Here is a 54,892-nt window from a genome sequence, read left to right as displayed (position 1 = left end):
TGCGGGTGGCCGGCGAGGAGTCCATCGACGCGGACATCCACCAGGGCGGCGTACTCGAAGTCGCGTACACACCCGCCCAGTTGGGGCGCCTCAAGGCCTTCCATGCCGCCGAAGTCGCCTTCGGCGAGAAGGACCGGTTGCTGCTCGGCGCGCGCGAGACGGCCGAGCGGATCCGGGTCGCGGGGGCGGTCGGTTCGACGTGGACGCCGCACGGCGCGCGCATCCACCCGGTGAAGCTGGTCAAGGGACTCGCGGACACGGTCGAGGCGCTGGGGGTGCGGGTGTACGAGTCGACCCCGGTCACCGAGATCCGGCCCCGGCACGCCGTCACCCCGTACGGAACCGTCCGCGCGCCCTATGTGCTCCGCTGCACGGAGGGCTTCACCGCGTCCCTCAAGGGGCAGCGGCGGGCCTGGCTGCCCATGAACTCCTCCATGATCGCGACGGAACCGCTCGGACCCGAGGCGTGGGACGCGATCGGCTGGGCGGGGCGCGAGACGCTGGGCGACATGGCGCACGCGTACATGTACGCGCAGCGCACCGCGGACAACCGCATCGCGCTGGGCGGCCGCGGCGTGCCGTACCGCTTCGGCTCACGCACCGACAACGACGGCCGCACCCAGGCCACGACGATCGAGGCGCTGCGCGAGATCCTGGTGCGCTTCTTCCCGCAGCTCGCCGGGGTGCGGGTGGACCACGCCTGGTCGGGCGTGCTCGGCGTGCCACGCGACTGGTGCGCCTCAGTCACCCTGGACCGTACGACGGGCCTCGGCTGGGCGGGCGGTTACGTCGGCTCGGGCGTCGCCACGGCGAACCTCGCGGCGCGCACGCTGCGGGACCTGGTGCGGCGGGACTCGGGCCAGTCCGGCGACACCGAGCTGACCACTCTGCCCTGGGTCAACCACAAGGTACGGATGTGGGAGCCGGAACCACTGCGGTGGCTGGGGGTGCGGGGCATGTACGCGGCCTACCGCGGCGCGGACCGCCGCGAGCTGTCCCGTCCGGACGCGAGGACGGACCGGGTGGCACGGCTCGCGGACCGGGTGGCGGGGCGGCACTAGGCCCGTGCCGGGTTGCTTGGGGGGTTCACTGTCGGCCGCGGGCCGTGGGTGGCCCCGTGCCGGGTTGGTTGGGGGGGGTCACTGTCGGCCGTGGGCCGTGGGTGGCCCCGTGCCGGGTTGGTTGGGGGGGGGTTCACTGTCGGCCGCAGGCCGTGGGTGGCCCCGTGCCGGGTTGGTTGGGGGGTTCGCTGTCGGCCGCGGGCCGTGGGTGGCCCCGTGCCGGGTTGCTTGGGGGGTTCGCTGTCGGCCGCGGGCCGTGGGTGGCTGGTCGCGCAGTTCCCCGCGCCCCTCACCCCCTTTCGACCGCAGGCCGTGGGTGACTGGTCGCGCAGTTCCCCGCGCCCCTGGGGCGGCCGCCGCTAGGCAGAGCGGCCAACCGAGGCCGTGCCAGCCCGTCCGGTGCTTGAGGACGAGCGCCGTTCAGGCGCGAACGGGGCCGGGGGCGGAGCCCCGCTTTCGGGTGCGGGCCGTGGGTGGCTGGTCGCGCAGTTCCCCGCGCCCCTCACCCCCTTTCGACCGCGGGCCGTGGTCGCTTCCCGCGCAGTTCCCCGCGCCCCTGGGTTGGCCGCCGCCAGGCAGGGCGGCCAACCGAGGCAACCCCAGCCCGTCCGGCGCTTGAGGACGAGCGCCCTTCAGGCGCGAACGGGGCCGGGGGCGGAGCCCCGCCTTCGGCCGCGGGCCGTGGGTGGCTGGCCGCGCAGTTCCCCGCGCCCCTCACCCCCTTTCGACCGCAGGCCGTGGTCGCTTCCCGCGCAGTTCCCCGCGCCCCTCACCCCCTTTCGACCGCGGGCCGTGGTCGCTTCCCGCGCAGTTCCCCGCGCCCCTGGGTTGGTCGCCGCTAGGCAGGGCGGCCAACCGAGGCCACCCCAGCCCGTCCGGCGCTTGAGGACGAGCGCCGTTCAGGCGCGAACGGGGCCGGGGGCGGAGCCCCGGGAGGTTCTCTGCCCCCGGAGGGTCTCGGGGAAGGGGCGGGGTGGGGAAAGACTCAGGCCACCACAATCCCGTACTCCCCCACCAACTCCCCCAGCCCGCCCCGATACCCCTTCCCACCCGGCACGAAGTCCCAGTCTCCCCCTGCCCGCCGCCGGAACGACCCGAGCACCAGAGCCGTCTCGCCCGCCCGTCCGTCCGACACGGGCAGCCGGTCGAGCTCACGACCACCCCCGTCCCGGAGACAGATCGCCGCTTCGGTGAACCCGGCCAGATCCCCGTCCGGGTTCACCTCGGAGTCGACGGCGGCAACGAGGACAAGCCGGTCGGCCCACTCCGGCAACGCGTCGAAGACAACCCGGACCGCCGCCCGGTCGCCCCCGACCCCGGGCACCATGCGCACCGAACCCCCGGGGTTCTGCGGGTTGTTGAAGAACACGAAATGTTCCTCGGCCAGCACCCGATTGCCCCGGCACACCAGCGCGCACACGTCGAGCGCGACCGCACCGCGCCACACCATGCCGAGCAGATTGAAGCCCTCGCCCTCGTCCGGCGCTGCCCATGGCGCCGGAACGGCGGCCGCCCCGGCGGAAGAAGCGGTCGCACGGGACGAGGACGGACCGGACTCGCACGGCGAGCCCCCCGTACCGGTCGTACCGGCCGCACCCCCCGTACCCCCCGCACCGGCCGCACCGGCCGCACCGGCACCAAGCCGCCCCCGAAGCCCATGCTGATGCAGCAGATCCACCAGCTCCGCCCCCGACACCAGGGTCAGCGGCTTGCCCTCGGCGAACCCGTACGACCCGGGCCCGAAGCCCGAAGTCGTCACCAGCACCCCCTTGTTGGCGCCCGCGGCCTGCACCGTCCCGTACAGATCGCGCACCGCGGTCGGCGGCACCGTATTGCGGTAGCGCTTGACCTGGACGATGATCCGGCCGCCGCTGATCGGATCGGGATCGAGCGCTTCGACGTCGACGCCGCCGTCGTTGGACCGCTGCGTGGTGAGCGCCTGCATCCCGCGCGCCCGGAACAGTTCGGCGACCAGCCCCTCGAACTCGATGGGGTCCATCGCGAACAGGTCGGGCTCGCCGCCGCCCCCGTGCGACACGACCCCCGTACCGACGTCGGCGGGCCGCCGCCCGGGACGTACGGCCGCGCGCTGGTCGGGCCGCGCGGACAGCTGCCCGCGCAACGCGTCCACCAGGCAGTCGACCGCACTGACCTGCCCGAGGTTGAGCGGCGCGTACGCGTCGCGCGTCACGCTCACCGCAGCGAGGAAGATCTCGGCACGCCGCCCGGTCGCGGGATCGACATCATCGACGAACCCATTGACGACAACGGACTCCAGCACCCCGAACTCATCGGCCGCGAACAGATCCCGCAGCACAAGCAGCACACACTGCGCGAGCGCGTCCCGGTACAGGGCGCGCCGCTGGGTGACGGGCCGGGCGGCCTCCTTCTCCTGATCCGAACTGGCCACGTAGCGTACGGACTTGACCTCGGGCACGACCTCGACGCCGGGCAGTTCCCAGTCCAGTACGAGCTGTCGCGCACCCCGGTCGAAGGCGGCGGCCACCTGGCGCGGAAACCCTTCGGGCCAGGCACCCGACGCGTACAGGGCGGCCGAGAAGTAGTCCACCGCCGCCCCCGGGTCGCCGGCCCGCAACGCGTCCACCAACTGCGCGAGCCCCGCGTTGTGCGCCCGCACGTCGGCGAGCTGCCCGGCCACCCACGCGTCGTACTGGCCGCGGTATTTGGCGAGTTGGCGTACCCGGTGCGCCTCGGCGGCCTGCGCGGCAGCCCAGTCGTGCTGGTAACGGGCCTGCGCCTCCTGCTGGGCCTGCGCCCGCCGCCCGGCCGTCCAGCCACCGCCCTGCGCCTGGTAGTGCGCGGGGTCGGGCATCGGCACGGGCTGCGCGAGCTGCCCCGGCTCGAAGGGCGCGACGGCCTCCGCCCGCGTCAGCGCCGCCACCCGGAACGGAGCCGCACGGCACCCGTCGGCCAACAGGGCACCCAGCGCGGCGACTTCGTCGTCCAACTCCTGCGTACGCAACCGCGCGTCCGCCTCCCGCCCCTGCCGGTACGCCGCCTGCTGCTCGCGCTGCGCCCGCGCCCGGTCCCGCTCGTACGCCCGCTGCTGCCGCTGCTCCTGCACCACGGCCCGCTGCTGCGCCTCCCGCTGCCGCTGCTGCTGCCGCTGCGCCTCGGCCCACACCCCGACCAGCCCACTGGAACGCCGGCTCATCCCTCGCTGCCCCTCTCCCCGCCCCGCACCCCGAAAACACAAGTGTCCCGGACCGGCCGCCCCCCAGGCACCTCGGTCCCCGCCCAACCGAATCCAGCCGTGGCGGAGCGATCCGAGATGGATGGCGGTGGCGCGCACGGTGGCGTGGCTCGCCGGATGCCGCCGCCCGCACCGCCGCCAGGAGCGCACGGTGGAACATTCCCCGGCCTTCGCAGGGATCACCGCCGCCCCGATCCGCTACCGCCGTCCTGCCAGATGGAGCGGTCCACCCGTTCTCTGCAATCTCGTTGCAGCGAGCCGTCCCGCGGACAATCATGGCCGTCATGGAGCGACCGAGGCGGATCATCGAGTGCGGAGACTTCGTCCTGCGGTGCTGGCGGGGGCAGAGCGACTTCGCTCCGGCACTCAGGTTGATCGAGGAGTCTCTGGACCACTTGCGCCCCTGGGAGCCGTGGGTCGCCCAGCACAGTGCGAAGAGCACCCGGGACTTCCTCGCGACGTCAGAGTCGAAGTGGGCACGCGGTGACGTGTACAACTACGCCATCGCCAAAGACGGCGCTCTCATTGGCATGTGCCAGACCTATCGCGGGGCCCAGCCCCCGGTCCGACGCATGGGGTACTGGCTGCACCCTGCCGCCACCGGCCAAGGCATCGCCACGAGAGCAACGGCGGCCTTGGTCACGGAGATGTTCGCGCTGCCGGACGTGGAGTACCTGGAGATCGCGCACGACCTGTCCAACACCTCCAGCGCCGCGATACCACGCCGCTTGGGCTTCACCGAAGTCCTGCGCGAACAGGGAACACCGCCCGCAGCCCCCGCAGGCAGCGGAATCGACGTGGTCTGGCGACTGAACCACCCCACCCGCCCCACCCGCCCAATTACCGATTAACGGCACTCCCTGCCCTTGAACGCAGCCCCCTGACATATACCGACGCACACCTGCACCGGTGGTCCATGGCCGCCTCCCCTGTCCAGCCGTCCATCCGACGAGCAGGTGACCCGGATCCACGCGGTGGCCTGACGGACGGACTCAAACCCGGTCGGGCCGATCACGCGTCGAAGTCGTACGCCAAGACGTACGAGGCTGCATCGAGAGTCATCTCGTTGATCTCAACCGGCTGCCCCTCAGCCGCGAACGCGGTTCGACAGATGCGGACGACCGGGGTGCCGGACGCCATGCTCAGCCGTGCCGCCTCGTCCTTCGACGGCATCCGAGACCGGATCTCTTCACGGAAGTGCACGGGCTTGCGACCGAGTTCGGCGAGCCTGGCGTAGGTGCCGCCCGGACCGGTTCCTCCCACGTGATTGCGGACCCCGCCGGCCACCTGTCCCGCTTGGCAGACGCGACAGAAGCGCACCGACTGAACAGGGCCTCCGAGCTGGTGGCCCACGGCCTGGAACTGATCAGGAACGAGCAGACGGAACGGTGGAGGTTGGAATGTCTGGCGACGGCCCTGCTCGAAGCCCTCCAGACCACGCTTCGCGTAGCGACAAGCCGCGGCCACCGCGTGGTGATCGCCCACCAGGCGACCTTGGAGGACGCGATTCCCATGCGCGGGCAACGGGATCGGTCGACTAGCGGCGGTTCGTAAGACAGGAGTGACCGCCCTGCCCGGGACTGGCCATCCGGGAGTGATCAGCCGCATTGATGTCAGGGACGGATGCCGAAGGGCCCCAGCCAAGATCGGCTGAGGCCCTTCACCCACGAGCCCCCTGTCGGGTTCGAACCGACGACCCCCGCTTTACAAGAGCGGTGCTCTGGCCAGCTGAGCTAAGGAGGCAACCCGTGAAGTGTAACCAACGCTCGCCCGGGTGGGGCCGGAAATTTCGTGGGGGTGCGGCTGCTGACAAGACGGGCATCCCCAGGTAGCGTCCTGACCCAGTCCGCTCAGGTGGACTACACCACTTCTCCCTCTACTCGGATCGTCCGGCACGTTCCTGCCGGTGAAGGGACACATCAGTCATGGCCACTGTCACGTTCGACAAGGCGACCCGGATCTACCCGGGCTCCACCAAGCCCGCGGTCGACGGGCTGGAGATCGCGATCGAGGACGGCGAGTTCCTCGTACTCGTCGGCCCCTCCGGCTGCGGAAAGTCCACCTCCCTGCGCATGCTCGCGGGGCTGGAGGACGTCAACGGCGGAGCGATCCGCATCGGCGAGCGTGACGTCACGCACCTGCCGCCCAAGGACCGGGACATCGCGATGGTGTTCCAGAACTACGCGCTGTACCCGCACATGACCGTCGCCGACAACATGGGCTTCGCGCTCAAGATCGCCGGTGTGAACAAGGCGGAGATCCGGAAGAAGGTCGAGGAGGCCGCCAAGATCCTCGACCTGAGCGAGTACCTGGACCGCAAGCCCAAGGCGCTCTCCGGCGGTCAGCGCCAGCGGGTGGCGATGGGCCGGGCCATCGTGCGCGAGCCGCAGGTCTTCCTCATGGACGAGCCGCTGTCCAACCTCGACGCCAAGCTCCGCGTCTCCACGCGTACGCAGATCGCCTCGCTCCAGCGCCGCCTCGGCATCACCACCGTGTACGTCACGCACGACCAGGTCGAGGCCATGACGATGGGCGACCGCGTGGCGGTCCTCAAGGACGGTCTGCTCCAGCAGGTCGACTCGCCGCGCAACATGTACGACCGCCCGGCCAACCTGTTCGTCGCCGGGTTCATCGGCTCGCCCGCCATGAACCTCGTCGAGGTGCCCATCACCGACGGCGGTGTGAAGTTCGGCAACAGCGTCGTGCCGGTCAGCCGCGAGGCGCTGTCGGCCGCCGCCGACCGGGGCGACCGTACGGTCACCGTGGGCGTGCGCCCCGAGCACTTCGACATCGTCGAGCAGGGCGGCGGCGTCGCGAAGTCCCTCACCAAGGAGTCCGCGGAGGCCCCGGCCGGCCTCGCCGTCACCGTCAACGTCGTCGAGGAGCTCGGCGCCGACGGCTATGTGTACGGTTCCGCCGAGGTCGGTGGCGAGACGAAGGACCTCGTGGTCCGCGTGGACGGCCGCGCGGTGCCGGAGAAGGGCACACAGCTCCACGTCGTCCCGCGTCCGGGTGAGACTCACGTGTTTTCCACCTCCACGGGCGAGCGCCTTACAGACTGAGACCGGTACGCGGCCGCCACCAGGGGGTCTACGGTTGTGGCGGCCCCGCACTCGCGTGCGGGGCCGCAGCCGGTTGTCGACAAATACCCCGGCACACCGCCCATTTCGAATCCCGTTCGTCAACACGTGATTCGAAAAGCGACGTCGAACCATCCCCCGACAGGGTGACGAAATGTCGCCAAATCATCACTCCCCGCTACGCTCGCCTGCGTGACGCACACAGCCGGCCGCATCGGCCGAACCCTCGCCCTCGTCCTGCCCGTCGTCCTCGTACTCTCCGGGACGCTCGCGGTCACCCGGGTCAACTGGGCAGGCAGCAACGGATCGCAGATCCTGACCGCCTCATCCGAGAACGTCTCCGTACGCGCCAAGTCACGCGCCCCGCAGGACGTCCTGCGCGACGCGCTCCTGACCGAGCTCCAGGAGAAGGACCCCGGGACCGCGCTGACCCACCTCCAGCGCGAGGTGGAGCACCGCCCCTCGCTCGCCCAGCACTGCATGTCGATCGCCCGCGCGCTCGGCAGGGCCGCCGTGGAGCACTACGGACCCGTGAAGGCCCAGTCGTACTCCCGCCCCGTCTGCGACACCTCCTTCGCCTCCGGTGTGGCCCAGGAGCGGTGACGTCCCGCTGCGGGGACGCCTATCGTTCACCGCATGACTGCGAGCACAACTGCGACATTTCCGAGTCAGGCCGTGGTCCTGGCGGGCGGCCAGGGCTCACGACTGAGGCCGTACACCGACGACCGCCCCAAGCCGATGGTCGAGATCCCGGGCACCGGGGTCCCGATCATCGGCCATCAGCTTGCCTGGCTGGCCGCCGAGGGCGTCACTGACGCCGTCATCTCCTGCGGCCACCTCGCCGACGTCCTGAAGGACTGGCTGGCGACGGCCGATCTTCCGCTGCGCGTCACCACGGTCGTCGAGGACGAACCGCTGGGCCGGGGCGGCGGCCTCAAGTACGCGGCTGCCTCGCTGCCCCACCCCGACCGGCCCTGGTACGCCACCAACGGCGACATCTGGACGCGCTTCTCGCTGCGCGAGATGGCCTCCTTCCACGGTGAGCGCGACGCGACCGCCACGCTGGCCCTGGCCCGGCCCCGCATCCCGTGGGGCGCCGTCGAGACCGACGCCTTCGGCCACATCACCGACTTCATCGAGTCGCCGCCCTCGCCGTACCTCATCAACGCGGGCGTGTACGTGTTCTCCGCGGCCTTCACCGCGATGCTGCCCGACGTCGGCGACCACGAGCGCACCACGTTCCCGCGCCTCGCGCGTGAGCGCCGCCTGGCCGGGTTTCCGTTGCCGCACGGGGCGTACTGGCGGGCTATCGACACGGCGAAGGACCTCACGGAGGCGGCCAAGGAGCTCTCCGCGCACCGTAGTTGAGGCCCCGGCACCCCGGGCGGGGGCCCTGCCCCCACACCCCCGCTCCTCAAACGCCGGAGGGGCTGGATGTGCCGGCTCGGCGCGTCGTGGGGCGTGAACGGGGGTACCACGCCGCGAGGTCGCCCCCGCTGGGGGCGCGGGCTTCCTGGGGCTCCGCCCCGGACCCCGGTTCGCGCCCGAATGGCGCTCGTCCTCAAACGCCGGACAGGCTGAGGATGCCTCGACAGGCCACCCTGCCAGGGAAAGCCCACCCAGGGGCGCGGGGAACTGCGCGCGACGCGAGCACGGTCCGCAGGCAAAGGCCGGGTCGCCTGGGGCTCCGCCCCGACCCCCTTCACACGGTCCGCAGCCAAAGGCCGGGTCGCCTGGGGCTCCGCCCCACACCCCCTTAGCCCGGTCCGCAGCCGAAGGCGGGACTCGTCGGGTGGGCGCCGCACGGTGAAGGGGGCCGGAATGTCCGGCCCCCTTGCCGGCGCTCCGAGCGGGCGCCGGGGGCTACCCCAGCAACCCCCCGATCGGGTTGCGGTTGCCGCGGCCGCCGCCACCGCCGCCGCCCGTCGAGCCCGAGCCGCCCGTGGAGCCCGTACCGCCCGACGACGTCGGACCCGCGCTCGTGGACGGCGGGGCCTTCGGGGTGGTGCGGTGGTGGGAGGGGGCCTGGCCGCCGGTGCCCGCGGAATGGCTCGGCTGACCGGTGGTGCCCGCCGTCACGGTCTGGTGGGCCTTCGGCTTCTTCGACGCCTTCGCGGACGGGCTCCCCGAAACCTTCGCCTTGGCCGAGGGCTTGACCGGCGCCCTGGGAGTCGTACGGGGCGCGAGCGCCGGCCCCGTCTCGCTCGGCAGCGGGGTGCCGGGCAGGTAGTTGGTCGGGTCGTCGTCGGGGCCCGGCACCGTCACCACGGTGGTCGAGCGGACCGCGCCGCCGAGCAGCGCCCCGGTGGTCAGGGTGAGGCCGACGACGACGGTCGTCATGACCAGGCCGCGCCGCAGCACCCGCCGCCGCAGTTCCCACAGTTCGGAGCGCGGACCCAGCTTGCGCCAGGCCTCGCCGGCGAGCCGCGCGTCCAGGGAGTACACCGGGGCACCCGCGATGATCAGCGGGGACCAGGCGGCGAGGTAGATGATGTCGGGCGCGTCGTTCGCCCGCACCGTCTGCCAGCTCACCGTCACCAGGAGGGCCGCCGACAGCACCGCGCCGAACACGGCGGCGACCCGCTGCCACAGGCCGAGCATCGTCAGTACGCCGACGACGACTTGCAGGAAGGCGACGGAGAGCCCGGCGCCCACCGGGTGCGAGAGGGCGAAGTCGCGCAGGGGCTCGGCGAGCGCCCAAGGGTGCAGCGAATTCAGCCACTTGACCATCGAGCCGCGTTCGCCGCCGTCGAAGTACACGGGGTCGCACAGCTTGCCCATGCCCGCGTACACGGAGATGAAGCCGAGGAAGACGCGCAGCGGGAGCAGCACGACACCGAGGTTCATCCGGCGGCCCGGATAGTAGGCGTGCCGGACCGGGTCGGCGCCGCGCCGCTTGGCGGGCGAGCCGTCGTCCGGATCGTCGTCGAGCTCGTCGAATTGCTCGAACTCGCTCTGCACGGGCAGGCGTTGGCCGTACGGAGTGCGCATCTGCGGGAGCAGCGCGGTCTCCGGCCCCGTGCCGGATCCCGGCAGCAGCGGCGTCGGCCTCGTGTCGTCGACGGAGACGCGCGGAATGGTCTGCGTCGCGCCGGTGTCGTAACCGTCGCCGGCGCCGCCGACCGAGGTGGCGCGCACCGCCTTGAGCAGTCCGCTCGCCCCCGGCGCCGATTTCCCGCTCCACACCACGGGCGCCCTGCGGCGCACCGCGGTGCTCGAAATGATGGGCTTCGGCAGCGACTTGGGCGCAAGCTGCACCCGGAAACTCGCGTGGTTGACGATGACCTGCGCGGGGTCGCAGTCCACCTTGGCCATGCTCAGGGCAGGCTGGTCGTCGAACCCGGGCCGGGGCGTTCTGGTGTCCACACTCATCTAACCGAGTGATGGGTGTTTAGGACACTGCTTGACGGGCCCGAATCTGTCCGAGACCCGTCAAGATCACCCAGCTCAGGCGCGTCGGCGGGCCGCCTCGTAGAGGACGATGCCCGCCGCGACACCGGCGTTCAGGGACTCGGCGCCACCCGGCATCGAGATCCGCACGCGATAGTCGCAGGTCTCGCCGACGAGCCGGCCAAGTCCCTTGCCCTCGCTGCCGATCACGATGACGACGGGTCCTGCGATCTGGTCAAGCTCCTCGACCGTGTGCTCACCGTCCGCGGCGAGGCCGACGATCGTGAGCCCTTCCTTCTTGTACGCCTCCAGGGCGCGCGTCAGGTTGGTGACGCGCGAGACCGGCGTACGGGCGGCGGTGCCCGCCGACGACTTCCAGGCGCCCGCCGTCATGCCGGCCGCGCGCCGCTCGGGCACGACCACGCCGTGGCCGCCGAAGGCCGAGGTGGAGCGCACGATGGCGCCGAGGTTGCGCGGGTCGGTCACCCCGTCAAGGGCGACGATCAGCGGGTCCTCGCCGTTGTCGTACGCGGCGGCGGTCAGGTCCTGCGGGTCCGCGTACTCGTACGGCGGGACCTGGAGGACCAGGCCCTGGTGGTTGAGCCCGTTGGTCATGCGGTCGAGCTCGGCGCGCGGGGCCTCCATCAGGTTGATGTTGCCGCGCTCGCCGGCGAGCTGAAGCGCCTCGCGCACCCGCTCGTCGTTGTCGATGTACTGCTGGACGTAGAGCGTGGTCGCCGGCACGCCGTCGCGCAGTGCCTCGAAGACCGGGTTGCGGCCCACGACCATCTCCGACGCGCCCTTGGCGCCGCCGCGCCGGGGCGCGGGGCGACGCGTCGCGGCCTGCTTGGCCTTGGCGGTCGCGATGCGGTTCTTCTTGTGCTTCTTGCGGGCCTCGGCGGGCGGGGTGGGGCCCTTGCCCTCAAGCCCACGGCGCCGCTGGCCACCGCTGCCGACCGTCGCGCCCTTCTTGTTGGACGTGCGGCGGTTCCTGCGCTGGCTGTTCCCGGCCATGACCTACCTATTTCTGTGGATCCGCGATCCACATGCGCATGCAGATCGTGTACGTACGTATATGAAGTGTGCCGCCCGATCGCCCGGGCGGCACATTGCGAGGGCTCAGCGCGGGCCGAGGGTCCAGCGGGGGCCGCTGGGGCTGTCCTCGATGACCAGGCCGGACTGGGTCAGCTGGTCGCGGATCGCGTCCGCGGTCGCCCAGTCCTTGCGGGACCTGGCGGCCTCGCGCTGCTCAAGGACGAGGCGTACGAGGGTGTCGACGGCCCCGTGCAGGTCGTCGCCCCGGTCGCTCTCCTCGGCCCACCGCGGGTCCATCGGGTCGAGGCCGAGCACGCCGAGCATGGCGCGCACCTCGGCCAGGCGCTCGGTCGCCGCGTCCTTGTCGTCGGCGGCGAGCGCGCTGTTGCCCTGGCGGACGGTGGTGTGGATGATCGCGAGCGCCCCGGGGACGCCCAGGTCGTCGTCCATCGCCTCGGCGAAGGCCGGCGGCACCTGGGCCGCGGGCTCGACGACGCCCCCCGCCTTCTCGACGACCCGCTGCATGAAGCCCTCGATCCGCGCGAACGCGGACTCCGCCTCGCGCAGGGCCTCCTCGCTGTACTCGATCATCGAGCGGTAGTGCGGGGTGCCCAGGTAGTAGCGCAGCACGATCGGACGCCACTGCTTGACCATCTCGGACACGAGGACCGAGTTGCCCAGCGACTTGGACATCTTCTCGCCGGACAGCGTGACCCAGGCGTTGTGCAGCCAGTACCGCGCGAACTCGTCGCCGAAGGCCTGCGCCTGGGCGATCTCGTTCTCGTGGTGCGGGAAGATCAGGTCGAGGCCGCCGCCGTGGATGTCGAAGGCGCTGCCCAGGTACTTGTGGGCCATCGCCGAGCACTCCAGGTGCCAGCCGGGCCGGCCGCGCCCCCACGGGGTCTCCCAGTCCGGCTCGCCGGGCTTGGACGCCTTCCACATGGCGAAGTCGCGCGGGTCGCGCTTGCCTGCGGCGCCCTCGTCGGGCTGGCGCAGGTCGTCGATGTCCTGGTTGGAGAGCTGGAGATAGCCGGGGAAGGACCGTACGTCGAAGTAGACGCTGCCGTCCGCCTCGTAGGCGTGGCCACGCTCGATGAGGCCGCGCATCATCTCGATCATCTCGGTGATGTGGCCGGTGGCACGCGGCTCGTAGGTGGGCGGCAGGCAGCCGAGCGCGCTGTAGCCGTCGTTGAAGGCGCGCTCGTTGTCGTACCCGATCGACCACCAGGGGCGGCCCTGCTCGGCGGCCTTCTTGATGATCTTGTCGTCGATGTCGGTGACATTGCGGATGAACGTCACGTCGTAGCCGCGGTACTCCAGCCAGCGGCGCAGGATGTCGAAGTTGAGACCCGAGCGGATGTGGCCGATGTGCGGGGCCGCCTGGACGGTGGCGCCACAGAGGTAGATCGAGACACAACCCTGCGTGAGCGGGACGAAGTCACGAATCTGCCGGGCGCTGGTGTCGTACAGGCGAATGGTCACCCCACCAGGGTAGTGGCCCGATACCAGTGCCCCGCGACCCTTTACGGACCTTGGGCACACAATTTGGCGGCCATCGTGTGCCGGATCCGCCGGACGATCTTCCACCGGTGCCGCGGACGATCATGGACGGGGGTTCGGCGGGGTCCGCCCGGCGGGCCGCGCGGGTACGGGGGGGCTACCGCGTGCGGTTCACCAGCGCCGTACCCGGGGTCCGTCCGGCAGGCCCCGCCCGTACGGAGGGCTACCGCGTGCAGTTCACCAGCGCCGTACCCGGGGTCCGTCCGGCAGGCCCCGCCCGTACGGAGGGCTACCGCGTGCGGTACACCAGCGCCGTGGCGATCGCCGCCAGTCCCTCGGCGCGGCCGGTCAGGCCGAGGCCGTCGGTGGTGGTCCCGGACACCGCCACCGGGGCGCCGGCCGCCGCCGACAGCGCGGCGCGCGCCTCGTCGCGCCGCTTGCCGATCTTCGGGCGTACGCCGATGACCTGCACCGCGATGTTCCCGATCTCGAAACCCTCGGCCCGCACGATCCGCGCGGCCTCGGCGAGCAGCGTCACGCCCGAGGCGCCGGACCACTGCGGGCGGTCCGTGCCGAAGTGCGCGCCGAGGTCGCCGACGCCGGCCGCCGAGAAGATCGCGTCGCAGGCGGCGTGGGCGGCGACATCGCCGTCGGAGTGCCCGGCGAGGCCGTACTCCGCGTCACCGGGGCCGTCCCACAGCAGCCCGGCGCACCACAGTTCCCGTCCCCGCTCGAAGGCGTGGACGTCGGTGCCGATGCCCACGAGCGGGATGACGGGTGCGGGGGCGGCATGCTCAGAAGCCATCGTTGGCCCTTCGTCGTGCGAGTACGGCCTCGGCCAGGACGAGGTCGAGCGGCCGGGTCACCTTGAACGCCTCTTCGTGCCCGGGCACCACCACGACGGTCAGACCCAGCTGCTCGATCATGCTCGCGTCGTCGGTGACGTTGTCAGTGACCGTCTCGTGGGCGCGTACGAGCGTGTCGTGGTCGAAGCCCTGCGGCGTCTGCACCGCGCGCAGGCGGGCCCGTTCGGGGGTGGCGACGACCGGTTCGGGCGAGCCGTCCTCGCTCGGCTCGACCTGCTTGACGGTGTCGGCGAGCGGGAGCGCGGGCACCACGGCGGGCGCTCCGTCGCGTACCGCCTCGATCACCGCGTCGACGGTGTCGACGGGGACCAGCGGGCGGGCCGCGTCATGGACCAGCACGGCGTCGAAGCCGGGCGGCAGCGCGTCAAGGCCGAGCTTCACGGATTCCTGGCGGGTCTCGCCGCCGGGCACCACGAGGACGTCCGTGCCATGGGGCGGGCCCTGCGGCAGGGCGTGCTCGGCGAGGAGGTTCTTCACCTCGGTGGCGCCGTCCGGCGGAGCCACCACGACGACGAGGGAGACGGCGCGGGAGGCGGCCATCGCCCGGACGGCGTGGATCAGCATGGGGGTGCCGCTCAGCGTGCGGAGCGCCTTGGGGGCGCCCGGGCCGAGCCGCACACCGCGCCCGGCCGCCGGAACCACCGCGGCCGTGCGGAAAAGACGCGATTCGTCTGACAAGGTTTGTGTCCTCAAACGACGTGGGTATGGCCTGGGGGTACCCCCCGCTTCCGGAGCGGGGGCGTGCCGGGCGCTCCGCCCCGACCGGCCCTTCCGTGACGACTGGTCAGGCAGCCGCCCGAGCCCGGCGCACACAGTGCGGGCACATAGAGTGCGGGCGTTTCGGCAGGGGATACGAACATGCCGCAGCGCCCGGCGACACAGCAATTGTCATTGCTGGTCAGCGGGCACCGCGGCAATGCCGGTATTCCGGGGCGGGCCCCGGAACTGACGGCGTCAGGACGCGAGAACCTCGTCGAGAAGGGCCTCGGCCTTGTCTTCGTTGGTGTTCTCCGCGAGGGCCAGCTCGCTCACCAGGATCTGGCGCGCCTTGGCGAGCATGCGCTTCTCACCCGCGGACAGGCCGCGCTCGCGCTCACGACGCCACAGGTCACGCACCACTTCGGCGACCTTGATGACATCGCCGGAGGCGAGCTTCTCAAGGTTCGCCTTGTAACGACGGGACCAGTTCGTGGGCTCCTCCGCGTACGCTGCGCGCAGCACCTCGAAGACCCGGTCCAGCCCGTCCTGACCAACTACATCGCGAACACCGACGAACTCCGCATTGTCCGCGGGCACGCGCACAGTCAAGTCGCCCTGGGCGACCTTGAGCACCAAGTAGGTCTTGTCCACGCCTTTGATCTGGCGAGTTTCGATAGCCTCGATCAGCGCGGCCCCGTGATGGGGATAGACCACGGTGTCGCCAACCTTGAACGTCATGTGACAGGTACCCCTTCCGTGGCTATCCAGGGTAACACGGATACGGCTTCTTCTGAATGGCGTTTTCGCAGGTCAGGGCATATCTCGGGGCTTGACAACAGCGCCAGGAACGTGCTGCGGAGGGCTTGCGGAAGGCGGTATTCGCAGGTCGGAGCAGCTGCGAAGGAGCTGCGAAACGCCTGTGTCACCCACCCCCGAGCGGGGCCCGAAGGGGCTGAACGTCCCGGTTTGCCGGGTTCCGGACGGTGAACTTCATCTACTCCGTTCGGCGCTCGTTCACCCGTTCGGCCGACCGGCATTCATTCCGGGAATTGATCAACGAACGGGCCGGGTCGCGCTCTCGGGGATTTTCGGTAAGGAATGTGTGGCGGCACGGGAAATTGATCACCCGGCTATGGGAACGGCGTACGAAAGAACGCGCGGGGCGAGCGATCCGCGGAACGGACGGCGCACGTGATCCACTCGACTTCGCCGGGCCCGTCGTCCGTAGGGGCGGGTCGGGTGCGGGGCGCGTCGGACGGCTCGGTAATCTAGGCCCGCTGACACACCCTTAGCCGGCCCTCAGGCATGCGGCCGGCTGACCCGTAGCCCCGTCCGAAGCCCGTCTCGTACGTCCAAGGAGTTGCCGCCGCCGTGAGCCGCAGCCTTCGACGCGGCGCCCTCGCCGCTTCTGCCATCGCGTTCTCGCTCGCTTCCCTCTCCGCCTGCGCGGCGGGCAACGGAGCTCAGACGCTCGGAGTCAAGGCGGACAACGCCTACACCACCGTCGGCGACATCAAGGTCCAGGGTGCGACGGTCGTGACGCAGCCGAAGCCCGACGCCGAGGGCCTCGCCGTCGTCGCGGCGACGGTGTTCAACAACGGCAAGGACCCGCAGACCCTGGACTCCGTCCAGGTCGGCAGCGCCACCGTCAAGCTCTCCCCCGCCAAGGGCACGGGCCCCGTCACCGTCCCGGCGCACGGCTCGGTCGTGCTCGGCGGCCAGGGCAACGCCTCCGCGGTCATCGCCAACGGCCGCGAGGCCGCCAAGAACGGTGACGCCCAGAAGGTCACCTTCCAGTTCAGCCAGACCGGTGCGGTGAGCCTCGGCGCCTTCGTCGTCCCGGCCACCAGCTACTTCGAGGGCGTCGGCCCCAGCGAGCTCCCGAAGCCGAAGGCCACGCCGTCGGGCAACGCCACCCCCTCGGGCAACGCCACGCCGTCCGGCGGCGCCACGCCGTCCGGCGGCGCCACGCCGTCCGGCTCGACCGCCCCGAACACCGCGGGCGGCAGCGGCAAGCCCGCGGGCGGCGCGGCGTCGCACACCGCGACGACCGGCCACTGACGCCGACCGCCGTCACGACAGCAGGCTGACGCCCGACCGCCGGTCACGCACAGCACGCTGACGTCGACCGCCGTCACACACAGCACGCGAAGGGCGCCCCACCGGCCGGTGGGGCGCCCTTCGCACATCCAGGGAGTGGGCTTCGACGCGCGGTCCACGGGCGGCTCCCCGACGCACATCCGTGAGCAGGTCTCGACGCGCCGTCAGTGAGCGGGTCCCGACGCGCGCCGTGCCCGCCCCACGACTCGACCCCGCGGGCGTCGTCGGCGCTCGGCGCGGCTCTGCGCGCACGCGCCCGCCGCAGGCGCGCACGCGCCCGTCGCGGCCTACGGCTCGAACTTGTAGCCGAGGCCGCGCACCGTCACCAGGTACCTCGGCGCGCCCGGGTCCGGCTCGATCTTGGCGCGCAGGCGCTTCACATGCACGTCCAGGGTCTTGGTGTCGCCGACGTAGTCCGCGCCCCACACCCGGTCGATGAGCTGCATACGCGTCAGCACCCGGCCCGCGTTGCGCAGCAGCATCTCCAGGAGGTCGAACTCCTTCAGCGGGAGGTCGACCTTCGCGCCCGAGACGGTGACCACGTGCCGGTCGACGTCCATGCGGACAAGGCCGGCCTCAAGGGCGGCCGGGGTGACCTCCTCCGGCTCGCCCCGGCGGCGCAGCACGGCGCGGATGCGGGCGACCAGCTCGCGCGAGGAGAACGGCTTGGTGACGTAGTCGTCGGCCCCTATCTCCAGGCCCACGACCTTGTCGATCTCGCTGTCCTTGGCGGTCACCATGATGACCGGCACGTTGGAGCGGCCGCGCAGCTGACGGCAGACCTCGGTGCCGGGCAGTCCCGGCAGCATCAGGTCGAGCAGCACGAGGTCGGCGCCGTTGCGCTCGAACTCGTCCAGGCCGTCGGGTCCGGTGGCCGCCACCGCGACCTCGAAGCCCTCCTTGCGGAGCATGTAGGACAGGGCGTCGCTGAAGGATTCCTCATCCTCGACGACGAGCACTCGGGTCACGGAAGGACCTCCGGGGCGGGGACTATGGCTTGGGAAACAGGCACAGCGGAACTGAAGGTCTCGTACGGAACGTCGTCGTCCTCGTCGACCGTGACCGGGCCGCGCCCCGAGGCGCGGTCCCGTACGGCGCCGGCTTCCGGCAGCCGCAGGGTGAAGGTGGAGCCCTGGCCCTCGGAGCTCCACACCGTGACCTCCCCGCCGTGCGAGGCGGCCACATGCTTGACGATGGCGAGCCCAAGGCCGGTGCCCCCGGTGGCGCGGGAGCGGGCCGGGTCCACCCGGTAGAAGCGCTCGAAGACGCGCTCGCGGTCCTTCTCGGAGATCCCTATGCCCTGGTCGGTCACGGCGATCTCGATCAAGTCACCGCCGGGCGCGGAGATGCGCCGTCCGGCGATGCCGACCCGCGTCCTGGCCGGCGAGTAGTTCACGGCGTTCTCGACGAGGTTGCCGAGCGCCGCCGCGAGCTGGCCGCGGTTGCCCCACACGTACAGATCGGCGGTGCCGCCCGCGGCCATGGTGATCTGCTTGGTGGACGCGGGGTGGCGGGAGCGGTCCATGGCCTCGTCGACGAGCTCGTCGACGAGGACCGGCTCGGCGTCCTCCAGCGGGTCGTCGTTCTGGACCCGGGAGAGGTCGATGAGCTCCTGGACGAGATTGGTGAGCCGGGTCGCCTCGATCTGCATCCGGCCGGCGAAGCGGGTGACCGCCTCGGGGTCGTCCGATGCGTCCATGACGGCCTCGGAGAGCAGGGAGAGCGCCCCGGTCGGGGTCTTGAGCTCATGGCTGACGTTGGCCACGAAGTCACGCCGTACGGCTTCGATGCGGCGGGCTTCCGTCAGGTCCTCGACCAGCAGCAGGACGAGCCGGGAGCCGAGCGGTGCGACGCGCGCCGAGACGGCAAGGGCCTCACCCCGGCCGGTGCCGCGCCGGGGGAGGTCTAGCTCGACCTGCCGTATCTCGCCGTCGCGGCGGGTGTCGCGCGCCATGTGCAGCATGGCGTCGACGGCCAGCTTGCCGCCCCTGACCAGGCCGAGCGCGTACGCCGCGGAGCTGGCCTTGACCACCGAGTCGCTCTCGTCGAGCACGACCGCCGATGAGCGCAGTACGGAGAGGACGGTGTCCACGCCCGGGGGCAGGACCGCGTCCGTGTGCAGGGACGACCGGGTGGGCCGCGCCTGATCCCGCTCGCTCCAGCGGAACGCCAGCATGGCGATGACGCCGGTGCACACCCCGGCGATCGCTGCCAATGCGGCGACCGCCGCGTTCACGTCCATGCACCCAGGTTATGCGGCACCACTGACACTCTCCCAGCCAAAAGAGTGCCTGCTCGAACGTTCGTCGCCCAGAGTTCACCGAGGTGACGGGGACGGTTCACTTCCTGTGGCCGAACCGGACGCGTGCGCGACGGAACGTGGGAGCGTGGGGGTGCGAGCCCCCCGGACGGCACCCGGGCCCCGATCCGCCCAGAGCGATTCGCCCAGCGCCCGGTTCGTATGTGAGGAGAGGGACACCATGCGTGACGCGTACCACGAGGAACTTGACTCGATCGGCGAGGGCCTGGTCGAGATGGCCCGTCTCGTCGGGTCGGCGATCGGGCGCGCCACCACGGCCATGCTCGACGCCGACCTCAAGCTCGCCGAGAACGTGATCGCCGCCGACCAGAAGGTGGACGACCTCCAGCACGATCTGGAGGCCCGCGCCATCGCCCTGCTGGCCCGCCAGCAGCCGGTCGCCACCGACCTGCGCATCGTCGTCACCTCGCTGCGCATGAGCGCCGACCTGGAGCGCTCGGGCGACCTCGCGCAGCACGTGGCCAAGCTGACGCGGCTGCGCTACCCCGAGCGCGCCGTACCGAACGACCTGCACGCCACCATCCTGGAGATGGGCCAGCTCGCCCAGCGCCTGATGGCGAAGGCCGCCGAGGTCATCATCACCAAGGACGTCGACCTGGCCCTCCAACTGGAGCAGGACGACGACGAGATGGACCTGCTGCACCGCACACTGTTCCAGCACCTGATGGACGACCGCTGGAAGCACGGCATCGAGACGGCGGTGGACGTCACGCTGCTCGGCCGCTACTACGAGCGCTACGCGGACCACGCCGTGTCCGTCGCCAAGCGCGTCGTCTACCTGGTCACCGGCGAACACGCCGACGAGCTCCAGGCACCCGCTCAGGCCGAGGGGGCCTGACGGCGGGCTCACGGGGCCCTGATCGGAGGGCCTGACGGCGGGTCGACGCAGGGGCCTGACGGCGGGCCACCGGCGCGACCGTACGGTGCGGGTGGTGCGCCGTCCCAACAGGCCTGCGCGCATGCGCCGTTGATGCGCCCGTCCCCGTGGGCATGCAATGGGCGAAGGCTCGCTGTGTCTGCCTACCCCGGGAGGGACCCATGTCCGATTCACCCACGACCGAACCTCGGCAGGACGCACCCGTCACACCCGTCGAAGTGACCCGACTGCCGCTCGTCGGCGCGTGCGGCTGCGGTTCGAGCTGCGGCTGCGGCTGCCAGTCGGGAGCACCCTGCCAGTGCGGCGGCTGCTCCGGCTGACCCCGCCGTTCCCAGCACGAGAGGGGCCCCGCCGACCGCGGCGGGGCCCCTTCCCCGTGTGCCGGGCGCACTCGGACGGGGCTCAGGACGACGGGCACCCGGGGGCAGCGGCCACCCGGGCAACGGACGCCCAGGACCAACGGACGCCGAGGACCAACGGGCGCCCAGGGCGCGTCACTTGACCGTGACGGTGACCGTCGGCGAGGTGCCGTTGTCCGCCTTGACGCGGAGTTCCTGCTTGCCCTTGTCGTTGAGCTTGGCGTCGAAGGTGTAGCTGCTGCCCTTCTTGACGGTGGTGCCGGCATGCAGGGTCGTCCACTTGCTGCCCTGCTTGTGCTGGAGCACCAGCTTGCTGCCTATGGGCATGCCCTTGGTGCGGCCCGTGAACGTCACCTTGTCACCGGCCTTGACCGAACCGGGCGTGGCCTTCACGGTGATGGATCCAGCCGCCTTGGTCGCGGACACGGACGGGCTGGGCTTGGCACTGTCGGTAGCGGCCGAGGCGAACGTACCGGCGGCTCCGGCGCTCAGCAGCGCGGCGGACAACGCCCCGGCCGCGAGCGTCCGGGCACAACGGCTGCGCAGAGTGGATTTCACGTCGAACTCCCGTCTTGGCGGATCCCCGTACGACATGCGGTTCGCCGGGGGTGACACGCGGCTCGCCGGGCGAGACGGAAGGGGTGGGGCTCGCCTCGGGCGAAATGCGCGTTTCGAGGCTATCCACGGGACACCGGGACGGCGACCGGAGAGGGGTCGGGCGGCTACGGGGAGTAACGCAGAACCCCCCGCCCCGCGGCACGACCGCGGGCGGGGGGTTCTGGAGCGACTCGGGGCTCGGAGCGGCTTGGGGCTCGGAGCGGCCTGGGGCTCGGAGCCACCACCGGGGGCTCGGAGCGACCGGGGGGCTCGGAGCAACCGGGGGGGGGCTCGGAGCGACCGGGCTACTTCTTCTTGCCCTGATTCTTCACGGCCTCGATCGCCGCGGCGGCCGCGTCGGGGTCCAGGTAGGTGCCGCCCGGCTTGACCGGCTTGAAGTCGGCGTCCAGTTCGTACACGAGCGGGATGCCGGTCGGGATGTTCAGGCCCGCGATGTCGGCGTCGGAGATGCCGTCGAGGTGCTTGACCAGGGCGCGCAGCGAGTTGCCGTGCGCGGCGACCAGGACGGTGCGGCCCGCGAGCAGGTCCGGGACGATGCCGTCGTACCAGTACGGAAGCATGCGGACGACGACGTCCTTCAGGCACTCGGTCCGCGGGCGCAGCTCCGGCGGGATCGTCGCGTAGCGGGCGTCGTCGCTCTGCGAGAACTCCGTGCCGTCCTCAAGGGCGGGCGGCGGGGTGTCGTACGAGCGGCGCCACAGCATGAACTGCTCCTCGCCGAACTCGGCGAGCGTCTGCGCCTTGTCCTTGCCCTGGAGCGCGCCGTAGTGCCGCTCGTTCAGGCGCCAGCTGCGGTGCACCGGGATCCAGTGGCGGTCCGCGGACTCCAGCGCGAGCTGGGCGGTGCGGATGGCGCGCTTCTGGAGGGAGGTGTGCAGCACGTCGGGGAGCAGGCCGGCGTCCTTGAGCAGCTCACCGCCGCGCGCCGCCTCCTTCTCGCCCTTCGGCGTGAGGTTGACGTCCACCCACCCGGTGAACAGGTTCTTCTCGTTCCACTCGCTCTCGCCGTGGCGGAGCAGGATCAGCTTGTACGGTGCGTCGGCCATGCGTCCGAGCCTAATCGACGTTCCGGCGCCGTCGCGCGCACGGGGAGCGAGCTGCCGGTGCCGTCTCGATTGACGGACGCCGTCAATTCGGTGGCTCCCGGATGCCGCCCACTTGTAACGTGCGTCCGTCTGAAACACCGCTTACACGGCACGCGGATCCGAGTGCCACAGTCCCGGGGGAAGCCGCATGTCAGTCGCCAGTCTGAGACTCGCCGCACGAGAATCCGTCGCCGGGCTTCCCCGGGCGTTCTGGTGGCTGTGGACCAGCACCCTGATCAACCGCCTCGGGGCGTTCGTCGCCACCTTCATGGCGCTCTACCTCACCCTCGACCGGGGGTACTCGGCCTCGTACGCGGGACTCGTGGCCTCGCTGCACGGGCTCGGCGGCGTCGTGTCGTCCATCGGCGCGGGCATCATGACCGACCGGCTCGGCCGCCGCCCCACCCTCGTCATCGCCCAGACCTCGACGGCCTTCGCGGTCGCCCTGCTCGGCTTCATGACGGACCCGGTCGCGATCGCGGGCGTCGCCTTCCTCGTCGGCATGGCGAGCAACGCCTCGCGGCCCGCCGTGCAGGCGATGATGGCCGACATCGTGAAGCCCGAGGACCGCGTCCGCGCGTTCTCTCTCAACTACTGGGCGATCAACCTGGGGTTCGCCGTCTCGTCGATGACGGCCGGTTTCATCGCGCAGTACAGCTATCTGGCCGGCTTCCTCGGCGAGGCCACGCTCACGCTGGTCTGCGCGGTCGTCGTCTTCCTCAAGCTGCCGGAGTCGCGCCCCGAGCGCACGGCCGAGGAGAAGGTGAGGCAGCCGGAGACCGGCATCGGCACGGTGCTGAGGGACGGCCGCTTCATGGGTGTGGTCGGCCTCTCCTTCCTCATCTCCCTTATTTTCCAGCAGGGTTACGTCGGCCTGCCGGTCGCGATGGGCACGGACGGGTTCTCCGCCGCCGACTTCGGTCTGGCCATCGCCGTCAACGGCGTCCTCATCGTGGCGGTGCAGATCCCTGTCACCCGCTACACCCAGCACCGCGACCCGCGCAAGCTGCTGATCGTCTCGGCGCTGCTCGCGGGTTACGGCTTCGGCCTCACGGCGTTCGCCGGCTCCGTCGCCGTGTACGCGCTGACGATCTGCGTCTGGACCCTGGCCGAGATCGTCAACGCCCCGACGCAGACCGGCCTGGTCGTCCGCCTCTCCCCCGTCCACGGCCGCGGTCGCTACCAGGGCGTCTACACGATGTCCTGGTCGGTGGCGGCGCTGGTCGCACCCCTGATGTCCGGCTACGTCATCGACCACTTCGGCGCGGGCTGGCTGTGGGGGGCGTGCGCGGTGCTGGGGACGGTGGCGGCGGTGGGGTACTGGGCACTGATGCGCGGCCTCACACCGGAACTCCCCGAGCCCACGCGGACGAAGGCCCCCTCGCCGACCACGCCGGCGACCCGTCCGGCCGCCCCGTCGACGACCCCCTTGGCGATCCCGTCGCCGGCGACCCCATCGGCGTCCCCCTTGGCCGTTCCCTCGGCGGCGACCCCGCAGGTGACCCCGTCGTCGGCGTTGTGCGGTGAATCTCGTACGGGGTCTGGAGTCTGACCGGCGGTGGGGGTCAGCCCTCCGCGCCGCGCGTCAGATGCCCGAACGCCTCAAGGTTGCGCGTCGACTCCCCGCGCGACACCCGCCACGCGTACTCCCGCCGGATGGCGGACGCGAACCCCATCTCCAGCAACGTGTTGAAGGATCCGTCCGCCTCCTCCAGGACGACGCCGAGCAGCCGGTCGAGCTCGTCCGGGGTGACGGAGCTCAGCGGGAGTTTGCCCGCCAGGTACACGTCGCCGAGCCGGTCGATCGCGTAACTCACCCCGTACAGACGGAGGTTGCGTTCGAGGAGCCAGCGGTGGACGGCGGGCTCGTTCTCGTCCGGGTGCCGCACGACGAAGGCGTTCACGGAGAGGGAGTGGCGGCCGACCCGCAGCGAGCAGGTCGTGGACAGTTTGCGCGTGCCCGGCAGCGTCACCACGTACGCGCCGGGCTCCGGGGACTCCCACGAGAGCTCCGCGTCCTTGAGGGCCGCTTCGATGACCTGCCGCACGTCAGCCATGCCGCGAGCCTACGCGAAGGGCCCGCCATGCGGCCGTTCACCCGTGATGCGACCGCACCCGCCGCCGGTGCTCCTGCATGGCCGCCATGTACACATCCGCCGTCGCCGACGCCGCCGTCCCCCACCCGAAGGACTGCGCGTGCCGGGCGGCCGCGTCGCCCATGCACCGCCCCAGCGCGGGGTCCTCCACGAAGCGGTGGAGCGCGGTGGCGTAGTCCTTCGGGTCGTGGCCCTGGACGAGGAACCCCGTCGAGCCGTCCCGTACCGCCACCGGAAGGCCGCCGACCGACGCCGCGACCACCGGCGTGCCGGCCGCCTGCGCCTCGATGGCGACGAGCCCGAACGATTCACTGTACGAGGGCATGACCAGGACGGACGCCGCCCGGAACCAGTCCGCCAGCCGGTCCTGGCCGACGGGCGGATTGAACCGTACGACGTCGGAGATGCCGAGCTTGGCCGCCAGTTTCTGCAACCCCTCCGGCTTGGAAAGGCCACTGCCGGAGGGCCCGCCGACGATCGGCACGATCATGCGTGAGCGCAGGGAGGGGTCGCGGTCCAGGAGTTCGGCCGCGGCCCGCAGAAGGATGTCCGGCGCCTTGAGCGGCTGTATCCGGCCCGCGAACACCGGGATGAACGCGTCCCGCGGCAGCCCGAGCCGGGCCCGCGCCGCCGTCCTGCCGTCCGCCGGGCGGAACCGGTCGAGGTTCACGCCCGGGTGGACGACGGCGACCTTGCCCGGGTCGGCCTCGTAGAAGCGGACCAGTTCGTCGGCCTCTTCGGAGGTGTTGGCGATCAGCCGGTCCGCCGCGTTCACGATCTGCGTCTCACCGATGACGCGCGCGGCGGGCTCGGGGGTGTCGCCCTCGGCGAGCGCGGCATTCTTGACCTTGGCCATGGTGTGCATGGCGTGGACGAGGGGCACCCCCCAGCGCTGGGCGGCGAGCCAGCCGACGTGCCCGGAGAGCCAGTAATGGGAGTGGACGAGGTCGTAGTAGCCGGGCCGGTGCCGCGCCCATGCCTGCATCACGCCGTGCGTGAAGGCACAGAGCTGGGCCGGCAGCTCCTCCTTGGCAAGGCCCTCGTACGGGCCCGCGTCAATGTGGCGGACCAGCACCCCGGGCGACATCTCCACGGCGGGCTCAAGGCCACCCGTGGTCGCCCGGGTGAAGATCTCGACCTCGATGTTGATCGCGGCGAGGCGCTTGGCCAGCTCGACGATGTACACGTTCATGCCGCCCGCGTCGCCCGTGCCCGGCTGGTGCAGCGGGGAGGTGTGCACGCTGAGCATGGCGACCCGGCGCGGCCTGCGGTGGCCGCCGGGCAGCCGGAGCCGCGGTGGCCCCGCCAGGGTGCCGGTGAACCGGGACACGTACTGGCTCACGTCGGGGCCCTCCTCGGCTCGGGGCACTGCCTTCGGACGCGGAGTGGGCATACGGGCACGCCCCTCCAAAGCCCCGAACACCGGAACCGGTCCTTTCATTTCCACTTTGCCAAATAGTTGCCGGACACGCGGCGCGGAGACGTAGGGGGCGATCGGGCGGCCCCGACGGGGCGGGGCTGCGAGCCCGGCGCCGACGGGGTGGGGCTGCGAGCGGCCGGCCCCGACGGGGTGGGGCTGCGAGCGGCCGGCCCCGACGGGGTGGGGCTGCGAGCGGCCGGCCCCGACGGGGTGGGGCTGCGAGCGGCCGACCAGCGAGGCGGACCCGCCGCCCGCCGCCCCCCGCCCGCCGCCCGCCACGCCTGACCGGACCCGGCACTGTGCTCCGCACCCCCTCCGGGCACCACGTCCGGCATCGCGTCCCGCCACCACGTCCGGGCACCACGCCGGGCATCGCGTCCCGGCACCGCGTCCCGGCACCGCGTCCCGGAGATGGATGGGGGGCCGGACCAGGACGGACCGGCGGCGGACCCGCGCCTACCCTCGTCCTATGGCTCCACCCGCCCCACCCGCGAAACGCCCCGTCGGCACCGTCACCCGCGGCACCACCAACCCGAACCGGCTGCGCCGCATGGACCGCTGGATCGCCGACGCGCACGGGGCGGCGCTGCGCCGCGCGGATACCCCCCTCGCCGTCGACCTCGGGTACGGGGCCGCGCCCTGGACCGCGGTGGAACTGCTCCAGCGGCTGCGCGCCGCCGCCCCCGCTGTCTCGGTGGTCGGCATCGAGATCGAGCCCGCCCGGGTCGCCGCGGCGAAGCCGTACGAGCGTGACGGCCTCACCTTCCGCCATGGCGGCTTCGAGGTGCCGCTGGCCCAGCCCCCGATGCTGATCCGCGCGGCGAACGTACTGCGCCAGTACGACGAGGCCGAGGTGGCCGCCGTCTGGGCCCGCCTCTGCGCGCGGCTCGCACCCGGCGGACTGCTCGTCGAGGGCACCTGCGACGAGATCGGGCGCCGCCACGTCTGGGTCGCGCTCGACCGCTCCGGTCCGCGCATGGTGACCTTCGCGACCCGGCTCGGCTCCTTGGAACGCCCCTCCGACCTGGCCGAACGGCTGCCGAAGGCGCTGATCCACCGCAACGTGCCGGGCGAGCCGGTGCACGCCTTCCTGCGCGACTTCGACCGGGCCTGGGCGGCGGCTGCCCCGTACGCCTCGCTCGGCGCGCGGCAGCGGTGGATCGCGTCCGTACGGGATCTGGCGGCCGACTGGCCCGTCGTCGACGGCGTACGGCGCTGGCGTCAGGGCGAGGTGACGGTGAACTGGGCTGCCCTGGCCCCTCGTTGAGGCCCGCCCCCATCCCCCGGCCGCGGCGCGCAGCCCTGTGTGAGTGAGCGCGATCCCACCCCCTGCGCGCCCGCCCACGACCCACCTCGTGACGTCGTACGGGTGAACTCCCTCGGCCAGGGGAACGTGCGGCGCGCTGGGTTCGTACGACGGGAGAGAGCACGGGATGCGTCCGCCGGCAGGGGGGGCGGGAGGCGCACCCGGGGAAGAGCAGGGGGTTGTGGGGTGGGGACATCCAAAGGGGCGAAGGGGAACGCGACGGCCCGGACGGAGGATGCACGGGAGGCGACGGCCCGGGCGGGGGACGGGCGGGGACGCGCCGGCCCGGACGGAGGGTGCACGGGACGCGCCGGCCCGGGCGGGGGACGGGCGGGGAGCACGCCGCAGAACGCGGGGGAAACACGGAGGAACGTGCCCCCGCCGGTGCCCTCGTGCCCCTGTCGTTTTGACGGACGGCGTGGCAGCATCGCCGACACCGCCGCTATGTTACTGACGGTAAATCACATTCGGGCGTCGGGTGGGGGGCCCGGATGGGCTGGAGGGGGAGTTCACAGTGCCGAAGCAGCGCCGCTTGGCGGCCGCGATCACCTTGGTGTGTGCCTTGACCGCATGGGCCGCGGCCGCGCCGGGCACGGCGTTCGCCGACCCGGCGCCGAAGCCGACGACCACGGCTGACGGCGGGTCCGGCCCGGCCAGTACGCCCAAGTCGCTGGAGGAGGTCGGGCAGCAGATAGACGACCTGTACCGGCAGGCGGCCGCGGCCACCGACGCGTACAACCTCGCCGAGGAGCAGACCGCAGAACAGTCCGCACAGATCGTGAAACTGGCCCAGGAGACGGTGAAGGGCGAGGAGAAGATCAGGCGGCTGAAGGACCAGGCGGGCGCCACCGCGCGGATGCAGTACCGCAGCGGCGGCCTTCCGCCCGGCGCGCAGCTGATGCTCAGCAGTGACCCGGGCACGTTCCTCGACGGCGCCGGCGCCCTGCGGCAGGGCCAGCAGGCCGCCCAGGGCCTGCTCGGCGAACTGAACCAGACGCAGGCCGACTTGGCGGCCTACAGCAAGGACGCCACGGCCCAGTGGAAGAACCTGGAGGCCAACCGGGTCAAGAAGGAAGCCGCGAAGAAGGACATAACCGAGAAGATCGCGGCGGCCGAAAAGATCCAGTCCGAGCTCAAGGAGCAGGAGCGTCAGCGGCTGGCGGAGCTGGAGCGCAAGAAGGAGTTCGACTCCCAGACGGCCTGGCTGAGCACGGGCGTCCTCAAGGACATCAGCACCGACGCGAGCGAGCAGGGCAAGAAGGCCGTGAAGTTCGCGACCGACCAGATCGGCAAGCGGTACGTGTGGGGCGCGGCGGGCCCCGACACGTTCGACTGCTCGGGCCTGACCTCGCAGGCATGGATCGCGGCCGGTCGCGGAATACCGCGCACCTCGCAGGAGCAGTGGGCCCAGCTGCCACACGTCGCGATCAAGGACATGCGCCCCGGCGACCTCATCATCTACTTCGCCGACGCCACCCATGTCGGCATGTACATCGGAGACGGCGCGATCGTGCACGCCCCGCGTCCCGGCCGGACCGTGACGATCACCGGGGCGGGCTCCATGCCGATCCTCGGCGTCGTACGACCGGACAAGTAGCGCGAGCGGGGCGACCCCGGCCCGGCGCCCGGGGCTCGGCACCCGGGGTGCTCGGCACCCGGGGTGCTCCGCGCCCGGGGGCTTGGAATCTGGCGGGGCATCCGGCAGGGGCCGACACCGGGGGCTCGGAATCCGGGGGCCGACATTCGGGAAGAGGGCTGGCCCCCGGGAAGAGCGTCGGCATCCGGAAAGGGGCCGGCCCGCCCCCCTCCAGAGGAGTCCGGCACCAGGGAAGGGTCCGGCCGGGCACCCGGGGCGGGTCCGGCCGGGCAGGTCCGTACTGGCGGTACGGGCAGCGCGCAACTTCCTGGGGCCCCGACAAATCGGGCATGCGGCATATGCCAACCGAGTACCAGTGATGAACGACCCATCGCCATTCCGCCGCACCGGTGGATGACGCTAGGGTCCCGGCTGGTGGGGCGCCGACCGGCGCTCCTCCGCGCCCTCGGGGGGAGGGAAGGAATCCGGAACCGACGATGCCCGCATCCCAGCACGTACCCGTACCGCATCAGCGAGCCGCCCCGGAGGTCCACACGGGCAGTGCCGACGCCGCGCTCAACCTGCTGGTCATCGAGGACGACCCGGCGGGTACCTTCACCGTGCACGAACTGCTCGACGAGGCCGGCACCCGGGTCCGCATCCGCACCGCGCGCAACCTCACCGAGGCCGAGCGGCTGCTCACGGACGACATCCACTGCATCCTCCTTGACCTGGCGCTGCCCGGCCGCGACCCCGACGACGAGCTGGCGGCCCTGCGCCACCTGCTGGACCTCGCGCCACGCCACGCCGTGCTGGCCCTCACCCCGTCCACGCACGCGGAACGCGCAGCCGAGGCGGTCCGGGTCGGCGCGCAGGACTACCTCTTCCGCGACGAGCTGGACGGCAGGCTGCTCAGCCGCGCCATCCGGTACGCGGTGGAGCGCAAGCGGGCGGACACGGCGCAGTACAAGCTCGCCGAGTCCCGGCTGCGCGCCCAGGAGAACGCCCGCCTGGAGCGCGGGCTGCTGCCCACCCCGCTGCTCGACGGCTCGGACCTGCGCTTCGCGGCCCGTTACCGACCGGGCCGCTCACGGGCGCTGCTCGGCGGCGACTTCTACGACACGGTGCGCACGCCCGACGGAACCGTCCACGCGATGATCGGCGATGTCTGTGGCCACGGCCCGGACGAGGCGGCCCTCGGGGTCGAACTGCGCATCGCCTGGCGTGCGTTGACGCTGGCGGGCCTGTGCGGCGACGAGCTGCTGTCCACGCTTCAGGAGGTCCTTGAACACGAACGGGACAGCGAGGAGATCTTCGCGACCCTGTGCACGGTCGACATCGCGCCCGACGGCCGCAGCGCCGGGCTGTGTCTGGCCGGCCACCCCTCGCCGCTGATCGCCCTGGACGGCCGGGCGCAGCTGCTCCCGTACGAGAACAGCGGCCCGGCCCTCGGCCTGCTGCCGCGCGCCCGCTGGCCGCGCCGCCAGGTTCAACTCGGCCGGGAATGGGGCCTGTTGATGTACACCGACGGCCTGATCGAGGGCCGTACCGGCGAGGGGAGCCAGCGGCTGGGGCAGGACGGCATGCTGGAGATGATCAATGGTCAGCTGGCGTCGGGGCTGCGCGGCGACGCACTGCTCGAAGCGGCGGTGACCCGGGCCCGCGAGCTCAACGGCGGCGAGCTGACCGACGACGTGGCGGTGGTGCTCCTGGAGCGCAAGCGCCCGGAGGACCGGGCTGTTTGACGGCCCGTGCCGACGCAGCGCCCGCGGGGTGCCACCGGCGATGAGTCCGGGCGCGGCGCGCGCCACCGGCGCCGACGGACGGCATCCGGGGGGCGGCGTCGGGGAGCTTCCGGGGGGGCGGGGGGCGTCGGGGGTTTAGCGGCCGCCGTTGTAGGGCCCGTACGGCCCGTCGCTGCTGGAGCCACCGCCACGGCGCCCGCCACGGCCGCCGCCGGAGACCTGACGCAGCGCGGGACGCACGTCGACCATGAAGACGATCGACGCGACGAGCCCGGCGAGCTGTAGGAACAGCACCGGCACGAACAGGTTCACCACGACCGTGATGCCGAGGATGATCAGCCAGAGCGGCTTGGTCTGCTTGCCCGCCGCGCGGTAGGCGTCCTCACGGGCGAGGACGGCGAAGACCAGCGCCACCACGGCGATGACGAGCATCGCGAGATAGAGCAGCGATGTGAGAAGGCTGAATCCCGTGAGCAACATGCCGTGCACCGCCTAGTGAGTCCTGATGGGAATGGAGCGCGCCTCGCGGCCAAGGTACTAGGCCAACGAGGCGGACACCGTGAAGGTGCCCGCCCCGGGATCCGCCGTGAAAACGGTTATTCCGCGGACTTGGGCGCGCTCTTCTTGGCCGGGGCCTTGCGCGGGGTGGCCTTCTTGGCGGCGGGCTTGTCCGTCGCACCGGGCGCGGCGTCGAAGTTGGTCGTGCCGGTCTCGCTCCGCGCCGCGATCAGGTCGGCGACCGAAGGCTCGGCCTTGACCGCGGTCTCGCCCTCGGCCGCGGCGTGCTCCTTGGACGCGGCCTGGTCCTTGGGCGCGGCCTGGTCCTTGGGCTCGACGGCGCCGGCGATCTCGACGATCTCGTCGGCGGCCTCGCCGCGCCACTGCTTGACGACCTCCTGGCCGTGCTCGGCGACCGAGTCGTAGCCCTCGCGCGCCTTGACGGCGTACTCGGCGAGGACGCCGACGCCCCGCAGCGCCAGGTCCTGGGCGTTTTCGCCCAGCTTCTTGAAGTCGCCGTCGAGGGCGCCGAAGAGGTCGTTGGCGCGGGTGGTGACGGCGGCCTGGACCTCCTTGACCCGGGCGGCGGCCTTCTCCTGCACGGCCTTGGGGTCGGTGCGGCGCACGGCCTCGATCCGCTCCGGCGCCTCGGACTGGATCTTCTCGATCAGCGCCGGCACCTTCTTGGCCTGCTGCCCCGCGAGGTCCGCCGTACCGGCCAGGAAGTAGAGGGGGGTGGGGTCGGTGAGGGTCTTGCGCAGGTCATCGGTGATGGCCATGTCTGTCCTCCCGGATCAGTGCTCAGTTGCTCGCTTGAGGGTGGTCGGCATCACTGCCGTCGGCGACGCTGTCGGTGCCCGTGCCGGCGTCGAGCCCGTTCTCCTTGCGGAAGGACTCGTAGATCTGGAGCAGAACCTGCTTCTGACGCTCGCTGAGCGAGGGGTCGGCGAGAATGACGCTCCGCGTCCCCGCGGCCTCGGGAGACCGCTCGTCGAGGATCCCGGCCTGCACGTACAGCGTCTCGGCGGAGATCCGCAGCGCCTTCGCGAGCTGCTGCAAAATGTCCGCGCTCGGCTTGCGCAGCCCGCGCTCGATCTGACTCAGATACGGATTGGACACCCCGGCGGCATCGGCGAGCTGCCGCAGCGACAGCTGCGCGGTGCGCCGCTGCTCGCGCAGGTACTCGCCGAGATTGCCGACGTTGAGCGATGCCATACCCCGAGAGTGCACCACCCTTGCTAACTATTGCAAGCAGGCGCTTGCAAAAGTGTGCTGCGCCACTGGGTGCGGGGGCTGTGACTGAGCACGGCAGGTGTCGTATGTGCACGACAACTGTCGTCATCCGTGTCCGGACTGGCTGCACCGGATCGCCGTGACGGTGTGTCGTGATGAGCGTGGGCGGATCCTCATCCACCGGCGGTCGGAGCATCTGTCGCGCTTCCCCGGGCTATACGAGGTCACGGCCGGTGGTGGCGTGCATGCCGGTGAGTCCTATGAACAGCCCGGACAGCCACGAAGCCTTCAACCGGTATCTCACGTTCCGGGCGGCACAGCCCTAACCAGGCGCCCCTCCCCGGCAGGGGCGCCTGCCCGCCGTGCTGCCCTGGCCGAGCTGACGTTCTGATTCGAGTGGTTATGCGGCGCGTTCCTCTCCGGCGGGCCAGTTGTCCTTGACCGCGGCCCTCAACGGCAACGAGATCCGTGCGGGGCGTCGCAGGTAGGTGCGGAGAGCACGGTCGGCGTCGCGTAGTTGCTGGACGAGTGGGGCCAGGCGCGTTCGCGCTTCGCGTGGGTCGGGGCTTGGAGGGGCTGTGAGGCGATGTCCAAGACGGCACCGGTGGCCAGCGCGTCCATGGGCGGCACGGTGTAGGGGTTGGAGGTCTTCTTCTTGCCCGGGGGGTTGAGCAGCGGCTCGGCTTGCGCGACTCGGGATGCGTACTCCGTGTCGAGACGGCTGCCTGGCAGGGTGTGCTGGCGTACTCGCGGGCGACGGGTCAGGACCGGAAGGTTGTGGCGACCGTGGCTCGCAGGACGGCGAAGTAATGGGCGAAGTAATGGGCGAGGTAATGAGGGACTGGGCCGTTGTGCGCCGGACTTGCCAGTTTCGTGATGGATTCGGCGAGTGCGACGGCGGGCGCCGGGTCGGGGTCAGGGCAGGGTCTTGATCCACTCGGTGATGACGTCGGCGTACTGCTGCGCCATCGGTTCGTGCATGGTGTGCGGGGCGTCGAGCGGTGTGAAGGTCACCGGCTGCCCGGTGGATTCGAGCAGGCGGCGGGCCTGACCGGCCTGGATATCGGTCATGGCGCCCATGAGCTGACCGGTGTCGGGGTCGGTCATGTGGAAGTGGTGGGTGAGCAGCACCGGGGCTTTGACCTGGGCGAGCATGGGGGCGTGGGCGACGCCGGCGTTGGCGGTGCCGGTGGCCCACGCCTGGGCCCATTCGGGGTCGTATTCCTTCAGGTGCTGCACCGGGGTGGGGGAGGCGCCGGCTTCGGGGTTGCCGTCGCCCATCATGAAGCCGATGCCGGGGTGGAGGAAGGCGGGCAGCTCCTTGGGGGCGGCCTTGACCATGCCGGTCCAGTCGCCGATGGACCATTGTGGGCCGAGCCACTTGGCCCACAATGCGAAGATCGGGCCGAGGGTCTGCATCATGCCGGGCCCGTAGGGCGGGGCGGCCTGGGAGGAGAACAGCGGCGGGTCCTCCAGGATCGCGCCACGCACCAGGCCGGGCTTGCCGTAGGCGGCCACGTAGGCGGTGATGAGGCCGCCGGAGGAGTTCCCGGCCACAATCGTGGGGCGCTGGATGACCAGGTCGATGAACCGCTCGACGTCGGCGCCCCAGGTGTTCAGGTTGTAGCGGCCCGGCGTCCAGGTGGAGCGGCCCTGCCCGCGCAGGTCGATCGCGTACACCCGGAACTCCGAGCTGAGCAGCCCGATCGCTTCCTCGTAGCCCCACCAGGACTCGCCCTGTGCGGGTACGAGCAGCAGCGCCGGGGCGTCCGGGGCGCCCTCGGCGACGTAGTTCATGCGGATCTCGCCCAGGTCCACCAGATGTTCGCGGTAGCTGTGGGGGACGAAGGTGTCGGCGCGGTCGGTGGCCTCGGAGATGCTCACGGTCGTACTCCTTGCACAGGGGACAGGCAGCCGGGGCTGATGTGTCGCTACCTGCTGTCATCGTCGAGTGAGGGGCCCCGGACCGGCGACCCGGCACCGACCGTATGCCGGATTGCGGACGGACTCTGTCCTAGATCCAGGACCAGGCGTCGAGGGGGCTGGCCGCTGTTCGGATCGGCAGCTTCAGGGCGCTGTCGAAACGTGTGAACGTGTGCTGCCGGAACTCGTGAACGTGTGCTGTCGGAACTCGTGGACAAAGCCATGTCCGGAAACCTCCTGGGTCAGGGTGCAGGGTTGACGACAACTGGCTCGCTCCGTCTCAGGGGCTCCGCCCTATGACTCGTTGACTGATGTTGTCCGTTCTCGGTAGATGTGCGGACTCCTTGGGATCGAATTCGCGTGCGTATGAGCTGGTTCGCACTCATATACTCGTGCGAGCTCACGAAGGGGGAGGTGGAGACAGTGAAACTTGCTGAGGCACTGGCAGAACGTGCGGAAGCGATGCGCCGCGTCGAACAGTTGCGAGCGCGCGTCGTCAGCAGTGCGCGGTACCAGGAGGGGGAGGCGCCCGCCGAGGATGCCGCCCAGTTGCTGGCGGAGGCCGGTGAGGTGCTGAGCACGCTGGAAGCGTTGATCCGGCGGATCAACCGGACGAACGCCACCGTGGAGATGGGTCCCGACGGCACGCTCACCGATGCCCTCGCACGCCGCGACGTCCTGCGGTTGCGTCACTCCGTGGTCACCGCGGCGGCGGACGCGGCGGCGGGTAACGGCGAGCGGGGATACGGCCGGCAACTCCGGTCCGAGCTGATGATGCTTTCCGCGCTTCCCGTCGCGGAACTGCGCGGTCAGGCAGATGTTCTGGCGCGGGAGATCCGCGAGGTCGATGTGCGGATCCAGCGTACGAACTGGGAGGCCGATCTGCTGGACTGAGCAGTCCGGCAAGCTGGGACGATGTGGAGCAGGTAGCCGCTTCGGAAGCGTGCACACACCGAGGGCCGGCGGTTTTTCCAGCCCACTCCTGGCGCGTGAAGAGCAACGCGGGGGTTCAACTCCCCAGCAACAGTGCAGCTCAGCATGGCGTACAGGTAAAGGTGCACAGCACACAGCACATCACCACGTGCAGATCCGAAGCGGTGAGGGCGGGTTCGGGGCTTTCCACATCGCAGCACCATGGACGACGGCGATCCGATCGCCACGGGGGCATCCGGCCCGACATCGAACGGGGTTCGCCCCGGGCGGCCGCCCCCGTCCGGCATGCTTCACAACAACTCTTTTGAAACAACTGTTGTAGGTCTACTCTCTGCACCCATGACCTCCTCCTCCCCCTCCTCCGGGTCGGCCGACGGCTCCCCCGCCTCCGGGTCGGCCGACGGCTCCCCCGCCTCCGGGTCGGCCGACGGGCCCGCCATGGAACCGGACATCCACCTCGACACGGCCAGACTGCGCGTGCTCGCCCACCCGTTGCGCGTGAACGTGCTGGGTCTGCTGCGTCGGCGTGGTCCGTCTACGGCGACTCGGGTCGCGCATGAGCTCGGTATCAATCCCGGTTCGGCCAGCTACCACCTGCGTCGGCTCGCGGCGGGCGGGCTCATCGTGGAGGCGCCGGACCGCGGCACGGGACGCGAACGATGGTGGGAGTCCGCACACCGCCAGTCGATTCACGACCCGGCCACCGAGCCCAGGGAACAACGCGAAGCCGGACGCGCCTACACGCATGCCGTCGTCCTGGCGTGCGTCGACCGGCTTCAGAAGGCCGCTCAGGAGATCCCGCTGCTTCCAGCCGAGTGGTACGAGGCCAGTGTGTACGGCGACTTCGCCCTGTGGCTTGCTCCGGAGGAGGTGCAGCGGATGCGGGCCGAGATCTTCGAGGTGATCTCGCGCTATCGGCACAGCGAGGCCGAAGCACCGCGCGGGGCCTCCCCCGTGTCGTTGCAGGTGCAGGCGTTTCCCGTGCCCGGCGCGGTGGATCTCGACACGGGTGACGTATGACCGCGTACGACATGGCGACGCCCGGACGTGCCGCGTACCGGGATGTCAACGTCCTGCGCTGGCTTGCCGCTTACACCGCCTCCGTCACCGGCGACGTGGTCTATTTCCTCGCGCTCTCCTGGTCCGCCACTCGTGCCGCGGGGCCCTCGCAGGTCGGTTTCGTGATCGCCGCCGGAGCGTTGCCCCGGGCGGTGCTCATGCTCGGCGGTGGCGTGGTGGCAGATCGGTTCGGGCCACGCCGGGTTGCCGTCGCCAGCGACGCGACCCGGTGCGTCGTGATCCTCGCCGCCGCGGCGGCCGTGCTGTTGAGCGCGCCGAATCTCTGGCTTCTCATCCCGGTGGCTCTGGTGTTCGGCGTGGTCGACGCGGTGTTCATGCCGGCAGTGGGCGCGCTTCCACCGCGCATCACAGGCCCGGAACAGCTCGCCCGCGTCCAGGGGATGCGCGGCCTTGCGATCCGGCTGAGCAATGCCGTGGGTCCTCTCCTGGCAGGCGTGGTGCTCGCGGTGGGCGGCGCGGTGGGCGCGTTCGCAGCCGCCGGCGCCCTGTTCGCCCTCTCCCTGGCCCTTCTGCTCGACGTAAAAGTGTCGCCCTTACCGTCGGCGGGCCAACACCCCTCCGCCCGCCGCGAGTTGAGGGACGGTCTGCGCTACATCCGCCGCCATCGGATGCTCGGCCCCCTGGTCACGGTGATCGGTCTGAGCGAGATGTGTTTCAGCGGCCCGGTCGCCGCCGGTCTGGTGCTCCTGGCAGACGAACGCGGATGGGGCGCCGCGGGCATGGGGTGGATCGCGAGCGCGTTCAGCGTCGGAGCCGCGGCCGCCGCCCTGCTGCTCACGGTCCGGACTCGCATCCCACGCGCTGGACTTGCGGTGTCCGGCGCATTGTTCATCACGGCCGTCGGAGCGACTGCCCTGGGGCACGCGCGATCCCTGCCGTTCGCCGTCGCGTCCGGCGCGTTGATCGGCCTGTCCAGCGGGATCACCGCGACGGTGACCGGAGCCCTGGTCCAGACGGAGACCGACCCCCGCTATCTGGGCCGGGTCACCTCGGTCACGACGCTGTGCGCCCTGGGCCTCGCCCCGGTTCTCTTCCCTCTCGTCGGCGTCACAGTGGCCGTATGGGGTGCCGCTGTGTTCTTCACCGGGTGCGGGGGGATCTGCTTGCTCGCCGCGGTGTTCAGTGTCTCCGTCTCAGTGCTGCGTCGTGCCGAACTCCAGGTGCCGGAACCCGCGCCGTCCCCGGAGCGGTGAGCCCGCGGTGCGTCACCCCGGCCGGTCAGCCCCCTGGGCCGTCACCCCGCCCGGCCGGTCCAGGACGCGTTCGCGAACCCGGGCGGCCGAGGACGCCTTCGTGCACCCGGGCGGCAGGCCGGACGTTCCGTCAGCGCGGAATGATGCAGAACGGGTGCCCCGCCGGGTCGGTGAGGACTCGCGCCCTGTCCCCGTGAGGCTGATGGTCCGGCCTGCCCGCGCCGAGCCCCAGGAGCCGGGCCTCAGCCTCGTCCAGGCTTTCGTCGACCTTGAAGCAGATGTGCAGCTGCTGCGGAACGCTCTGGCCGGGCCAGCTCGGAGCCCGGTGGCCCTCGACGCGCTGAAAGCCGATGAGGAGCCCGTGCTCACCGTTGAGACCCGCGAAGTCGGCGTCCGACTCGGGGTGCGGTTCAAGGCCGGTGGCCTGCTGGTAGAACGCGGCCAGCGCCGGCGGGTCGGGGCAATCGAGCGTTACGGCAACCAACTGCATACGCGCAAGCATGGCATCCGGGCCGATGGCATCCGGGCCGATGGCATCCGGGCCGGCCGGTGCCCCCGCGACCGGAGCCGTGGCCGGAGGCTGCGTACCAGTGGACGAGACCGCCCCTGCGGACGCACCCCATGCCCGGAGCCGACGCGCGGCGGCATCACGAGGCCTCCGGGTCGCGCGCGACGAGGGACATGCCCGACGCCAGCGCCCGGGCGGCGTCGACGAAGTACTGCTCGTCGACACCGACCGCGAGACCGAGCGGGACGCCCTGGCCGAGGCCGACGAACAGCGCCCTGAGCCCGGTGGTCAGACGTTGCGCCTGCCGCGTCGTCAGGATGCCTTGGCTGTACGGCCGTCCCGCGAACAGGGCCACCAGGTGGCTCTCCTGCGACCGGACGGACGCGGCGAGCCGGGACCCCAGGTCCGCATCGTGCAGGGCCATGTCCAGCAAGGTGATCTGGAGCGACAGCCGGGGCAGCGCGTCGGGGTCGGCGCACTCGCGCCAGTAGAACCGAGCGAAGGCGGCGACCGCGTCAAGTAGGTCCAGCCCTGCGGGGATCGCCTGCTCGACCTCTTCGTAGTACGGCCGCAGGTAGTCGGCCACCAGGGCGACCACCAGGCCGTTCTTGCTCCCGAACAGCGAATAGATGGCACCCGTGGTCACGCCGGCCCGTTCGGCGATCTCGTCGAGCTTCGCCCGGTGCCCGTCGCGGGAAACGACCTGAAACGCGGCGTCCAGCAAGGCGCGGCGATTGTGTTCCCTGGACTCCGCTCTCGTCATTCTCATACTTTGATTATTACCGTAATCTCATTACGGAACCGGTCGGCGGGCTAGTCAAGTCCGTTGAGCAGTCCAGGAGTTGTGGGGAGGGACACTCATGGCCCAGGTCGTGGTACCGCCGATGACGCGCCTGAGGGCGGGGGTCATCGCCGACGGCGTCTTCAAGGTCCTGCTCGCTGCGGCCTCCGTCGGCGGCGCCGTCCCGCTCGGCCACCTGCTCGGCGTGCCCGCTTGGCTGATGGTGATCGCCGGTCTGGCGCTGCTGGCCTGCGGCGGGGTCGAGATCCGGTACGCACGCAGACGGCCGGTCCGCACCTGCGTGCGGCTCATGGTCGCCTACGACAGCGGCTGGGTGCTGTCGGCCGTCGCCGGGTTTCTGATGGCTCGGCAGGGCAGCGGCGCCGGGGGCGAGGTGTGGATGGGGTACCAGACAGCCGCTTCCGTCGTGTTCGCCGCCCTGTTGGTGGCCGCCACCGCCACGCCGCCCTCCCCCGACGCCCGCGCGCACGACCCCGCCCACGCGCACGACCCCGCCCACTGACGGCCCCGACCCGCCGCCGATGTCGGGCCCCGGCCCGCCGCGGGCGTTTCCGAGGCGCCCTCTACCGTGGGACTCAGGGCCGCTCGGGCAAACAGGTCCGGCAGGGCCGCTCGGGCAACAGAGATGCCAGGGCCCGCAGGGGCCGTGTCGCCCGGCACAAGGGGGCGTGATGAAGGTTGTGGGGCATGAGCTGACGGCTCCCTGGGAGGGGGTGCTGCTGGAGCCCGCCGCGGGTGCCCGCGCGGGTGTGGTCGTGTTGGCCGGGTCCAGTGGCCGGGTGGACCGGCGGCGCGCCCGTCTCCTCGCCGAGCAGGGGCTGCTCGCGCTCGCCATCCGCTGGTTCGGGGGGCCGGGGCAGCCGAAGGGGATCTGCGAGGTGCCGCTGGAGACCTTCGTCGCCGCCGTGGAGCTGCTACGCGAACGTGGGGCCGGACGCGTCGGCATCCTCGGCGTCTCCAAGGGCGCCGAGGCCGCGCTCCTGACCGCGGTGCACGAGCCGCGCGTGGACGCGGTGGTCGCCCTTTCCCCGCCGTCGCTGGTCTGGTGCAACATCGGGCCGGGCCGCGACGGGCAGGCGCGCCCGTATCGCTCGTCGTGGACCTGGCGCGGGCACCCGCTGCCGTTCGTCCCGCTCGACGACTCCTGGCAGGCCGCCGAACAAGACCGGGGACCCGCCGCGATCCGCGGCCGGTACGAGCAGAGCGAAGCCACCGCCGCCTCCCGCCACGGGCGCCCGCTCCCGCTCGACGACTCCCGGCGGCCCGCCGAACAAGACCGGGGACCCGCCGCGATCCGGGGCTGGTACGAGCAGAGCGAAGCCACCTTCGCCTCTCGCCTCGACGTCGCCGCGATCGCGGTCGAGAAGGCGCGCGCCGACATCCTGCTGGTCGCCGGCGGTGACGACGCGATGTGGCCCTCCCTGCGGTACGCGCGGCAGTTGGCGGCGCGCCGCCGCGCGGCCGGTGTCCCCGTCGAGCTGGTGACCCGCGACGATGCGGGACACCGGCCACGCCTGCCCGGCGAGGACCCCGCCCCGCCCTCGACCGCCTTCCTTCACGGCGGCACGACCAGGGCCGACACCCTGCTCGGCAAAGCCGCCTGGGCTCCCCTCCTCAACCTGCTCGACCCGGCCCGCGCCGCGGCGGATCCCCGCGGTTGACCTTCCCCTTGGGGCAGCCCACAGCATCGGTGGAGCCGGGCGCGCCGCCCGGCGCGAGGAGGGGTGAGTGCGCATGGGGTTGCTGCCCATCGGGGCGTTCGCGAAGGCGTCCCGGCTGTCGCCGAAGGCACTGCGTCTCTACGACGAGCTCGGTCTGCTGCCCCCCGCCCGCGTCGACCCGGTGAACGGCTACCGCAGCTACGCGCCGGAGCAACTGGAAAGGGCCCGGCTCGTCGCCTGGCTCCGGCGGCTGGGGATGCCCCTGGCACGTATCCAGTACGTCTGCGCGCTGGAGGCGGGCCTTGCCGCGCAGGAGGTCCGCGCCTACTGGGCCCAGGTCGAGGCGGACACCGCGGCCCGGCGCGATCTCGCGTCCTTCCTCGTCGGCCATCTGTCCGGAAAGGACCCCACCATGTCCGATGACGCCACGCCCCTGACCATCCGGTACGCCGCCCTGTCCGACACAGGTCTCGTACGGGAACGCAACCAGGACACCGTCCACGCCGGACCCCGCCTGCTGGCCGTCGCCGACGGCTACGGCAGCGAGGGAGCGCCCGCGAGCGCCGCCGCGGTCGACGCGCTCAAGCACCTGGAGACCGAGACCGGCGGCGCACCGGCGGGCGGTCTCCTCAACCTCCTTGCGGACGCCGTCGATCGGGCCGAGCGGGCCGTGCACGGTCTCGCAGGACCCGGCACGTCGTCCGACGAGGCGGGCACGACCCTCACCGCGATGCTCTGGACCGGCTCGCACCTGGCCCTGGTCCACATCGGCGACTCGCGTGTCCACCTCCTGCGCGACGGCGAGCTGTTCCAGATCACGCACGACCACACCCTGGTGCAGTCGATGGTCGACGAGGGACGCCTCACCCCGGAAGAGGCCGTCTCCCACCCCCAACGGTCGCTGCTGGTACGCGCGCTGGGCCGGGGCGCCGACGCCACCCCGGACATGCGTCTCCACGACGTCGAGCGGGGCGACCGCTACCTGCTCTGTTCCGACGGCCTGTCCTGCGTCGTACCGGCCAAAAAGATACGCGGGGTGCTCCGCGAGAGCGCCGGTCCCGAGCAGGCCGTCCGCGCACTCGTCGCCCTCGCCAACGACCGCGGCGGCCCCGACAACGTCAGCTGTGTGGTGGCCGACGTGCTGGAAGTCCAGGGGTAGAGGCGCCGCTTTTCCGGGCCCGGGTGACGGCACCGGGCCCGGGTGACGGCAGCGGGCCGGTGACGGCACCGCTGCGACAGCAGCAGGCCTCGATGCCCGCACCGGGGCCGGCGGTACGGTGGCCCACTGACGAAAGGGCCTGCCTGTGTCGCTCTCATCGCCGCCGGGGGTCGCGTCCGACGACGACGCCGCCGAAGTCCTCAAAGTCCCTGACTTCAGGCGGCTGTGGGCGGCCAACGGGTTCCGGTACGCGGCCGCAGTGTGCTGCCCTACGTTCTCCCCAGGCCGCGCGTGGCGGACGGCAACGCCCGGTTGCAGACCTCCGAGACAGCCATCCAGGCCATCTCTCCCAGCGTCGCGGGCGTGCTGACGCAGAGCGTGGCCGCCCCCGTCCTGTACTGCTTCGCCGCACTGGGCCATCTCACCTCGCTCCTGTTCCTGCGGCGGATCCACCCCCAGGGCGACATCGCCCGGGGCGGGCCCGGCGCCGAGCAGAAGTTCGGGCGGGAGATCGCGGACGGGATACGCGTCCTGTTCCGGCAGCCGCTGCTGCGGCTCCTGCTTCACCAGGGCGCCCTCAACAACGTGGGCGCGGGCATCCTCCTGTCCATGCTGCCGGTGTTCCTGCTGCACGAACTCGGGCTCCCCGCCTGGCAGTACGGCCTGCTGTCCAGCCTGGGAGCCGTAGCCGGTTTGGCCGCCTCGCTGCTGGCCCCTCGGCTGCGCAGGCGCTTCGGCGAGATCCGCATGACGCTCCTCTTCTCCGCGCTGGCCCCGTTCGCCGTCGTCGCTGCGCCGCTGGCCGGAGTGTTCCGTCAGGCCGCGGTGCCCCTCATCGCGGTGGCGGAAATCCTCATCGGGATCACCGTCGTCGGCAGGGCCGTCTCCACGGCGGGGCTGCGCGCCCGGGTGACGCCCGACGCGTACATGGGGCGGGTCACGGCGGCCTACAGAGTCGCCATCCAGGGAGCCACCCCGCTCGGGGCGCTCGTCGGCGGTCTGATCGCCGGCCACTGGTCCACCGGCACCGCCCTGTGGGCCGGCGCCCTGGTCATGGCCCTGCCCCTCGTCCTGCTGCTGTCCTCCCCGCTGCGCCGCCACCGCACCCTGCCCGCCGAGTGGGAGGTGTGACGGTCGCGGTGGCGGTGCAGCGGGCCCGGCACCCGGATGGGCCGGCCCGGCGCCGGGGGCGGCTCCTCCCCCGTACGGGGGAGCCGTCCCCTCCTGCGTGGTGATGTGCGGCGGGCTCCCCGTCAGCAGCATGGAAGGCATGCTGAAGATCGAAGCGCTGCCCGGCGTCCCGCGCTGGGCCGTTCTCGCCGCGCACGCCGTGCCCCTCGTCACCCTGCCCTCCGGCCTGTGGCGGATCGCCCAGGTCGTTGGGCTCCCGGTGGCCGAGCAGTCGGGCCGCGACGGCCGTGAGGTGGTGCTGGCCGTCTCACTGGCCGTGGTGTCCGAAGCGCTCGGCCTGCTCGCGCTCGGCCTGGTACGCCCGTGGGGTGAAGTCGCGCCCCGCTGGCTCCCGTTCATCGGCGGCCGCCCCGTGCGTACCCTCGCCGCGGTGGTACCGGCGCTGCTCGGCGCGGCGACCCTGTGCGCGCTCGCGGGCTGGTTCGCCCTCACCCAGGCGCCCGACCTCATCGAGCGCGTCACCCGGACACCGGCCCAGCACGCCCTCCTCGTGGCCTGCTACGCCCCGCTGCTGGCCTGGGCGCCGCTCCTTGCGGCCACGGCGGTCGCGTACTACCGGCGCAGGACGGCCGACGCCCGACGGTGGAGCGGCCGGGGAACCGAAGCCGCGCTCCCCCAACTCCCCGGCGGCAACGGCGCGTTGAGGCCATGACCGGGCGGCCCGCGAACCTCTGACGCCTCGGACGGCCCGACGCGGGGTCAGACCGACGCGGGGTCAGACCGGGGCCGGGCCAGACCGACGGCCGGGTCAGACCGACGGCCGGGCCAGACCGACGGCGGGGCCAGACCGACGGCCGGGCCAGACCGACGGCCGGGCCAGACCGACGGCCGGGCCAGACCGAGGGCCGGGTCAGACCGACGGCCGGGCCAGACCGAGGGCCGGGCCAGACCGAGGGCGGGGTCAGACCGGCACGGGGTCAAACCAACGCCGGGTCAGAGCGCCGCACACGGCCCCTGGGTCGCCTTCACGTGCTGCATCGCGGTCAGCTTCCGTACGAAGACGATCGCCAGGATCGCGGCCGCGACGCCCAGAGCGTCGGACAGGATGACGACGTCCACCCCGCGCTGGAACGCCTCGGAGGTGTGGGCATCCTTCGCGAGGCTCGAACCGATCCGGCCGATCAGCAGGCTTGTCACCCACACACCCCACCAGAGCGCGAGGGGCCGCCGGGAAACGGGCCGCCACGAACCGTCCGGCGCGGCCTGGGTGCTGGCCGTCCAGACCTCACGGGCGACCTGGTACGGGATCCACAGGCAGCCGATCGGAATGAACCAGCCGCCGATGGCCCAGCCCCGGCCACGCGTGCACACCTCGCCGGCGAACACCTCGGCGTTGGCGCGGACCCGGTGGAACCACATGAGGAACACAGGCGCCGTGGCCAGCAGCGCAAGCACCTGGACATGGCCGGCGGACGAGTAGAGGACATCGGCGTGGTGGAGCTCGGACTCGCTGCGCGAGAACAGGTCCTCGCTCACTTCGTGCTGGACGGACCCGGCGTACACGGCGAAGACATAGACGGCGGCGGACACCGCGAGCAGCGCACTCGCGGCGCTGCCGAGCCCCTGCGGGGAACGCAGGACCGCGACGCCGGGCGGCGGCACGGAGGCAGGCGGCGGCACGACGCCGAGGCCGGGCGGTGGTACGGAGGCAGGCGGTGGTACGGAGGCAGGCTGAGGCTGCACGGTCGAAAACCCCCCCAGGGTTTGTGCGGACGTCCCGCTCCGGGCGGGACCGGAGGAATCTATGCCCTGCCGGCCGTGCGGCCCAAAGAGATGTCGGGGCGGGGCACTTCGGGGGTCAGAAGACGTCGGGGCACCAGGGCCGGCGCGCCGTGCGGAACAGATCGTCCGTGCGGGCCACCGCGCCGGCCCGCTCCTCCGTGACCCGGCCCAGCGCGAACAGTCGCCGCGCCGACTCGTCACCGAGATACAGGGACGCCAACTCCCGTACGTCCAGGGACAGTTCGGCGGTACGTGTGGTCGGCGTGCAGCGGGCGCCCGTCCCGCTCGTCTCCAGGAGGAAGCGGCCCGCCGCCGGACCCGTGGCGTCCAGCACCTCAAGGACGAGGGCGCCATCGGTGGCGTACGTGCGTGCCTCAAGGGCCGCGGCGACGTCGAGCAGCCGCAGCCACAGGAAGTCGGCGTGGGTCACGGTCTTCGCCGCGCGCGGGTTCGGGAAGTACAGCGGCAGCAGGTCGTCGGGGGCGCGGTAGCCGGTGCGCACCGTGCGGATCCAGTCGATGGAGCAGAGGTAGTGCCACAGGGCACGGTCGGCCTCGGGGGTGAGGCCCATCAGGCCCTTCACCGTCGCCGTGTTCTCCGGCAGCTTGGCGTCGCTCCACCGCTCGTCGGCCGTGTACACGGCAAGCCCGGCCGGGTCGCCGGCCGCCGTGCGGTACACCGCGAAGAACGGCTCCGTCCACGGCTCGTCACGGCGGACCGCGCCGGTGGTCAGGTCCCACCAGCGCCGGTCGCGGCTGATCGCGCCGGGCTGGGACGGCCGGAAACGTTCGAACACCTCGGCGCCGGCCTTGGCCGCCTCGGCGGGGTCGACCAGATCCACGCGGCCGCCGTCGGCCGGGCGCGACCAGTGCGGGTCGAGCCCGGTGCGGGCCACGTCGATCTCCCACTCGGTGAGCGAGGTGGCGGGCCCGTACCCGTACCGGCCGTAGATCGGGTACTCGTCGGCGATCAGCGTGGACGCGGCCTCGCCGCGCTCGCGGACCGCCGCGAGCTCGGCCGCCATCATCCGGGTCAGCAGGCCGCGCCTGCGGTGCGTGGGTGAGACGGTGACGTTGCTGACCGCGCTCACGGGCAGCGCGGCACCACCCGGCACGGTCAGCTCCTGCGCGAAGGAACGGAACGTCGCCACGCACCGGCCGGCGTCGAAGGCGCCCTGGACCCGGCTCAGGTCGGTGTTGTCCAGCAGGGTCCGCGCGAACCGCTCGCTCACCACCGGCGGGCGCAGGAACCCCACACCGACCGCCTTGACCCAGTCGGTGAACTCGGTCTCTGCGACGGTACGGACCTCGATGGCGGGCACGGCCGGGATGCTCATGGGGCCCACGCTAGGCGGGCTCCGCTCAGAATGTCGCGCGAATTTCACCGACCTCGACGGCCCCGCCGAACAGCGGCGCCCGGCCGATCCGGCCGACCACCGGGGCGTCCACGCCCAGGAGGCGGAGCGCGCGGGCCAGGATCGGGCCGAGCGCGCGGATCGCGCCGTCGTCGACCTTGAAGGCGAGCGCGCGGCCGTCGGCGAGGGCGACGGCCTGCACGGCCTCCGCGCCCATCTTCGACAGCGTGCCGGGCACCTCCCGCATCAGCCAGGTGTCGGGCCGCCGGGTGCCGGCCACGTACTCGGGGTGCGTGCGCATCGCCTCGGCGACCCGGCCCTCGGGCGTACCGGCCGCGGCCGTCGCGAAGGCGGCGAAGGCGCGGGCGAGACCGGTCAGGCTGATCGCCATCAGCGGCGCCCCGCAGCCGTCGGTGCCGACGGAGGCGACCGGCTCGCCCGCTGCGGCCTCGACCGACTCGTGGACCAGGCGCTGGAGCGGGTGGGCCGGGTCGAGGTAGCCGGCCAGGTCCCAGCCGTTCTGCTTGCAGACCGCGAGCATCGCCGCGTGCTTGCCCGAGCAGTTCATGGTGAGCCGTTCGCGGACGTGGCCCGCGGCGAGGTACGTCTCGGCTTCGGCGGCGTCCAGCGGCAGGTCGGGCGGCGTCTGGAGATCGTCCGGGCTCAGCCCGTGCTCGGCCAGCATCTTGCGTACGAGATCGAGGTGGAAGCCCTCGCCCGAGTGGCTTGCGGCGGCGATGGCCAGGCGCTCCCCGGACAGTTCGAGCCCGGCCCGCAGCACGGCGGCGGCCTGCATCGGCTTGTTGGACGAGCGGGGGAAGACGGGCGCGGCCGGGTCGCCGAGCGCGAACTCGACGCTGCCGTCGGCCGCCAGCACCACGAGCGAGCCCCGATGGTGGCCCTCGACGAATCCGGAACGTACGACTTCGGCGAGGACCGGGGGTATCGGGGACGTCGAGGACACGGCGGTCATGGGGTGCGGCCTTCCGGACGGGTGACCTGCCCCGGAGGGATCTCTTCCGGACGGGCGGGTCAGATGAGCAAATCGTCTACTTGTGCTTCCCCATCACGGTACCTGCGGGCGATCTCGGCACTGCAATCGTCGGCGGTGCGCTGGAGCCGCTGGCGGCGCCGCGAAACCTGCTGCTCGTAGCGGATCAGGCGTCCGGTCGCGGTGTGCAGCTCGTCGTCCGTACGGGCGGCCAGGTCGGAGAGCTCGACCTCGGCGTCCATCTCGGCGGCGAGCATCCGGTACTCCTCGCTGCGCGGCGCGGACAGCGTGACGTGCCGGGCGGAGGCCCGGTGCGAGGACGGCGCGTCGGTCAGGATCTCGGCAAGCCGCTCCACCACCGGCGCCTGCGGCCCGGTGCGCCGGGCCAGTTCGGCCCGCAGGATGTCGATCCGGCCGTGCAGCAGCCGCCGCACATAGCTGAGGTCGGCCTCGTCGCGCTGCGACTGACGGCGCAGCGTGCGCAGCTCGGCGAGCCGGAGTGCGGCCAGGTCGTGGTCGCGCTGGGGCGGCAGCGCGCCGCCGGCCCACCGCACGGCGGATCGCACGGCGGTACGCGGACTGGTCCGGGTCAGCGATACGGGGCCGGACGACTGCCCGGCGCCTGGTGTACTCATGCGTCTTTCCGTCCCCTCGACCGGTGCATGGGGTCTCCCTGGGCCCGAAGGACCACGGGGAAGCACCGCCTGTACGCATCGTGCCACTCCGGGTACGCACGTGCAGGTGCACTGCACCCGTTCAGCCGCTCGGAATTCGGCCGCTCCGGTGGCATAGGTTGGGCCGCATGCGAGCGGTGGTGCAGAGAGTCGACGGCGCGAAGGTCGTCGTGGCGGGCGAGACGGTCGGCGAGATCACGGGCGAGGGTCTGTGTGTCCTGGTCGGAGTCACCCATGAGGACAATCCGGACAAGGCGGCGCAGCTCGCCCGCAAGGTGTGGTCGGTTCGCATCCTTGAGGGCGAGAAGTCCTGCTCGGACGTGAATGCACCCTTGCTGGTGATTTCGCAGTTCACTCTCTACGGGGACGCCCGCAAGGGCCGCCGCCCCACCTGGAACGCGGCCGCCCCGGGCGATGTGGCGGAGCCCCTGGTCGACGAGGTGGTGGCTCAGCTGCGTGCGCTCGGTGCCCGGGTGGAGACGGGCCGCTTCGGCGCGGACATGCGGGTGTCCCTCACCAACCACGGCCCGTTCACGATCGTCGTCGACGTCTGAGACCGGGGCCGCGCGGGCCCCACGGCTCGCGGCCTGCGGCTCGGCCCAGAAGGAGGATCGGCCTCTACGGCTGGGCCCAGAAGGAGGCTCGGCCTCCCCGGCTGGGCCCAAAAGGAGGCTCGGCCTCCCCGGCTCGGCGCCCTACGGCTCGACCACGACCTCCTGGGCCGCCGCCGTGTTCCCCGCCAGCAGTTCCGCGTCCACCGGCACGTTCCGCTTGACCAGGGCGAGCGCGATCGGGCCGAGCTCGTGGTGACGGGCCGAGGTCGTGATGAAGCCGAGCTGACGCCCCTCCGCCCCATCGGCCGCGAGCCGCACCGGCGTACCGGAACCGGGAAGCAGCACCTCGCTGCCGTCCAGGTGCAGAAAGACCAGGCGGCGCGGCGGCTTCCCCAGGTTGTGGACGCGGGCGACCGTCTCCTGGCCCCGGTAGCAGCCCTTCTGGAGGTGGACGGCCGGGCCGATCCAGCCCACCTCGTGCGGGATCGTGCGGTGGTCGGTCTCGAAGCCGAGCCGGGGCCGGTGCGCCTCGACCCGCAGCGCCTCGTACGCCAGGATCCCGACGAGCGGGCCCGCCGCGTCCGCGTACGTCTCCAGGTCGGCGCGCGGCAGGAACAGATCACGGCCGTACGCCGTCTCGCGCACCACCACCCCGTCGGGCACCTCGGCGATGGAGCCGGCCGGCAGGTGCACCACCGCGAACTCCTCGGTGCGGTCGGCCACGTCCACCCGGTAGAAGAACTTCATCGACTCCAGGTAGGCGATCAACTCGCCCTGGGTGTCGGGCTCGACGTGGATCCACACCGTCGTGCCGTCGTCCACGAGATACAGGGCGTGTTCGACATGCCCGTTCGCGGACAGGATCAGCGCCTCGGTGGCCTGCCCCGCGGGCAGGTCGCTCACGTGCTGGGTGAGCAGCAGGTGCAGCCAGCTCAGCCGGTCGTCACCGGTGACGGTGAGGACCCCGCGGTGCGAGAGGTCGACGAGTCCGGTGCCACCGGCGAGCGCGCGCTGCTCGCGGAACAGATCGCCGTAGTGCGCCGCGACTCCTTCGTCGCGCCCTTCGGCGGGGACGGCGCCGGCCTGGGACAGCAGAGGGCTCTTCATGGACGCAAGCCTACGACTCGGCGCCCGGGGCCTTCCTGGCGCAGTCGGCGCAGCGGCCGAAGATCGCGAAGTGCTTCATGTCCGTCTCGAAGCCGAAGTCGTGCCTCAGCTTCGCGGTGAAGTCCGCGGCCACCTCGACATCGGCCTCGATCACCGCAGTGCAGTCGCGGCACACCAGATGGATGTGGTGGTGGCGGTCGGCCAGGTGGTACGTCGGGGCGCCGTGGCCCAGATGGGCGTGCGAGACGAGACCCAGCTCCTCAAGGAGCTCAAGCGTCCGGTACACGGTGGAGATGTTCACGCCGCCCGCCGTCTTCCGCACCTGGGTGAGGATGTCGTCGGGCGTCGCGTGTTCCAGTACGTCCACGGCCTCCAGGACGAGCTGTCGCTGGGGCGTCAGGCGGTAGCCGCGCCTGCGGAGGTCGCTCTGCCAGTCGGTGGTCACCACGCTCCCAGCGTAAGACCTACTTGAAGAAGGCGATCCCGTCGTCGGGAAGATCGCCGAGTCCGCGCGCCATGTCCGCGACCTCTTCCGGCGTGACGACCTTTTTCAGGTGCGCCGACATGTACGGACGGAGCTCGACCTCGGGCGTCGCCTTCTCGCCGACCCACATCAGGTCGCTCTTGACGTACCCGTAGAGGCGCTTGCCACCGGTGTAGGGCCCGGAGGCCGCGGTGCGCGCCACGGCGTCCGTCACGAGGTCGATCTGCGGCTTCTGGTGGGCGAGCTCGCCGTACCAGATCTCCACGATGCCCTGGTCACGGACCATGACGACCTCGACCTTGCGGTCCTTGTCGATGCGCCAGTAGCCGGACTCGGACTCCAGGGGCTTCACCTTGTTGCCCTCGGCGTCCAGGATCCAGGAGTGCGAGACGTACTCAAGGAAGTCACGGCCGTCGTGGGAGAAGGTCACGGACTGCCCGAAGTTCGCCTTCTCGGCACCGGGGAAGTCGGTGACACCGGCGCCCTCCCACGTACCGAGGAGGAAGACCAGGGGGACGAGGTCGGGGTGGAGGTCGGACGGGATCTCGATCATGAGGCTGCGATCTCTTCGTTGCGGAGGATTGAGCGCGGAGGCCGACAGGCCCTAGGGGGTGTCTGGTGGATCATGGCCGGGGGCGCGGCGCCTGGCACGGCACCTCGCGGCGTTGCCGAAACGCCCCGATAGCTCCGCTATCAAGCCGTTCCGGCGCCTTGCGATGCACCGCACCAGACGCCGCACCCTGACCGACCCTGATCCACCAGACACCCCCTAGCGCTGGCCCTGGTACAGCTTCTTCACGGTCAGACCGGCGAAGGCGAGGACGCCGACGCAGACCAGGACAAGGAGGGTGGAGAAAACAGCCTCAAGCACGGGGGGCTCCTCGCAGCAGCAGGTGTAGGGCGGTCAGGGCCGGCCCCCAGCCTAATGGGTGGGAGGCCGGCCCTCTCGGTGAGGTACGCCGCCGGTGGCATGGCCCGCGTGCGGCGGGCCCGTAGGTACCGGGCGGATCCGCACATCGGCCCAGACGCACTTGCCGGGGGTGCGCGGGACGACGCCCCAGCGGGAGGACAGGGACGCGACCAGCAGCAGGCCGCGCCCCGATTCCCAGTCTTCGGGATCCGCCGGTCGAGGCAGCCGTTCGCCCCGGGCGTCGGTGACCTCCAGGCGGAGGGTGTACGGCGCCCCGGACGCCGATGCCGCCTCGGTCAGCCTCAGGTGGAAGTCCCGCCCGCGTACGTGCCCGTGCCGCACGGCGTTCGCCACGAGTTCGGCGGCGATGAGCGTGACCACGTCGTTGAGGTCATCACCGTACGGATGCCCCCAGTCATCCAGTCGGTGGGAGACGAGACGCCGGGCGAGCCGCGCGCCGCGCGGAGTGGAGGTGAACCGCATGGCGAACTCATGCGCAGGCGCGGCCAGTTGGGGCAGTTCGCTGCCCAGGGAAGTTACTGACTTCATGCCCTCACGCTCCCGTGCCCCGCGTAGCGTTGACCATCCACGACGCCGTGACCGTGACCCGCTGTACGCGTACGGGTGCGGGCTGTACGCGCGCGAGCCGTGACCGTTGGTGGCGCGAGCGCAATGGGGTGGGCATGAGCGAAGAAGCTGAGACGGAAGAGCCGGAGACGGGGACGGAGCCGGAGGAGGGGGCCGAGCCGGGTTCGGGCGTACCGCACATCTTCGGGCGCCAGCTGAAGCGGTTCCGGGTGCGGGCGGGCCTGGACCGCGCCCAACTCGGCGCCCGCACCGGGTACTCGGCGTCGACCATCGCCTCGTACGAACAGGGCAGACGTATCCCGTCGGGGCAGTTCATCACGCTGGTCGACCAGGTGCTCGGCGCGAATGGGGTGCTGACCGAGCTGATCGAGGAGATGGAGAAGGCGCAGTTTCCGGCCTTCTTCCAGGATGCGGCTGCGTTGGAGAAGAAGGCGATTGCGCTGCATGTCTTCGCTACGAAGGCCATCCCGGGTCTTCTCCAGACAGAGGGCTACGCACTTGCGGTGTTCAGGATGTGGCGTCCACTCCTGGACGAGGAGACTGTGCAAAAGCGGGTCACTGCCCGTCTGGCCCGGCAGGACATCTTTGCTCAGTCCGCATTCCCGACCATCAGCTTCGTGATCGAGGAGCACCTGCTGCGTCGACCGCTTGGCGGAAAGGCGGTGATGCGTGGGCAGTTGGAGCAGATCCTGCTCCACGGACAGCGCCGTAATGTCGAAATCCAGGTGATGCCGACGGCTCGCGAGGAGCACGCTGGACTCGAAGGTCCGTTCACCTTGATCGAAACGAAGGAAGGGCGCAGGATCGCCTACGTGGAAACGTACAAGTTCAGCCGTCTCCACACCGACCGTGAGGCGGTCAGGGAACTGGAAGACCAGTACGGCCTCTTGCGCGCCCAGGCCCTCACACCGCGCGAATCACTGGCCCTCGTAGAGCAGCTGCTGGGAGAGACATGAACGTCGAAGAGTCGACCGAGCTGACGTGGTTCAAGAGCAGCTACAGCACCGGCCAGGGAGGCGAGTGCATCGAGATCGCCCTCGCCTGGCGCAAGTCCAGCTACAGCGCCGGCGACGGCGGCGAATGCGTGGAGGTCGCCGCCTGCCCCACCACCATCCACGTCCGCGACTCCAAGCAGCCCCCCGCCACCGCCCCCACCCTCGCGGTGTCTGCCGCCGCCTGGGAGTCGTTCCTCGGGTTCGCCCTTCGGACGTGACTCCGCACCGGGGCACACAGCCGTGCCACTGAGCGCGCGGCTGTTGTGGCTCGGCATACAGTTCGACGCATGCCGAACCAGAAACTCGTCATCAAGGTGACCGCCGGTGCCGACGCGCCTGAGCGGTGTTCGCAGGCCTTCACCGTCGCGGCGGTGGCCGTCGCCAGCGGGGTGGAGGTGTCGCTGTGGCTGACCGGTGAGGCGTCCTGGTTCGCCCTGCCGGGCCGGGCCGCCGAATTCGAGCTCCCTCATGCCGCGCCGCTGCCCGACCTGATCGAGTCGGTCCAGGCGGGCGGCCGGATCACCCTGTGCACGCAGTGCGCGACTCGCCGCGAGATCACGGAGCAGGACGTCCTGGAGGGCGTACGCATCGCGGGGGCGCAGGTGTTCGTGCAGGAGATCATGGCGGATGGCGTGCAGGCGCTGGTGTACTGAGCGTACTGAGCGCCGTTCCGCCGCGTACGGGTCGCCTACGGCTCGCGTACGGCTACGGGCGGCGCTTCTTGCCGTCCAGCTCGTCCCACCACTCGTCCGACTTCGGATCGCCCGACGGGTCGTCCCACCAGCGGTCGTCGGGGCCGCGCCGGTTGGCGATCATCGCGGCGACCGGCGGGATGACCATGGCGACCACGCACATCGCCACGGCCGCGGGGACGGACCACAGGCGCACGAAACCCCAGGCGGACACGAAGAGCAGAATGCAGCCGCCCATCATCCAGAAATAGCCGCGCCGACGCCGGGCCAACATGAATCCAGCGTACGACCGAGGGGGCCGGCCCGATACGCCGGAGCGGGCCCGTTCCGTACCGGCCCCGTACAGGCGCGCCCGGCCCCGCACGGCGCGAAGGGCCGCACCCCATTCCAAGGCGTCCAACCCCCGGGGTGCGGCCCTTCGGCCGGTACTGCGGTGCTGCCGTCGGTCAGACGGCGATGGCGACCTCGGCGAGGCCACCGGTCTGGGCGACGACCGTACGGTCCGCGCTGCCGCCCGGCACCAGGGCGCGCACGGTCCACGTGCCCTCGGCCGCGTAGAAGCGGAACTGTCCGGTGGCCGAGGTCGGGACCTCGGCGGTGAACTCGCCGGTCGAGTCGAGCAGGCGCACGTAACCGGTGACGGGCTCGCCGTCGCGGGTCACCTGGCCCTGGATCGTGGTCTCACCGGGCTTGATCGTCGAGGCGTCGGGGCCGCCGGCCTTCGCTCCACACATGGGTTCTTCCTTACGGTCTACGGTCGGGTACGGCTGGGGCTGTGCGGGCTGCGCGGGACTACTTGTTGGCGCCGAGCTCGATCGGCACGCCGACGAGGGAGCCGTACTCGGTCCACGAGCCGTCGTAGTTCTTGACGTTCTCCTGGCCCAGGAGCTCGTGCAGCACGAACCAGGTCAGGGCCGAGCGCTCACCGATGCGGCAGTACGCGATGGTGTCCTTCGCGAGGTCGACCTGCTCGTCCTCGTAGAGGGCCTTGAGCTCGTCGTCCGACTTGAAGGTGCCGTCGTCGTTGGCGTTCTTCGACCACGGGATGTTGCGGGCGGACGGGACGTGGCCCGGGCGCTGCGACTGCTCCTGCGGGAGGTGGGCCGGGGCGAGCAGCTTGCCGGAGAACTCGTCGGGCGAGCGCACGTCGACGAGGTTCTGGTTGCCGATCGCGTTCACGACGTCGTCGCGGAAGGCGCGGATCGAGGCGTCCTGCGGCTTGGCCTTGTACTGGGTGGCCGGGCGGTTCGGGATCTGGTCGCCGTCCACGAGGTCGCGGGAGTCGAGCTCCCACTTCTTGCGGCCGCCGTCGAGGAGCTTGACGTCCTGGTGGCCGTAGAGCTTGAAGTACCAGAAGGCGTACGAGGCGAACCAGTTGTTGTTGCCGCCGTACAGGACGACGGTGGTGTCGTTGCCGATGCCCTTGGCGGAGAGGAGCTTCTCGAAGCCCTCCTGGTCGACGAAGTCGCGGCGGACCGGGTCCTGGAGGTCCTTCGTCCAGTCGATCCGGATCGCGTTCTTGATGTGGTTCTTCTCGTAGGCCGAGGTGTCCTCGTCGACCTCGACGATGGCAACCTTCGGGTCGTCGATGTGGGCCTCGACCCAGTCGGCGTCTACCAGGACGTCGCTGCGGCTCATGTTGATCTCCTCCGGGGCAGTCTGCGGGGGCGGCGGTGCGGTGCTGCGGCGATGCGGCGAGCAGGTGTGCGGGTAGGCGTCTGCGGCGCGCGTACGCGGCACGGGGGGTGGGCCTGACTGGCCTGAGTGCGGCCAAGTGGCCCGGGGAATGCGGGAGTTGAGCGTCCCGCTCAGAAGGGGCGACAGAGCATGGCGGCGACGCGGCACAGGTCTACTGCCCGCCGCTTCGTGAGGTCCGCCTGTCGCTTCATGCGTCCGATCGTAGGGACGCGTGCCGGGCGTGTCACCGGCGTGTCACATGCTGAGACTCGATCATCCGCATGCTGATACGTGGGGGAGGCTGCGGGGGGTTCTCGCGGCGGCGGGGGTACGTGTTCGGGGTGCGGTGGGTGGTTTGCGGACCGGGGTGTCTCACCATGCGGGCGTTCCTCACGGGGGGGGGGGAGTTGCCCACCCGCCCGCCCGTGACGGATGCCGGAGAGTGCGGGCCCCTGGGGCTCCGCCCCAGACCCCGGGGGTTCGCCCACCCACCCACCCGTGCGGCTACTTGAAGGTGCAGCCCCCTGGGGCTCCGCCCCAGACCCCACGCGGGGGCTCCGCCCCCTGCACCCCCGTTCGCGCCTGAACGGCGCTCGTCCTCAATCGCCGGACAGGC

53 protein-coding genes, 1 tRNA gene and 2 pseudogenes (1 of these 56 cut by a window edge) are annotated in these 54,892 nt (G+C 71.5%); 24 read left to right on the top strand and 32 right to left on the bottom strand.

The annotated features are described in order from the left end of the window. On the top strand, positions 1–1,061 hold the 3' portion of the coding sequence (locus ACGFW5_RS24085) for an NAD(P)/FAD-dependent oxidoreductase (protein WP_393836362.1). It extends 331 nt beyond the left edge of the window; the window shows 1,061 of its 1,392 coding nt (coding positions 332–1,392); the start codon falls outside the window, past its left edge; it ends in the stop codon at positions 1,059–1,061. A 985-nt stretch (positions 1,062–2,046) separates the two neighbouring features. Here ACGFW5_RS24085 and ACGFW5_RS24080 read toward each other — a convergent pair. Beyond that, positions 2,047–4,236 (bottom strand): restriction endonuclease, encoded by a 2,190-nt coding sequence (locus tag ACGFW5_RS24080; RefSeq protein ID WP_393836361.1) that lies wholly within the window; start codon positions 4,234–4,236, stop codon positions 2,047–2,049. 323 nt (positions 4,237–4,559) lie between these two features. Between ACGFW5_RS24080 and ACGFW5_RS24075 the strand changes: the two genes are divergently transcribed. After that, complete coding sequence (locus tag ACGFW5_RS24075) at positions 4,560–5,126, top strand: GNAT family N-acetyltransferase (protein WP_393836360.1); 567 nt, start codon at positions 4,560–4,562, stop codon at positions 5,124–5,126. Positions 5,127–5,286: 160 nt separating this feature from the next. Here the strand turns inward: ACGFW5_RS24075 and ACGFW5_RS24070 are convergent. Together ACGFW5_RS24070 and ACGFW5_RS24065 are read right to left on the bottom strand one after the other, a co-directional pair. Further along, positions 5,287–5,555, bottom strand: a pseudogene (locus tag ACGFW5_RS24070) (UTRA domain-containing protein); the annotation flags it as partial. Positions 5,556–5,944: 389 nt separating this feature from the next. After that, positions 5,945–6,018: transfer RNA gene (locus ACGFW5_RS24065), tRNA-Thr, on the bottom strand. A 182-nt stretch (positions 6,019–6,200) separates the two neighbouring features. On the opposite strand from ACGFW5_RS24065, the gene ACGFW5_RS24060 reads away from it, so the two are divergent. From ACGFW5_RS24060 to ACGFW5_RS24050, 3 genes are all read left to right on the top strand, one after another. Then, complete coding sequence (locus tag ACGFW5_RS24060; RefSeq protein ID WP_393836359.1) at positions 6,201–7,337, top strand: ABC transporter ATP-binding protein; 1,137 nt, start codon at positions 6,201–6,203, stop codon at positions 7,335–7,337. 210 nt (positions 7,338–7,547) lie between these two features. After that, a complete protein-coding gene (locus ACGFW5_RS24055; RefSeq protein WP_393836358.1) occupies positions 7,548–7,958 on the top strand; it encodes a hypothetical protein in 411 nt (136 codons plus the stop codon). A gap of 33 nt (positions 7,959–7,991) precedes the next feature. Then, a complete protein-coding gene (locus ACGFW5_RS24050; RefSeq protein WP_393836357.1) occupies positions 7,992–8,723 on the top strand; it encodes an NDP-sugar synthase in 732 nt (243 codons plus the stop codon). Positions 8,724–9,218: 495 nt separating this feature from the next. Here ACGFW5_RS24050 and ACGFW5_RS24045 read toward each other — a convergent pair whose 3' ends face one another. The 6 genes from ACGFW5_RS24045 to ACGFW5_RS24020 form a co-directional block, all read right to left on the bottom strand. Then, positions 9,219–10,727 (bottom strand): DoxX family membrane protein, encoded by a 1,509-nt coding sequence (locus ACGFW5_RS24045; protein ID WP_393836356.1) that lies wholly within the window; start codon positions 10,725–10,727, stop codon positions 9,219–9,221. A gap of 75 nt (positions 10,728–10,802) precedes the next feature. Then, positions 10,803–11,759 carry a 23S rRNA (guanosine(2251)-2'-O)-methyltransferase RlmB gene (gene rlmB / locus ACGFW5_RS24040; protein WP_393836355.1) on the bottom strand — a complete coding sequence of 319 codons (957 nt, stop codon included), beginning with the start codon at positions 11,757–11,759 and terminating at the stop codon, positions 10,803–10,805. Positions 11,760–11,864: 105 nt separating this feature from the next. Further along, on the bottom strand, positions 11,865–13,262 hold the full coding sequence (cysS, locus tag ACGFW5_RS24035) for a cysteine--tRNA ligase (protein WP_393836354.1): 1,398 nt from the start codon (positions 13,260–13,262) through the stop codon (positions 11,865–11,867). A gap of 307 nt (positions 13,263–13,569) precedes the next feature. Continuing rightward, entirely contained in the window at positions 13,570–14,085 is a 516-nt protein-coding gene (ispF, locus tag ACGFW5_RS24030) for a 2-C-methyl-D-erythritol 2,4-cyclodiphosphate synthase (protein WP_393836353.1), read from the bottom strand. Further along, positions 14,075–14,824, bottom strand: coding sequence for a 2-C-methyl-D-erythritol 4-phosphate cytidylyltransferase (ispD, locus tag ACGFW5_RS24025; protein ID WP_393836352.1), 750 nt, complete (start codon positions 14,822–14,824; stop codon positions 14,075–14,077). The genes ispF and ispD overlap by 11 nt, the downstream gene beginning before the upstream one ends. A gap of 276 nt (positions 14,825–15,100) precedes the next feature. Further along, positions 15,101–15,583, bottom strand: coding sequence for a CarD family transcriptional regulator (locus ACGFW5_RS24020; RefSeq protein ID WP_355097881.1), 483 nt, complete (start codon positions 15,581–15,583; stop codon positions 15,101–15,103). Between the two features lie 633 nt (positions 15,584–16,216). On the opposite strand from ACGFW5_RS24020, the gene ACGFW5_RS24015 reads away from it, so the two are divergent. Further along, entirely contained in the window at positions 16,217–16,906 is a 690-nt protein-coding gene (locus tag ACGFW5_RS24015; protein ID WP_393836351.1) for a DUF461 domain-containing protein, read from the top strand. Between the two features lie 326 nt (positions 16,907–17,232). On the opposite strand, the gene ACGFW5_RS24010 is transcribed toward ACGFW5_RS24015, so the two are convergent. Beyond that, a complete protein-coding gene (locus ACGFW5_RS24010) occupies positions 17,233–17,913 on the bottom strand; it encodes a response regulator transcription factor (RefSeq protein ID WP_267058550.1) in 681 nt (226 codons plus the stop codon). Next, the gene (locus ACGFW5_RS24005; RefSeq protein ID WP_393836350.1) at positions 17,910–19,187 is read right to left on the bottom strand and encodes a sensor histidine kinase; all 1,278 of its coding nucleotides are present in this window, start codon (positions 19,185–19,187) and stop codon (positions 17,910–17,912) included. Before ACGFW5_RS24005 ends, ACGFW5_RS24010 begins: the two co-directional genes overlap by 4 nt. A 238-nt stretch (positions 19,188–19,425) precedes the next feature. Between ACGFW5_RS24005 and phoU the strand changes: the two genes are divergently transcribed. Further along, a complete protein-coding gene (gene phoU, locus ACGFW5_RS24000) occupies positions 19,426–20,103 on the top strand; it encodes a phosphate signaling complex protein PhoU (protein WP_393836349.1) in 678 nt (225 codons plus the stop codon). Between the two features lie 533 nt (positions 20,104–20,636). Here the strand turns inward: phoU and ACGFW5_RS23995 are convergent. Then, positions 20,637–21,059 carry a hypothetical protein gene (locus ACGFW5_RS23995; protein ID WP_393836348.1) on the bottom strand — a complete coding sequence of 141 codons (423 nt, stop codon included), beginning with the start codon at positions 21,057–21,059 and terminating at the stop codon, positions 20,637–20,639. Positions 21,060–21,403: 344 nt separating this feature from the next. Continuing rightward, positions 21,404–22,165 carry a phosphoglyceromutase gene (locus ACGFW5_RS23990; RefSeq protein WP_389885586.1) on the bottom strand — a complete coding sequence of 254 codons (762 nt, stop codon included), beginning with the start codon at positions 22,163–22,165 and terminating at the stop codon, positions 21,404–21,406. A gap of 187 nt (positions 22,166–22,352) precedes the next feature. On the opposite strand from ACGFW5_RS23990, the gene ACGFW5_RS23985 reads away from it, so the two are divergent. Next, a complete protein-coding gene (locus ACGFW5_RS23985) occupies positions 22,353–23,756 on the top strand; it encodes an MFS transporter (protein WP_393836347.1) in 1,404 nt (467 codons plus the stop codon). A gap of 13 nt (positions 23,757–23,769) precedes the next feature. On the opposite strand, the gene ACGFW5_RS23980 is transcribed toward ACGFW5_RS23985, so the two are convergent. Further along, the gene (locus ACGFW5_RS23980) at positions 23,770–24,261 is read right to left on the bottom strand and encodes a YbjN domain-containing protein (protein ID WP_393836346.1); all 492 of its coding nucleotides are present in this window, start codon (positions 24,259–24,261) and stop codon (positions 23,770–23,772) included. A gap of 37 nt (positions 24,262–24,298) precedes the next feature. Then, positions 24,299–25,642, bottom strand: a complete 1,344-nt coding sequence (mshA, locus tag ACGFW5_RS23975; protein WP_393836345.1) for a D-inositol-3-phosphate glycosyltransferase — start codon at positions 25,640–25,642, stop codon at positions 24,299–24,301. A 547-nt stretch (positions 25,643–26,189) separates the two neighbouring features. On the opposite strand from mshA, the gene ACGFW5_RS23970 reads away from it, so the two are divergent. From ACGFW5_RS23970 to ACGFW5_RS23960, 3 genes are all read left to right on the top strand, one after another. Next, positions 26,190–26,987, top strand: coding sequence for a class I SAM-dependent methyltransferase (locus ACGFW5_RS23970; RefSeq protein WP_393836344.1), 798 nt, complete (start codon positions 26,190–26,192; stop codon positions 26,985–26,987). Positions 26,988–27,588: 601 nt separating this feature from the next. After that, a complete protein-coding gene (locus tag ACGFW5_RS23965) occupies positions 27,589–28,623 on the top strand; it encodes an NlpC/P60 family protein (RefSeq protein WP_393836343.1) in 1,035 nt (344 codons plus the stop codon). 476 nt (positions 28,624–29,099) lie between these two features. Continuing rightward, positions 29,100–30,347: a PP2C family protein-serine/threonine phosphatase gene (locus ACGFW5_RS23960; RefSeq protein ID WP_393836342.1), complete on the top strand. Its 1,248-nt coding sequence runs from the start codon at positions 29,100–29,102 to the stop codon at positions 30,345–30,347. 135 nt (positions 30,348–30,482) lie between these two features. On the opposite strand, the gene ACGFW5_RS23955 is transcribed toward ACGFW5_RS23960, so the two are convergent. The 3 genes from ACGFW5_RS23955 to ACGFW5_RS23945 form a co-directional block, all read right to left on the bottom strand. Further along, positions 30,483–30,827 (bottom strand): DUF2516 family protein, encoded by a 345-nt coding sequence (locus ACGFW5_RS23955; protein ID WP_393836341.1) that lies wholly within the window; start codon positions 30,825–30,827, stop codon positions 30,483–30,485. A 116-nt stretch (positions 30,828–30,943) separates the two neighbouring features. Next, a complete protein-coding gene (locus ACGFW5_RS23950) occupies positions 30,944–31,624 on the bottom strand; it encodes a hypothetical protein (RefSeq protein ID WP_393836340.1) in 681 nt (226 codons plus the stop codon). Between the two features lie 22 nt (positions 31,625–31,646). Beyond that, positions 31,647–32,060 carry a helix-turn-helix domain-containing protein gene (locus tag ACGFW5_RS23945; RefSeq protein ID WP_393836339.1) on the bottom strand — a complete coding sequence of 138 codons (414 nt, stop codon included), beginning with the start codon at positions 32,058–32,060 and terminating at the stop codon, positions 31,647–31,649. A gap of 139 nt (positions 32,061–32,199) precedes the next feature. Here ACGFW5_RS23945 and ACGFW5_RS23940 point away from each other — a divergent pair. Beyond that, positions 32,200–32,346, top strand: a pseudogene (locus ACGFW5_RS23940) (NUDIX domain-containing protein); the annotation flags it as partial. Positions 32,347–32,993: 647 nt separating this feature from the next. Here ACGFW5_RS23940 and ACGFW5_RS23935 read toward each other — a convergent pair. Further along, the gene (locus tag ACGFW5_RS23935; RefSeq protein ID WP_393836338.1) at positions 32,994–33,962 is read right to left on the bottom strand and encodes an alpha/beta fold hydrolase; all 969 of its coding nucleotides are present in this window, start codon (positions 33,960–33,962) and stop codon (positions 32,994–32,996) included. Positions 33,963–34,424: 462 nt separating this feature from the next. On the opposite strand from ACGFW5_RS23935, the gene ACGFW5_RS23930 reads away from it, so the two are divergent. The 3 genes from ACGFW5_RS23930 (at position 34,425) to ACGFW5_RS23920 (ending at position 37,207) form a co-directional block, all read left to right on the top strand. Next, positions 34,425–34,895 carry a DIP1984 family protein gene (locus tag ACGFW5_RS23930; RefSeq protein WP_393836337.1) on the top strand — a complete coding sequence of 157 codons (471 nt, stop codon included), beginning with the start codon at positions 34,425–34,427 and terminating at the stop codon, positions 34,893–34,895. 477 nt (positions 34,896–35,372) lie between these two features. After that, positions 35,373–35,954 carry a helix-turn-helix domain-containing protein gene (locus ACGFW5_RS23925; RefSeq protein WP_393836423.1) on the top strand — a complete coding sequence of 194 codons (582 nt, stop codon included), beginning with the start codon at positions 35,373–35,375 and terminating at the stop codon, positions 35,952–35,954. Further along, entirely contained in the window at positions 35,951–37,207 is a 1,257-nt protein-coding gene (locus ACGFW5_RS23920) for an MFS transporter (protein ID WP_393836336.1), read from the top strand. The genes ACGFW5_RS23925 and ACGFW5_RS23920 overlap by 4 nt, the downstream gene beginning before the upstream one ends. A 130-nt stretch (positions 37,208–37,337) precedes the next feature. Here the strand turns inward: ACGFW5_RS23920 and ACGFW5_RS23915 are convergent, their stop codons facing one another. Further along, positions 37,338–37,709: a VOC family protein gene (locus ACGFW5_RS23915; RefSeq protein ID WP_393836335.1), complete on the bottom strand. Its 372-nt coding sequence runs from the start codon at positions 37,707–37,709 to the stop codon at positions 37,338–37,340. A 145-nt stretch (positions 37,710–37,854) separates the two neighbouring features. After that, on the bottom strand, positions 37,855–38,478 hold the full coding sequence (locus ACGFW5_RS23910; protein WP_393836422.1) for a TetR/AcrR family transcriptional regulator: 624 nt from the start codon (positions 38,476–38,478) through the stop codon (positions 37,855–37,857). A 97-nt stretch (positions 38,479–38,575) separates the two neighbouring features. On the opposite strand from ACGFW5_RS23910, the gene ACGFW5_RS23905 reads away from it, so the two are divergent. From ACGFW5_RS23905 to ACGFW5_RS23885, 5 genes are all read left to right on the top strand, one after another. Further along, entirely contained in the window at positions 38,576–39,019 is a 444-nt protein-coding gene (locus ACGFW5_RS23905) for a hypothetical protein (RefSeq protein WP_393836334.1), read from the top strand. 169 nt (positions 39,020–39,188) lie between these two features. Beyond that, on the top strand, positions 39,189–40,178 hold the full coding sequence (locus ACGFW5_RS23900; RefSeq protein WP_393836333.1) for an acyl-CoA thioester hydrolase/BAAT C-terminal domain-containing protein: 990 nt from the start codon (positions 39,189–39,191) through the stop codon (positions 40,176–40,178). Positions 40,179–40,251: 73 nt separating this feature from the next. After that, complete coding sequence (locus ACGFW5_RS23895) at positions 40,252–41,337, top strand: MerR family transcriptional regulator (protein WP_393836332.1); 1,086 nt, start codon at positions 40,252–40,254, stop codon at positions 41,335–41,337. Positions 41,338–41,598: 261 nt separating this feature from the next. Next, positions 41,599–42,468 (top strand): MFS transporter, encoded by an 870-nt coding sequence (locus ACGFW5_RS23890; protein ID WP_393836331.1) that lies wholly within the window; start codon positions 41,599–41,601, stop codon positions 42,466–42,468. 139 nt (positions 42,469–42,607) lie between these two features. After that, a complete protein-coding gene (locus ACGFW5_RS23885) occupies positions 42,608–43,180 on the top strand; it encodes a hypothetical protein (protein ID WP_393836330.1) in 573 nt (190 codons plus the stop codon). Between the two features lie 281 nt (positions 43,181–43,461). Here ACGFW5_RS23885 and ACGFW5_RS23880 read toward each other — a convergent pair whose 3' ends face one another. From ACGFW5_RS23880 to ACGFW5_RS23865, 4 genes are all read right to left on the bottom strand, one after another. After that, complete coding sequence (locus tag ACGFW5_RS23880; RefSeq protein WP_393836329.1) at positions 43,462–44,211, bottom strand: DUF4328 domain-containing protein; 750 nt, start codon at positions 44,209–44,211, stop codon at positions 43,462–43,464. Between the two features lie 115 nt (positions 44,212–44,326). Continuing rightward, the gene (locus tag ACGFW5_RS23875; RefSeq protein WP_393836328.1) at positions 44,327–45,586 is read right to left on the bottom strand and encodes a GNAT family N-acetyltransferase; all 1,260 of its coding nucleotides are present in this window, start codon (positions 45,584–45,586) and stop codon (positions 44,327–44,329) included. Positions 45,587–45,611: 25 nt separating this feature from the next. Continuing rightward, on the bottom strand, positions 45,612–46,577 hold the full coding sequence (locus ACGFW5_RS23870; protein WP_393836327.1) for an asparaginase: 966 nt from the start codon (positions 46,575–46,577) through the stop codon (positions 45,612–45,614). Positions 46,578–46,636: 59 nt separating this feature from the next. Continuing rightward, the gene (locus ACGFW5_RS23865) at positions 46,637–47,230 is read right to left on the bottom strand and encodes an ABC transporter substrate-binding protein (RefSeq protein ID WP_393836326.1); all 594 of its coding nucleotides are present in this window, start codon (positions 47,228–47,230) and stop codon (positions 46,637–46,639) included. A gap of 167 nt (positions 47,231–47,397) precedes the next feature. On the opposite strand from ACGFW5_RS23865, the gene dtd reads away from it, so the two are divergent. Next, on the top strand, positions 47,398–47,823 hold the full coding sequence (gene dtd / locus ACGFW5_RS23860) for a D-aminoacyl-tRNA deacylase (RefSeq protein ID WP_393836325.1): 426 nt from the start codon (positions 47,398–47,400) through the stop codon (positions 47,821–47,823). Between the two features lie 141 nt (positions 47,824–47,964). On the opposite strand, the gene ACGFW5_RS23855 is transcribed toward dtd, so the two are convergent. The 4 genes from ACGFW5_RS23855 to ACGFW5_RS23840 all read right to left on the bottom strand — a co-directional run bounded on the left by ACGFW5_RS23855 (position 47,965) and on the right by ACGFW5_RS23840 (position 50,873). Then, a complete protein-coding gene (locus ACGFW5_RS23855) occupies positions 47,965–48,930 on the bottom strand; it encodes a YgfZ/GcvT domain-containing protein (RefSeq protein WP_393836324.1) in 966 nt (321 codons plus the stop codon). A gap of 10 nt (positions 48,931–48,940) precedes the next feature. Further along, positions 48,941–49,378 (bottom strand): Fur family transcriptional regulator, encoded by a 438-nt coding sequence (locus ACGFW5_RS23850; protein WP_393836323.1) that lies wholly within the window; start codon positions 49,376–49,378, stop codon positions 48,941–48,943. A gap of 16 nt (positions 49,379–49,394) precedes the next feature. Beyond that, positions 49,395–49,967: an FABP family protein gene (locus tag ACGFW5_RS23845; RefSeq protein WP_100577809.1), complete on the bottom strand. Its 573-nt coding sequence runs from the start codon at positions 49,965–49,967 to the stop codon at positions 49,395–49,397. Between the two features lie 369 nt (positions 49,968–50,336). Continuing rightward, positions 50,337–50,873: an ATP-binding protein gene (locus ACGFW5_RS23840; RefSeq protein ID WP_393836322.1), complete on the bottom strand. Its 537-nt coding sequence runs from the start codon at positions 50,871–50,873 to the stop codon at positions 50,337–50,339. A 134-nt stretch (positions 50,874–51,007) separates the two neighbouring features. On the opposite strand from ACGFW5_RS23840, the gene ACGFW5_RS23835 reads away from it, so the two are divergent. The 3 genes from ACGFW5_RS23835 to ACGFW5_RS23825 all read left to right on the top strand — a co-directional run bounded on the left by ACGFW5_RS23835 (position 51,008) and on the right by ACGFW5_RS23825 (position 52,560). After that, positions 51,008–51,868, top strand: coding sequence for a helix-turn-helix domain-containing protein (locus tag ACGFW5_RS23835; protein ID WP_393836321.1), 861 nt, complete (start codon positions 51,008–51,010; stop codon positions 51,866–51,868). Then, positions 51,865–52,125: a DUF397 domain-containing protein gene (locus ACGFW5_RS23830; RefSeq protein WP_393836320.1), complete on the top strand. Its 261-nt coding sequence runs from the start codon at positions 51,865–51,867 to the stop codon at positions 52,123–52,125. The genes ACGFW5_RS23835 and ACGFW5_RS23830 overlap by 4 nt, the downstream gene beginning before the upstream one ends. Before the next feature lie 69 nt (positions 52,126–52,194). Next, positions 52,195–52,560, top strand: coding sequence for a DsrE family protein (locus ACGFW5_RS23825; protein ID WP_393836319.1), 366 nt, complete (start codon positions 52,195–52,197; stop codon positions 52,558–52,560). 52 nt (positions 52,561–52,612) lie between these two features. Here ACGFW5_RS23825 and ACGFW5_RS23820 read toward each other — a convergent pair whose 3' ends face one another. The 3 genes from ACGFW5_RS23820 to ACGFW5_RS23810 form a co-directional block, all read right to left on the bottom strand. Further along, positions 52,613–52,873 (bottom strand): DUF3099 domain-containing protein, encoded by a 261-nt coding sequence (locus ACGFW5_RS23820; protein WP_393836318.1) that lies wholly within the window; start codon positions 52,871–52,873, stop codon positions 52,613–52,615. 172 nt (positions 52,874–53,045) lie between these two features. Next, positions 53,046–53,333 (bottom strand): DUF1416 domain-containing protein, encoded by a 288-nt coding sequence (locus ACGFW5_RS23815; RefSeq protein ID WP_030362227.1) that lies wholly within the window; start codon positions 53,331–53,333, stop codon positions 53,046–53,048. A 58-nt stretch (positions 53,334–53,391) separates the two neighbouring features. Beyond that, complete coding sequence (locus tag ACGFW5_RS23810; protein ID WP_393836317.1) at positions 53,392–54,237, bottom strand: sulfurtransferase; 846 nt, start codon at positions 54,235–54,237, stop codon at positions 53,392–53,394. Positions 54,238–54,892: the final 655 nt, after the last annotated feature.

The organism is Streptomyces sp. NPDC048416 (assembly GCF_043200435.1).
Lineage (GTDB): Bacteria > Actinomycetota > Actinomycetes > Streptomycetales > Streptomycetaceae > Streptomyces.
The sequence above is the reverse complement of the archived record's forward strand: the minus strand, read 5'-3'. Positions and strand labels throughout refer to the sequence as shown.

What these genes read in the sequence shown, in the direction of transcription:
- ACGFW5_RS23855 (WP_393836324.1), bottom strand. Translation starts at nt 48,930, where the DNA reads ATGAAGAGCCCTCTGCTGTCCCAGGCCGGCGCCGTCCCCGCCGAAGGG.
- ACGFW5_RS23815 (WP_030362227.1), bottom strand. Translation starts at nt 53,333, where the DNA reads ATGTGTGGAGCGAAGGCCGGCGGCCCCGACGCCTCGACGATCAAGCCC.
- ACGFW5_RS23970 (WP_393836344.1), top strand. Translation starts at nt 26,190, where the DNA reads ATGGCTCCACCCGCCCCACCCGCGAAACGCCCCGTCGGCACCGTCACC.
- ACGFW5_RS23870 (WP_393836327.1), bottom strand. Translation starts at nt 46,577, where the DNA reads ATGACCGCCGTGTCCTCGACGTCCCCGATACCCCCGGTCCTCGCCGAA.
- ACGFW5_RS24080 (WP_393836361.1), bottom strand. Translation starts at nt 4,236, where the DNA reads ATGAGCCGGCGTTCCAGTGGGCTGGTCGGGGTGTGGGCCGAGGCGCAG.
- ACGFW5_RS23885 (WP_393836330.1), top strand. Translation starts at nt 42,608, where the DNA reads ATGCTGAAGATCGAAGCGCTGCCCGGCGTCCCGCGCTGGGCCGTTCTC.
- ACGFW5_RS23925 (WP_393836423.1), top strand. Translation starts at nt 35,373, where the DNA reads ATGGAACCGGACATCCACCTCGACACGGCCAGACTGCGCGTGCTCGCC.
- ACGFW5_RS24020 (WP_355097881.1), bottom strand. Translation starts at nt 15,583, where the DNA reads ATGACGTTCAAGGTTGGCGACACCGTGGTCTATCCCCATCACGGGGCC.
- ACGFW5_RS24075 (WP_393836360.1), top strand. Translation starts at nt 4,560, where the DNA reads ATGGAGCGACCGAGGCGGATCATCGAGTGCGGAGACTTCGTCCTGCGG.
- ACGFW5_RS24050 (WP_393836357.1), top strand. Translation starts at nt 7,992, where the DNA reads ATGACTGCGAGCACAACTGCGACATTTCCGAGTCAGGCCGTGGTCCTG.
- ACGFW5_RS23920 (WP_393836336.1), top strand. Translation starts at nt 35,951, where the DNA reads ATGACCGCGTACGACATGGCGACGCCCGGACGTGCCGCGTACCGGGAT.
- ACGFW5_RS23990 (WP_389885586.1), bottom strand. Translation starts at nt 22,165, where the DNA reads ATGGCCGACGCACCGTACAAGCTGATCCTGCTCCGCCACGGCGAGAGC.
- ACGFW5_RS24005 (WP_393836350.1), bottom strand. Translation starts at nt 19,187, where the DNA reads ATGGACGTGAACGCGGCGGTCGCCGCATTGGCAGCGATCGCCGGGGTG.
- ispF (WP_393836353.1), bottom strand. Translation starts at nt 14,085, where the DNA reads ATGGCTTCTGAGCATGCCGCCCCCGCACCCGTCATCCCGCTCGTGGGC.
- ACGFW5_RS23810 (WP_393836317.1), bottom strand. Translation starts at nt 54,237, where the DNA reads ATGAGCCGCAGCGACGTCCTGGTAGACGCCGACTGGGTCGAGGCCCAC.
- ACGFW5_RS23915 (WP_393836335.1), bottom strand. Translation starts at nt 37,709, where the DNA reads ATGCTTGCGCGTATGCAGTTGGTTGCCGTAACGCTCGATTGCCCCGAC.
- ACGFW5_RS23895 (WP_393836332.1), top strand. Translation starts at nt 40,252, where the DNA reads ATGGGGTTGCTGCCCATCGGGGCGTTCGCGAAGGCGTCCCGGCTGTCG.
- ACGFW5_RS23960 (WP_393836342.1), top strand. Translation starts at nt 29,100, where the DNA reads ATGCCCGCATCCCAGCACGTACCCGTACCGCATCAGCGAGCCGCCCCG.
- ACGFW5_RS24045 (WP_393836356.1), bottom strand. Translation starts at nt 10,727, where the DNA reads ATGAGTGTGGACACCAGAACGCCCCGGCCCGGGTTCGACGACCAGCCT.
- ACGFW5_RS23945 (WP_393836339.1), bottom strand. Translation starts at nt 32,060, where the DNA reads ATGGCATCGCTCAACGTCGGCAATCTCGGCGAGTACCTGCGCGAGCAG.
- ACGFW5_RS23980 (WP_393836346.1), bottom strand. Translation starts at nt 24,261, where the DNA reads ATGGCTGACGTGCGGCAGGTCATCGAAGCGGCCCTCAAGGACGCGGAG.
- ACGFW5_RS23825 (WP_393836319.1), top strand. Translation starts at nt 52,195, where the DNA reads ATGCCGAACCAGAAACTCGTCATCAAGGTGACCGCCGGTGCCGACGCG.
- ACGFW5_RS23835 (WP_393836321.1), top strand. Translation starts at nt 51,008, where the DNA reads ATGAGCGAAGAAGCTGAGACGGAAGAGCCGGAGACGGGGACGGAGCCG.
- ACGFW5_RS23840 (WP_393836322.1), bottom strand. Translation starts at nt 50,873, where the DNA reads ATGAAGTCAGTAACTTCCCTGGGCAGCGAACTGCCCCAACTGGCCGCG.
- ACGFW5_RS23910 (WP_393836422.1), bottom strand. Translation starts at nt 38,478, where the DNA reads ATGACGAGAGCGGAGTCCAGGGAACACAATCGCCGCGCCTTGCTGGAC.
- ACGFW5_RS23865 (WP_393836326.1), bottom strand. Translation starts at nt 47,230, where the DNA reads ATGAGTACACCAGGCGCCGGGCAGTCGTCCGGCCCCGTATCGCTGACC.
- phoU (WP_393836349.1), top strand. Translation starts at nt 19,426, where the DNA reads ATGCGTGACGCGTACCACGAGGAACTTGACTCGATCGGCGAGGGCCTG.
- ACGFW5_RS23905 (WP_393836334.1), top strand. Translation starts at nt 38,576, where the DNA reads ATGGCCCAGGTCGTGGTACCGCCGATGACGCGCCTGAGGGCGGGGGTC.
- ACGFW5_RS24060 (WP_393836359.1), top strand. Translation starts at nt 6,201, where the DNA reads ATGGCCACTGTCACGTTCGACAAGGCGACCCGGATCTACCCGGGCTCC.
- dtd (WP_393836325.1), top strand. Translation starts at nt 47,398, where the DNA reads ATGCGAGCGGTGGTGCAGAGAGTCGACGGCGCGAAGGTCGTCGTGGCG.
- rlmB (WP_393836355.1), bottom strand. Translation starts at nt 11,759, where the DNA reads ATGGCCGGGAACAGCCAGCGCAGGAACCGCCGCACGTCCAACAAGAAG.
- ACGFW5_RS23955 (WP_393836341.1), bottom strand. Translation starts at nt 30,827, where the DNA reads ATGTTGCTCACGGGATTCAGCCTTCTCACATCGCTGCTCTATCTCGCG.
- ACGFW5_RS23900 (WP_393836333.1), top strand. Translation starts at nt 39,189, where the DNA reads ATGAAGGTTGTGGGGCATGAGCTGACGGCTCCCTGGGAGGGGGTGCTG.
- ACGFW5_RS23875 (WP_393836328.1), bottom strand. Translation starts at nt 45,586, where the DNA reads ATGAGCATCCCGGCCGTGCCCGCCATCGAGGTCCGTACCGTCGCAGAG.
- ACGFW5_RS23830 (WP_393836320.1), top strand. Translation starts at nt 51,865, where the DNA reads ATGAACGTCGAAGAGTCGACCGAGCTGACGTGGTTCAAGAGCAGCTAC.
- ACGFW5_RS23985 (WP_393836347.1), top strand. Translation starts at nt 22,353, where the DNA reads ATGTCAGTCGCCAGTCTGAGACTCGCCGCACGAGAATCCGTCGCCGGG.
- ACGFW5_RS23950 (WP_393836340.1), bottom strand. Translation starts at nt 31,624, where the DNA reads ATGGCCATCACCGATGACCTGCGCAAGACCCTCACCGACCCCACCCCC.
- ACGFW5_RS23820 (WP_393836318.1), bottom strand. Translation starts at nt 52,873, where the DNA reads ATGTTGGCCCGGCGTCGGCGCGGCTATTTCTGGATGATGGGCGGCTGC.
- ACGFW5_RS23845 (WP_100577809.1), bottom strand. Translation starts at nt 49,967, where the DNA reads ATGATCGAGATCCCGTCCGACCTCCACCCCGACCTCGTCCCCCTGGTC.